The 56,346-nt window shown below is 67.6% G+C and carries 54 protein-coding genes and 1 pseudogene (2 of these 55 only partly in view); 31 read left to right on the forward strand and 24 right to left on the reverse strand.

Going from position 1 to position 56,346, the window contains the following annotated elements; all coding sequences use genetic code 11:
* Both ACTU3I_RS04835 and ACTU3I_RS04840 read right to left on the reverse strand, forming a co-directional pair.
* Positions 1-782 carry the 5' portion of an MFS transporter gene (locus ACTU3I_RS04835; RefSeq protein WP_442924505.1) on the reverse strand. Its footprint begins 502 nt before the window's first position, so only the first 782 of its 1,284 coding nucleotides appear in the window; it begins with the start codon at positions 780-782; its stop codon lies beyond the left edge, outside the window.
* A gap of 263 nt (positions 783-1,045) precedes the next feature.
* Positions 1,046-1,780 carry a FadR/GntR family transcriptional regulator gene (locus tag ACTU3I_RS04840; RefSeq protein ID WP_442924506.1) on the reverse strand — a complete coding sequence of 245 codons (735 nt, stop codon included), beginning with the start codon at positions 1,778-1,780 and terminating at the stop codon, positions 1,046-1,048.
* A 185-nt stretch (positions 1,781-1,965) separates the two neighbouring features.
* Between ACTU3I_RS04840 and ACTU3I_RS04845 the strand changes: the two genes are divergently transcribed.
* The 4 genes from ACTU3I_RS04845 to ACTU3I_RS04860 are packed head-to-tail and all read left to right on the forward strand — an operon-like array spanning position 1,966 to position 4,863.
* On the forward strand, positions 1,966-2,823 hold the full coding sequence (locus tag ACTU3I_RS04845) for an alpha/beta fold hydrolase (protein ID WP_442924508.1): 858 nt from the start codon (positions 1,966-1,968) through the stop codon (positions 2,821-2,823).
* Complete coding sequence (locus tag ACTU3I_RS04850) at positions 2,723-3,694, forward strand: NAD(P)-dependent oxidoreductase (RefSeq protein ID WP_442924509.1); 972 nt, start codon at positions 2,723-2,725, stop codon at positions 3,692-3,694. Before ACTU3I_RS04845 ends, ACTU3I_RS04850 begins: the two co-directional genes overlap by 101 nt.
* 12 nt (positions 3,695-3,706) lie before the next feature.
* A complete protein-coding gene (locus ACTU3I_RS04855) occupies positions 3,707-4,408 on the forward strand; it encodes an alpha/beta fold hydrolase (RefSeq protein WP_442924510.1) in 702 nt (233 codons plus the stop codon).
* 56 nt (positions 4,409-4,464) lie between these two features.
* Positions 4,465-4,863, forward strand: coding sequence for a RidA family protein (locus ACTU3I_RS04860; RefSeq protein WP_442924511.1), 399 nt, complete (start codon positions 4,465-4,467; stop codon positions 4,861-4,863).
* Between the two features lie 527 nt (positions 4,864-5,390).
* Here the strand turns inward: ACTU3I_RS04860 and ACTU3I_RS04865 are convergent.
* The 8 genes from ACTU3I_RS04865 to ACTU3I_RS04900 all read right to left on the reverse strand — a co-directional run bounded on the left by ACTU3I_RS04865 (position 5,391) and on the right by ACTU3I_RS04900 (position 12,689).
* Complete coding sequence (locus ACTU3I_RS04865) at positions 5,391-7,103, reverse strand: ABC transporter ATP-binding protein (protein ID WP_442924512.1); 1,713 nt, start codon at positions 7,101-7,103, stop codon at positions 5,391-5,393.
* Positions 7,100-7,234, reverse strand: coding sequence for a hypothetical protein (locus ACTU3I_RS04870; RefSeq protein ID WP_442924513.1), 135 nt, complete (start codon positions 7,232-7,234; stop codon positions 7,100-7,102). Before ACTU3I_RS04870 ends, ACTU3I_RS04865 begins: the two co-directional genes overlap by 4 nt.
* 30 nt (positions 7,235-7,264) lie before the next feature.
* Positions 7,265-7,837 carry an ECF transporter S component gene (locus ACTU3I_RS04875; RefSeq protein WP_442924514.1) on the reverse strand — a complete coding sequence of 191 codons (573 nt, stop codon included), beginning with the start codon at positions 7,835-7,837 and terminating at the stop codon, positions 7,265-7,267.
* A 46-nt stretch (positions 7,838-7,883) separates the two neighbouring features.
* Positions 7,884-8,747 carry an energy-coupling factor transporter transmembrane component T family protein gene (locus ACTU3I_RS04880; RefSeq protein ID WP_442924515.1) on the reverse strand — a complete coding sequence of 288 codons (864 nt, stop codon included), beginning with the start codon at positions 8,745-8,747 and terminating at the stop codon, positions 7,884-7,886.
* Positions 8,744-10,063, reverse strand: coding sequence for an ADP-ribosylglycohydrolase family protein (locus tag ACTU3I_RS04885; RefSeq protein ID WP_442924517.1), 1,320 nt, complete (start codon positions 10,061-10,063; stop codon positions 8,744-8,746). The genes ACTU3I_RS04880 and ACTU3I_RS04885 overlap by 4 nt, the downstream gene beginning before the upstream one ends.
* Before the next feature lie 2 nt (positions 10,064-10,065).
* Positions 10,066-11,088, reverse strand: coding sequence for a LacI family DNA-binding transcriptional regulator (locus ACTU3I_RS04890; protein ID WP_442924519.1), 1,023 nt, complete (start codon positions 11,086-11,088; stop codon positions 10,066-10,068).
* The gene (locus ACTU3I_RS04895; protein ID WP_442924520.1) at positions 11,088-12,041 is read right to left on the reverse strand and encodes a ribokinase; all 954 of its coding nucleotides are present in this window, start codon (positions 12,039-12,041) and stop codon (positions 11,088-11,090) included. The genes ACTU3I_RS04890 and ACTU3I_RS04895 overlap by 1 nt, the downstream gene beginning before the upstream one ends.
* A gap of 183 nt (positions 12,042-12,224) precedes the next feature.
* Positions 12,225-12,689, reverse strand: coding sequence for an HtaA domain-containing protein (locus tag ACTU3I_RS04900; protein WP_442924521.1), 465 nt, complete (start codon positions 12,687-12,689; stop codon positions 12,225-12,227).
* 140 nt (positions 12,690-12,829) lie between these two features.
* Between ACTU3I_RS04900 and ACTU3I_RS04905 the strand changes: the two genes are divergently transcribed.
* From ACTU3I_RS04905 to ACTU3I_RS04915, 3 genes are read left to right on the forward strand one after another with little or no spacing between them, the layout of a single operon-like run.
* Entirely contained in the window at positions 12,830-13,642 is an 813-nt protein-coding gene (locus ACTU3I_RS04905; RefSeq protein WP_442924522.1) for a 3-keto-5-aminohexanoate cleavage protein, read from the forward strand.
* Positions 13,643-13,670: 28 nt separating this feature from the next.
* Positions 13,671-14,546 carry a VOC family protein gene (locus tag ACTU3I_RS04910; RefSeq protein WP_442924523.1) on the forward strand — a complete coding sequence of 292 codons (876 nt, stop codon included), beginning with the start codon at positions 13,671-13,673 and terminating at the stop codon, positions 14,544-14,546.
* Positions 14,543-16,090 carry a bifunctional 3-(3-hydroxy-phenyl)propionate/3-hydroxycinnamic acid hydroxylase gene (locus ACTU3I_RS04915; RefSeq protein WP_442924524.1) on the forward strand — a complete coding sequence of 516 codons (1,548 nt, stop codon included), beginning with the start codon at positions 14,543-14,545 and terminating at the stop codon, positions 16,088-16,090. Before ACTU3I_RS04910 ends, ACTU3I_RS04915 begins: the two co-directional genes overlap by 4 nt.
* Before the next feature lie 42 nt (positions 16,091-16,132).
* On the opposite strand, the gene ACTU3I_RS04920 is transcribed toward ACTU3I_RS04915, so the two are convergent.
* The 3 genes from ACTU3I_RS04920 to ACTU3I_RS04930 are packed head-to-tail and all read right to left on the reverse strand — an operon-like array spanning position 16,133 to position 18,170.
* Positions 16,133-16,744, reverse strand: coding sequence for a PadR family transcriptional regulator (locus tag ACTU3I_RS04920; protein WP_442924525.1), 612 nt, complete (start codon positions 16,742-16,744; stop codon positions 16,133-16,135).
* Positions 16,745-16,803: 59 nt separating this feature from the next.
* Positions 16,804-17,265: a cupin domain-containing protein gene (locus tag ACTU3I_RS04925; RefSeq protein ID WP_442924526.1), complete on the reverse strand. Its 462-nt coding sequence runs from the start codon at positions 17,263-17,265 to the stop codon at positions 16,804-16,806.
* Complete coding sequence (locus ACTU3I_RS04930; protein ID WP_442924527.1) at positions 17,262-18,170, reverse strand: fumarylacetoacetate hydrolase family protein; 909 nt, start codon at positions 18,168-18,170, stop codon at positions 17,262-17,264. The genes ACTU3I_RS04925 and ACTU3I_RS04930 overlap by 4 nt, the downstream gene beginning before the upstream one ends.
* A gap of 107 nt (positions 18,171-18,277) precedes the next feature.
* On the opposite strand from ACTU3I_RS04930, the gene ACTU3I_RS04935 reads away from it, so the two are divergent.
* Genes ACTU3I_RS04935 through ACTU3I_RS04955 form a run of 5 tightly spaced genes read left to right on the forward strand, consistent with a single transcriptional unit; the run spans position 18,278 to position 22,363 of the window.
* Positions 18,278-19,426, forward strand: a complete 1,149-nt coding sequence (locus ACTU3I_RS04935) for an alpha/beta hydrolase family protein (RefSeq protein ID WP_442924528.1) — start codon at positions 18,278-18,280, stop codon at positions 19,424-19,426.
* The gene (locus tag ACTU3I_RS04940) at positions 19,423-20,592 is read left to right on the forward strand and encodes an NAD(P)/FAD-dependent oxidoreductase (protein ID WP_442924529.1); all 1,170 of its coding nucleotides are present in this window, start codon (positions 19,423-19,425) and stop codon (positions 20,590-20,592) included. The genes ACTU3I_RS04935 and ACTU3I_RS04940 overlap by 4 nt, the downstream gene beginning before the upstream one ends.
* 41 nt (positions 20,593-20,633) lie before the next feature.
* Entirely contained in the window at positions 20,634-21,818 is a 1,185-nt protein-coding gene (locus ACTU3I_RS04945; RefSeq protein WP_442924530.1) for a cytochrome P450, read from the forward strand.
* A gap of 13 nt (positions 21,819-21,831) precedes the next feature.
* The gene (locus ACTU3I_RS04950; RefSeq protein WP_442924531.1) at positions 21,832-22,077 is read left to right on the forward strand and encodes a ferredoxin; all 246 of its coding nucleotides are present in this window, start codon (positions 21,832-21,834) and stop codon (positions 22,075-22,077) included.
* Positions 22,064-22,363 carry a hypothetical protein gene (locus ACTU3I_RS04955; RefSeq protein ID WP_442924532.1) on the forward strand — a complete coding sequence of 100 codons (300 nt, stop codon included), beginning with the start codon at positions 22,064-22,066 and terminating at the stop codon, positions 22,361-22,363. Before ACTU3I_RS04950 ends, ACTU3I_RS04955 begins: the two co-directional genes overlap by 14 nt.
* A gap of 79 nt (positions 22,364-22,442) precedes the next feature.
* On the opposite strand, the gene ACTU3I_RS04960 is transcribed toward ACTU3I_RS04955, so the two are convergent.
* From ACTU3I_RS04960 to ACTU3I_RS04975, 4 genes are all read right to left on the reverse strand, one after another.
* Positions 22,443-23,624, reverse strand: coding sequence for an MFS transporter (locus ACTU3I_RS04960; protein ID WP_442924533.1), 1,182 nt, complete (start codon positions 23,622-23,624; stop codon positions 22,443-22,445).
* A gap of 51 nt (positions 23,625-23,675) precedes the next feature.
* On the reverse strand, positions 23,676-24,803 hold the full coding sequence (locus tag ACTU3I_RS04965) for an FAD-dependent oxidoreductase (RefSeq protein ID WP_442924534.1): 1,128 nt from the start codon (positions 24,801-24,803) through the stop codon (positions 23,676-23,678).
* Positions 24,804-24,839: 36 nt separating this feature from the next.
* Entirely contained in the window at positions 24,840-25,982 is a 1,143-nt protein-coding gene (locus tag ACTU3I_RS04970) for an alpha/beta hydrolase family protein (RefSeq protein ID WP_442924535.1), read from the reverse strand.
* Between the two features lie 71 nt (positions 25,983-26,053).
* Positions 26,054-27,013, reverse strand: coding sequence for a LysR family transcriptional regulator (locus ACTU3I_RS04975; protein ID WP_442924536.1), 960 nt, complete (start codon positions 27,011-27,013; stop codon positions 26,054-26,056).
* Between the two features lie 135 nt (positions 27,014-27,148).
* Between ACTU3I_RS04975 and ACTU3I_RS04980 the strand changes: the two genes are divergently transcribed.
* Positions 27,149-28,165, forward strand: coding sequence for a VOC family protein (locus ACTU3I_RS04980; RefSeq protein WP_442924537.1), 1,017 nt, complete (start codon positions 27,149-27,151; stop codon positions 28,163-28,165).
* Positions 28,166-28,356: 191 nt separating this feature from the next.
* Here ACTU3I_RS04980 and ACTU3I_RS04985 read toward each other — a convergent pair whose 3' ends face one another.
* Positions 28,357-29,352, reverse strand: a complete 996-nt coding sequence (locus ACTU3I_RS04985) for a PaaX family transcriptional regulator (RefSeq protein ID WP_442924538.1) — start codon at positions 29,350-29,352, stop codon at positions 28,357-28,359.
* A gap of 259 nt (positions 29,353-29,611) precedes the next feature.
* On the opposite strand from ACTU3I_RS04985, the gene ACTU3I_RS04990 reads away from it, so the two are divergent.
* The 7 genes from ACTU3I_RS04990 to ACTU3I_RS05020 all read left to right on the forward strand — a co-directional run bounded on the left by ACTU3I_RS04990 (position 29,612) and on the right by ACTU3I_RS05020 (position 38,787).
* Positions 29,612-31,174 (forward strand): ABC transporter substrate-binding protein, encoded by a 1,563-nt coding sequence (locus ACTU3I_RS04990; protein WP_442924539.1) that lies wholly within the window; start codon positions 29,612-29,614, stop codon positions 31,172-31,174.
* Positions 31,175-31,237: 63 nt separating this feature from the next.
* On the forward strand, positions 31,238-32,179 hold the full coding sequence (locus tag ACTU3I_RS04995; RefSeq protein WP_442924540.1) for an ABC transporter permease: 942 nt from the start codon (positions 31,238-31,240) through the stop codon (positions 32,177-32,179).
* Positions 32,176-33,936 carry an ATP-binding cassette domain-containing protein gene (locus ACTU3I_RS05000; protein WP_442924541.1) on the forward strand — a complete coding sequence of 587 codons (1,761 nt, stop codon included), beginning with the start codon at positions 32,176-32,178 and terminating at the stop codon, positions 33,934-33,936. The genes ACTU3I_RS04995 and ACTU3I_RS05000 overlap by 4 nt, the downstream gene beginning before the upstream one ends.
* The gene (locus tag ACTU3I_RS05005) at positions 33,929-34,765 is read left to right on the forward strand and encodes an ATP-binding cassette domain-containing protein (protein ID WP_442924542.1); all 837 of its coding nucleotides are present in this window, start codon (positions 33,929-33,931) and stop codon (positions 34,763-34,765) included. Before ACTU3I_RS05000 ends, ACTU3I_RS05005 begins: the two co-directional genes overlap by 8 nt.
* Before the next feature lie 31 nt (positions 34,766-34,796).
* Entirely contained in the window at positions 34,797-35,987 is a 1,191-nt protein-coding gene (locus ACTU3I_RS05010) for a serine hydrolase domain-containing protein (RefSeq protein ID WP_442924543.1), read from the forward strand.
* Positions 35,984-37,399, forward strand: coding sequence for a GH1 family beta-glucosidase (locus ACTU3I_RS05015; RefSeq protein WP_442924544.1), 1,416 nt, complete (start codon positions 35,984-35,986; stop codon positions 37,397-37,399). The genes ACTU3I_RS05010 and ACTU3I_RS05015 overlap by 4 nt, the downstream gene beginning before the upstream one ends.
* The gene (locus ACTU3I_RS05020) at positions 37,396-38,787 is read left to right on the forward strand and encodes an MFS transporter (protein ID WP_442924545.1); all 1,392 of its coding nucleotides are present in this window, start codon (positions 37,396-37,398) and stop codon (positions 38,785-38,787) included. The genes ACTU3I_RS05015 and ACTU3I_RS05020 overlap by 4 nt, the downstream gene beginning before the upstream one ends.
* A gap of 6 nt (positions 38,788-38,793) precedes the next feature.
* On the opposite strand, the gene ACTU3I_RS05025 is transcribed toward ACTU3I_RS05020, so the two are convergent.
* The gene (locus ACTU3I_RS05025; protein WP_442924546.1) at positions 38,794-41,115 is read right to left on the reverse strand and encodes a transketolase-like TK C-terminal-containing protein; all 2,322 of its coding nucleotides are present in this window, start codon (positions 41,113-41,115) and stop codon (positions 38,794-38,796) included.
* A 145-nt stretch (positions 41,116-41,260) separates the two neighbouring features.
* Here ACTU3I_RS05025 and ACTU3I_RS05030 point away from each other — a divergent pair, with 145 nt between their 5' ends.
* A complete protein-coding gene (locus ACTU3I_RS05030) occupies positions 41,261-41,764 on the forward strand; it encodes an Lrp/AsnC family transcriptional regulator (RefSeq protein WP_442924547.1) in 504 nt (167 codons plus the stop codon).
* Between the two features lie 66 nt (positions 41,765-41,830).
* Here ACTU3I_RS05030 and ACTU3I_RS05035 read toward each other — a convergent pair whose 3' ends face one another.
* Positions 41,831-42,148 (reverse strand): hypothetical protein, encoded by a 318-nt coding sequence (locus ACTU3I_RS05035; protein ID WP_442924548.1) that lies wholly within the window; start codon positions 42,146-42,148, stop codon positions 41,831-41,833.
* Positions 42,149-42,192: 44 nt separating this feature from the next.
* A complete protein-coding gene (locus tag ACTU3I_RS05040; protein WP_442924549.1) occupies positions 42,193-42,852 on the reverse strand; it encodes a DJ-1/PfpI family protein in 660 nt (219 codons plus the stop codon).
* Between the two features lie 117 nt (positions 42,853-42,969).
* On the opposite strand from ACTU3I_RS05040, the gene ACTU3I_RS05045 reads away from it, so the two are divergent.
* The gene (locus ACTU3I_RS05045; protein ID WP_442924550.1) at positions 42,970-43,923 is read left to right on the forward strand and encodes a GlxA family transcriptional regulator; all 954 of its coding nucleotides are present in this window, start codon (positions 42,970-42,972) and stop codon (positions 43,921-43,923) included.
* Here ACTU3I_RS05045 and ACTU3I_RS05050 read toward each other — a convergent pair.
* Positions 43,884-44,948, reverse strand: coding sequence for an NADPH:quinone oxidoreductase family protein (locus ACTU3I_RS05050; protein ID WP_442924551.1), 1,065 nt, complete (start codon positions 44,946-44,948; stop codon positions 43,884-43,886). The genes ACTU3I_RS05045 and ACTU3I_RS05050 overlap by 40 nt on opposite strands.
* A 523-nt stretch (positions 44,949-45,471) precedes the next feature.
* On the opposite strand from ACTU3I_RS05050, the gene ACTU3I_RS05055 reads away from it, so the two are divergent.
* The 5 genes from ACTU3I_RS05055 to ACTU3I_RS05075 are packed head-to-tail and all read left to right on the forward strand — an operon-like array spanning position 45,472 to position 51,679.
* Positions 45,472-47,025 (forward strand): ABC transporter substrate-binding protein, encoded by a 1,554-nt coding sequence (locus ACTU3I_RS05055; RefSeq protein ID WP_442924552.1) that lies wholly within the window; start codon positions 45,472-45,474, stop codon positions 47,023-47,025.
* A 58-nt stretch (positions 47,026-47,083) separates the two neighbouring features.
* Positions 47,084-48,025, forward strand: a complete 942-nt coding sequence (locus ACTU3I_RS05060; protein ID WP_442924553.1) for an ABC transporter permease — start codon at positions 47,084-47,086, stop codon at positions 48,023-48,025.
* Positions 48,022-49,887, forward strand: a complete 1,866-nt coding sequence (locus ACTU3I_RS05065; protein WP_442924554.1) for a dipeptide/oligopeptide/nickel ABC transporter permease/ATP-binding protein — start codon at positions 48,022-48,024, stop codon at positions 49,885-49,887. Before ACTU3I_RS05060 ends, ACTU3I_RS05065 begins: the two co-directional genes overlap by 4 nt.
* Entirely contained in the window at positions 49,884-50,705 is an 822-nt protein-coding gene (locus tag ACTU3I_RS05070; protein WP_442924555.1) for an ATP-binding cassette domain-containing protein, read from the forward strand. Before ACTU3I_RS05065 ends, ACTU3I_RS05070 begins: the two co-directional genes overlap by 4 nt.
* Positions 50,702-51,679, forward strand: coding sequence for an alpha/beta hydrolase (locus ACTU3I_RS05075; protein ID WP_442924556.1), 978 nt, complete (start codon positions 50,702-50,704; stop codon positions 51,677-51,679). The genes ACTU3I_RS05070 and ACTU3I_RS05075 overlap by 4 nt, the downstream gene beginning before the upstream one ends.
* Here the strand turns inward: ACTU3I_RS05075 and ACTU3I_RS05080 are convergent.
* The gene (locus tag ACTU3I_RS05080) at positions 51,656-52,675 is read right to left on the reverse strand and encodes a LacI family DNA-binding transcriptional regulator (protein WP_442924557.1); all 1,020 of its coding nucleotides are present in this window, start codon (positions 52,673-52,675) and stop codon (positions 51,656-51,658) included. The two genes, ACTU3I_RS05075 and ACTU3I_RS05080, sit on opposite strands and share 24 nt — an antisense overlap.
* 210 nt (positions 52,676-52,885) lie before the next feature.
* Between ACTU3I_RS05080 and ACTU3I_RS05085 the strand changes: the two genes are divergently transcribed.
* Positions 52,886-53,737, forward strand: coding sequence for an alpha/beta hydrolase (locus ACTU3I_RS05085; protein WP_442924558.1), 852 nt, complete (start codon positions 52,886-52,888; stop codon positions 53,735-53,737).
* Between the two features lie 123 nt (positions 53,738-53,860).
* On the opposite strand, the gene ACTU3I_RS05090 is transcribed toward ACTU3I_RS05085, so the two are convergent.
* Complete coding sequence (locus tag ACTU3I_RS05090) at positions 53,861-54,478, reverse strand: TetR/AcrR family transcriptional regulator (protein WP_442924559.1); 618 nt, start codon at positions 54,476-54,478, stop codon at positions 53,861-53,863.
* A 129-nt stretch (positions 54,479-54,607) separates the two neighbouring features.
* Between ACTU3I_RS05090 and ACTU3I_RS05095 the strand changes: the two genes are divergently transcribed.
* The 3 genes and pseudogenes from ACTU3I_RS05095 to ACTU3I_RS05105 all read left to right on the forward strand — a co-directional run.
* Positions 54,608-55,381 (forward strand): glucose 1-dehydrogenase, encoded by a 774-nt coding sequence (locus ACTU3I_RS05095; RefSeq protein ID WP_442924560.1) that lies wholly within the window; start codon positions 54,608-54,610, stop codon positions 55,379-55,381.
* Positions 55,382-55,544: 163 nt separating this feature from the next.
* Positions 55,545-56,039, forward strand: a pseudogene (locus tag ACTU3I_RS05100) (alpha/beta hydrolase fold domain-containing protein); the annotation flags it as partial.
* Positions 56,040-56,104: 65 nt separating this feature from the next.
* Positions 56,105-56,346: the 5' portion of an alpha/beta hydrolase fold domain-containing protein gene (locus ACTU3I_RS05105; RefSeq protein ID WP_442924561.1), read on the forward strand. The gene runs 13 nt beyond the window's last position; only the first 242 of its 255 coding nucleotides appear in the window; its start codon is at positions 56,105-56,107; the stop codon falls past the right edge of the window.

Consider the following 56,346-nt stretch of genomic DNA (forward strand, 5'->3'; position numbering starts at 1 on the left):
ATCACTCCTCGGTCCAGTCCAAGACTTCCCGTCCCGTATGCGAGGAGGAAGGAGAGGAACACGTACCCGATCGCATTGCAGCCGACGAAAGTGAGGGCGGCGAGGATCAGCTGGCGGGGTGTTTCGCGGAAGACGCGAACGAGCGGCGCACGCTCCTGCCGTCGTTGGGTCGCGTTGATGAAGATCGGACTCTCGGAGACGCGAACGCGGATGTACATGGCGATGCCGAGAAGGATGATGCTCAGCACGAACGGAATCCGCCATCCCCACGCCGCGAAGGCGGTCGGTCCCACCGTGAGTTGTACCGCGAGGAAGACGCCGCTCGCCAGAATCAGGCCGGCCGGGGTTCCCGACTGCACCACAGATCCCCAGAAGCCCCGCCGACCGGTCGGTGCGTGCTCGACGGCCATCAGCGCCGCGCCGGCCCACTCCCCGCCCGCGCTGAATCCCTGCAGCAGTCGCAGCGCGACCAGCAGGATCGGAGCGAGGAGCCCCACCTGGTCGTACGTGGGGAGCAGGCCGATCGCCGCCGTCGCAGCGCCCATCATCGAAAGAGTCAGAACGAGGGTGGCTTTGCGGCCGATCCGATCGCCGAGGTGACCCGAGACTGCGGCGCCCAGAGGACGCGCCAGAAAGCCGATACCCAGGGTTGCGAAGGCGAGGAGTGTCTGGGTCGTGCCATCGCCCGTCGGGAAGAACGCCGCACCGAAAACCAGCGCCGATGCGGTACTGAAGATGAAGAAGTCGTACCACTCGATCATCGTGCCCAGGAAGCTGGACATGACTGCCCGCCGCAAGCCCCGGGATACGCGTGCACCACTCTGTGCCGTCATTTCTGCTCCTCATTGAATCTGTCTGATGGCGATACCGCCTCGACGTGGCGCGAAGCGCGAACTCGAGACCATTCGCACGAATCTCGGCTTCACCTTAGACAAACCAGTCTGACAAGTAAACCGCTACATGCGAATGACGCATATTGAGCGCCCCACAACGCGGTGCTGACGCAGGGGTACTTGTCCTTCGGCTGGACCAGCACGCCGTCGCTTCAGTCCGCGAGCAGTGCTACTCTCATGCGAATCTCGTCGAATGTTCGGCGCACCGCGGTCGTTGCGCTGCCGGGGTCCTTCGCGACGATGGCTCGCGCCAGCTCGTCGTGGACGTCGGCCACATGCATGGCGGGTTGCATGCCGAGCAGGACGATCGTGCCCTCCTCGAAGAGGGGTTGGTGCTGGCGGTAGGCCTCTGTCAGAAATCGGTTTCCTGAAGCCGCGGCGACGCTCTGATGAAACGACCAGATCGCCCCGACGGCCTGGTCGCGGTCTTCGCCTTCCGCCGCCAGATGGATCTGCTCGAGCCGGAAGAGGATTTCGGCGAGCTGGCCTGTCGAGCGGTGTTCGGCGGCCATAGCCGCGATCCTCGACTCGAGGATGAAGCGGAACTCAAAGAGCTCCTGCAGCTCGTCACTCGACAAAGTCGAAGGGGGGTGCCCTGGCAGCTGCCCCGTCACGTAGCTGCCGGATCCCGCGCGGGTCTTCACGAGCCCGAGATGGTTAAGCATCCTCAGCGCCTCGCGGATGGTCGAGCGGCCGACCCCGAACTCCCGGGCAAGCGTCGCCTCCGGTGGCAGGCGTTCGCCCGGTGCTACGGCTCCCTGCGCGATCAAGGCACGTAGGCGGCCGACCACTTGATCTGCGAGCTGCGGCCGGCGGATGTCGTCCAGGGCATCCGGTGCGGAGATGCGAGCTGCGCGGCCCGCCGCGGGAGATTGGGTCTCATCCATGCGTACTCCTCTACTCGCGCGCGGCAGACGGACCGCGTCAAGGTCTAGCAAGTCTGACAGCAGGACGGGATGGTCGCCGTACGACAGAAGGGGGCTGTTGCCGACCTGGTGCTCGGCGTGCATAATCAGTCTGACAACATAACCTGTTTGCCTATGACAGATCCCTTACTCAATGAGGAGACAAGATGCCCTATCTCGACGGCCCCCGCGGCGCGAGCATTTACTTCGAAGAGTTCGGGAGTGGCCCTGCCGTCCTCTTCGTTAATGCGGGCTTGGCTACGCACGCCGAGTGGGAGCACCAGGTCGCTGCGCTTGCCGCAGATCATCGCACGGTGACCTTCGACTGGATCGGTACAGGCCTCTCTTCGAAGCCAAACGCGGCCTACACCACTCAGCTGCTGGTCGACACCATCGTCGCGGTGATCAGCGGCCTCGATCTGCAGGATGTCACCGTCGTGGCGCAGGGCATCGGTGCGCACGGAGCGATCCTCCTGGCGGAGCAGCACCCGGAGCTCGTCGGTCGCCTGGTGCTGGTCAGCGGTGCCCCGTGGTACGGCGGCGACCGTGACGGTCAGCTGGGGGGCTTCTCTGAGGAATTCAGTGCGTGGTGGCTGGAGAAGGTGTCGAGCGCGTCGACCAGCAGCGTCGAGGCGTACGACGCGCTGGGGCGCACTTACCTCTTTCGCAAGCCCAATGATGCGGTGGTGGGGTGGTTCGTCGCCGGGGCGGTGGCGTGGCCGCTTTTCGTCTTCAACGCCTACTGCGCTGATATGGCCGAGATCGATCATCGGCGCCGGCTCCCGCGGATCGATGCGCCCGCGATCGTGGCCCAGGGGCGGCACGACAAGAAGCAACGCTATGAAGGTGCTGCGGTCTTGGCCGAGTTGCTTCCGAATGGCCGTCTCGTGACGTTCGAGGAGAGTTCTCACATGGTCAACATCGATGAGATGTCACTGTTCAACGAAACGATCCGAGCATTCGTGCGGGAGTCGCACGGAAGCAGCGACATTCCAGAGCGATCAGGCGTGTTCACCGAGGCGTGACGGAGTGATCGGTCTTGTCGGCTTAGGAAACATCGGGTCGGCCGTGGCCCGGCGATTGGTCGCCGTCACCTCCGACCCGGTGGTGGTCTGGAACCGCTCGGTCGAGCGGACTGTACCGCTGGCGCAGCTCGGGGCCATCGTGGCGCGGTCTCCGGAGGATGTGTTCGACAGATGCGACGTTGTCGGCATCTGCGTCACATCGCACGTCGAAAGCGGAGCGGTCGCGCGGCGCATGCTCGGCAAAGGTAGCGCCGCGCGACGGCGCCGGATCTTGGTGGACCTCTCGACCGGCAGTCCCGAGGCCGCGGCGGAGATCGCACGTGAGGCCGCTGCCCACGGGGTCGGATGGGTGGATGCGCCGGTATCCGGCGGAGCGGTCGCCGCCGAAGAAGGACGGCTCACGCTCTTCGTCGGAGGGCTCCCCCACGATGTCGAGGCGGCTGCCCCGCTGCTCGACGCACTCAGCGCGCGCAGGACGTTCGCGGGCGCCTCAGGCGCAGGTCAGGCGATGAAGCTCTGCAACCAGATGATCGTCGCCTCGAACATCTCCGCCATCGCTGAGGCCATCAGTGCCGCTCGTCGCGCGGGGGTGGCGATGGAGGTGCTCCCTGATGCGCTCTTCGGAGGGCTCGCGGACAGCCCTCCGCTGCGGATGCTCGGACCGAGGATGGTGAACCGGAGCGACGCACCCCGGTTCGGTGCGGTCGAGTTGCTGCAGAAGGACCTCTTTCTGGCGCAGACGATGATGCGAAAGGCCGGGGCGTGGACGCCCAACCTCGATACCTGCATCGAGGTATGCTCCCGCGTCGCTGGTTCGGCCGACATCTCCAGCCTCGTTCAGGCATTCGATTCCACACATGAAACTCGATGAGGAGTGCACATCATGACGACATACGTTCTGGTTCATGGCTCTTGGGGGGGAGGGTGGGTCTGGCGCGCGTTAGCTGAGGAGCTGGAACGGTCCGGGCATCGGGTCCTCGTTCCTACGCTCACCGGCCTCGGGAGCGATGCCTCCAATCTGCGTCCTGACATCACGCTCGACGATCACATTCGCGTCGTCGCCGACAGTGTTGCGGAGACGGGCGACGAGGTGATCCTTGTGGGACACAGCTACGGCACCGTTCCCGCATGCGGCGCGGTTGCGACCGCCGCCGGACGGGCGGTGCGGCAGCTCGTTCTGCTCGACGGTTTCATACCGACGCCGGGCCGTTCGGTCTTCGACGACCGGCCTGATGTCGCGGACATCCTCGCCGCTCTCGCTGCACCTCACGGTGGACTGTACGCCGAACCGGCTCCGCCGTCGGCCTACGGCATAGACGACGCAGAGATCGCGGATTGGCTCACGGAGGCATCCACACTGATGCCGATGTCGGTTCTTCGCCAGCCTTTCCCGTCCAGTCTGAGGTCGGTGGACGAGCTGGACGACCTCGACGTCACCTACGTCCGCTTCACCGGCACCGACCTCTTCCTGTCCGCCGAGGAGACCGTCCGCGCGCGGGGGTGGGCGTTCGAAGAAGTCGACGGTCATCACTTCGCGTTCGTTACGCAGCCTCGCACCATCGCGGCGAAGATCTCGATCGCGTGACGGTCGCGCATCTCTGTGCCGCGGCTCGACCAATACCCCTGGAAGAAGGAGCGCATATGCCGATCACCCGCACGAACCCCGCCGGCGTCCACTCCGAGCCCGGGCTCATCAGCCAGGCGGCAGTCACGCGGGATGTCGATCTCGCGTTCCTTTCCGGGCAGGTGGCTTGGAACGAAGACGGTGAGATCCAAGGCGTCGGCGACCTCGCCGCCCAGGTCGCGCAGATCACCGCCAACATCGATAAGGTCCTGGCGTCGCTCGGGGTGGGCCGGGAGGCGATAGTCAAGGAGACGATCTACGTCGTCGACTGGAATCTCGACCTGTTACCTGTCGTGCTCGGCGGACTGAGCTATCGCCAGACCGCTCCTCCCGCCGGCACGCTCGTCGGGGTCGCGGCCCTGTTCCACCCCGATGTGCTCATTGAGGTCGACGTTGTCGTCGCGGTTCCGCGATGACGGGGGATCGGCAGCGGCGGACGACGGGCGCGCCGCTCCTCACATATGAAGAACCCCGCTCGCCGCTCGCGTGCCGTCACCGGCGGCGCGTTGCGCCTCCGGTGACGAGTGGGAGCATGTCGACGAGGACCCGTACCGCTCACCGAAGTACCTGTCGAATTCGACACAATGGGCAGATGCCTTCTTGAGCTCTTGCCGCCTCGGCTGGACTTCAGGACCCGTCGCGGCGCTCGGGTGGATGTTGCACGCCGGCGTTATCGGATACTCGAGAATCGGTGGCCTCGCGGCCGGGGCCGAGATTGCACGCGCACCGGTCTCCCTGTGACGACCGGGCCGTGAGTTCTCGGGACACGGGCGGGCTTCTCCTGTCAACCAGCCGCTCGATGAAGCGCGCCAGGGCACCTGCTGCTCGGCCAAGCGATCGCCGAGCTATGTCCTCAACGCGGAGGCAGTTCGCGGGTGTCGCGGTCATCCGCCCCTGGGCACCGTTCGACCAGGCATTCTGGGGCGCGTCGTCGGCCGTCGCTTCAGCGCTCGATGAGCGCTTCGAGTACGCCGGCCATGCCGTCCACCGTGCGTGGAAGCACGGCGGGGGGTACGCCCAGACGTTCCGCGACGAAGGTCGCGATCTCTGAGAGCGGGGTGCGCTCGATGTCGGCCTCGCGGAGCACCTCGTCCTGGAAGAAGAAATCTGCGCTGGGTCCGTCGTAGGCGATGCGACCGTGACTCATGGCCACGACGCGTTGCGCGCGTTCGCGCACGAGCCGCATGTCGTGCGTGACGGCGACCACCGTCGTGCCCGCGGCGTGGAACTCATCGATGATGTCGAGGATCTGCTGACACTCCTGCCAGTCCAACCCCGTCGTGGGCTCGTCGATGACGAGCACTTCGGGTTCGAGCACGAGGATCGAAGCGAGTGCCACCTTCTGCCGCTGGCCCTTTCCGAGGTTCAGCGGGTTCGTGTCCGCGAACTCCGAGAGCTCGAACACCTCGAGGATGCGGTCGACGCGCGGCCCGCGGGCTGCTTCCTCGATGCCTTGGCACTTCAGGCCGTACTCGACCTCCTCCCGCACCGTCGACGAGAAGATCTGGTGGTCGGGATTCTGGAAGCAGTATCCGATCTTCATGGCCAGATCGGGCGTGGACGTGTCGGCGATGTCCGCCCCGGCCACGACCACGACGCCCGCCGTCGGCCGCCGGATACCGTTGAAGTGCTTGGTGAGCGTCGTCTTGCCGGCACCGTTGGTTCCGACGATAGCGACGTACTCGCGAGACCCGATGCTGAGGTCAACATCGCGCAACGCCTCGAAGCCATTCGGGTAGCGGTGCGAGACTCCGCGCAACGCCAGCACCTCGTCGATCGCCTCATCGCTTCTTCCAGGCGATTCTTCCCACTTGGCATCGCCGGTTAGGAGCGGGCCCACGAGCTCCTCGAGCTCTCCCGCTGTCAGTGGTGTGCCGGCCGCTGCGGGCAGCGGGAGGCGTTGCGCCAGCGCCGCCGTCTCGGGCGGATAGACACCGAGACGGAGGCAGGCCTCGGCGTCGCCGAAGACCTCGCGCGGGGTACCCACCATCGCGATCCGCCCCGCATCCATGACGACGACGCGGTCGGCGTACCGGGCAATGAGATCGGGATCCTGCTCGATGAGCACCACGGTCACGCCGCGGGTGGCGCGCAGCTCGTCCAGAACGTCGCAGACCTCCTTGCGCCCATGGGGATCGAGCTCGGCTACCGGCTCGTCGAGGATCAGCAGATCGGGCTCGGTGGCGAGCACACCGGCGATGGCGAGGCGTTGGGTCTCGCCCCCGGACAGAGTCGCCGGCGACTGGTCGATCTTCGATCGCAGCCGAACGCGGTCGAGATAGCGCCGCACTCGCTCCACCACCGTCTCCCGAGGGAGCCCCAGATTGACAGGTCCGAAAGCTGCGTCCAACAGCACCGTCGAGCCGAAAGCCTGCGACGCGGCATCCTGGAACACCATCCCGAGCTTGTCGGCGGAGAACTGTGCGTCGCTCTCGGTGACGTTGTATCCCGCGGCGATCACTCGGCCGCTCATCTCTCCATCCTCGAAGAAACTGGGGATCATTCCGCGAATGGCGTACGCGAGGCTGCTCTTACCCGATCCGGTCGCTCCGACCACGCCGACGAACTCGCCGGCGCGGATGGAGAGATCGACCGAATCGAGAGCGAGGGGGAGGTCTTCGCCGTAGCGGAACGAGACGGACTGCAGCTCGATCACGCCCGGCTCCGGCGGGGAGCCCGCACTTTGTCGGCCTTGATCGGTTCGCCGAACCGGGCGGTGTAGATGCCGTACGCCAGCAGCGGCACGAAGCTGAGGATGAAGAATCCGACGATCGCGATGATTTCCATGATGAGTGTCTCCTTGAGGTTCGGCGGGCGCTACTTGGCGATCGCGGTGTTCTGGACTGCCCGTGCGGCGGCGACGGCGATGACCACCGCGATTCCGGCCGCTACCAACAGGCCCGGAAGCCCCGCGATGCCGAAGGCGAAGGCGGCCTGGAAGTTCAAGCCGAGGAAGAGGATCCCCAGCGCCGGGAACAGGGTCAGGATGACTGCCCACACCAGCGTCGCCACGATCGCGGCGATGTAGCCCCACCGGATGCGCGCGATCCGCACGATGACGGCGACCCAGCTCGCGTTAGCGAATGCGAGGACGATCTGCGCGGGCAGGCCGAGGGGGAATCCGACGACCGCTGCGGCCAGCAATCGGGCGAGGATCGCGATGATCGCCGCCTCCTTCCAGTCCCACTTCTTCATCATCGCGGCGAAATAGGCCGGCACGGAGTCGAGACCGGCGTCGCCGGTGGGCGTCGGAATCTTGATGAAGGCTCCCACCGCCGAAAGGGCGACCAGGATCGCCATCCGGGAGATGCGGACGGGGGTGAAGAAGCTCTTGGATCGAACGACCTTGGGAGTCCCGGACTGCGGAGCTGGTGCATCGTTGCTGGTCATGCTCGTTCTTTCTGTTCGTGGTTATCGGGTGTGTGGACGGGCGTGCTCATACCGAGCCGAGGCCGATCTGAGAGCGCAGGACGAAGAAGGCAGCGACGGCGAGAGTCATGACCCCGACGACGAGGTAGTCCCATCGGCTCACGTGCAGAGACGTCAGCACGGTGCGCTCCTTCGCGAAGCCGTAGCCGCGGGACACCATCGACATCGCCATGGTGTCGGCCCGGCGCATCGACGACACGATCATGGGAACGAAGAGGGGCAGTGTCCCCTGTACCGGCTGACGGCGCGCACCCTTCTGCGCGCTGGCGCCAGCTCCGCGCGCCCGCTGCGCGTCCTTGATCGTGGCGACCTCGCCCGTCATGGTGGGGATGAACCGCACCGCCGTCGACATCATCAGCCCGATGGCGTTCGGGACGCGCATCTTCTGCAGCGCAGCGAGAAGCTGCTCCATCGGCGTGGTCCCGATCATGTAGATGGACGCGGACATCATGAGCAGCAGCTTCGCGATGAAGGCCACGCCGACGAGGATGCCGCCGACGCTGACTGTCAGGGCGATGAAGTCGGTCTGCACGAGCGGGAGAAGGACGGTGCGGGCGAACGGGGTGCGCGCCGCTTCAGGGTCGTAGAACAGCCCGCTGAAGACGAACAGGAGCAGGATCACCGGTGACAGCGGTTTCACCGCAGCCCAGAGGGTCTTGGCGTGCAGCCCGGTGCTCAGCATCAAGATGAGAGAGGCCGTCAGCAGCCCCCAGAGCAGCATCGGCTCCGTGGCCACCATCGCCACCGCCGTCAGACCGGCGAACACCGCGAACTTGCCGACGAGGCCGACGCCGCGGGTCGGCGGGTCGAATTCGTCATGGCGGGAGTGCAGCCTGCTCCCCCCGTCCAGGGACGACGTGATCGCGGTCATGACGCCACCTGCAGTGCGAGTGTGCGGGCGACGAGGCTGCTGATCGTGAGCTCGCCATAGCCGAAGAGCGCGCAGCTCGTCCGGTCGTGCAGCGGCTCGATCCAGTGGGAGGGGATCGCGTCGATGCCCGCGAAGGCGCCCGCCCACGACCCCGCCGTTGCCCCGATCGAGTCGGTGTCGAGACCGGCCCGGACGGCATAGCCGATCGTGGTGGTGTAGTCCCCCTCGCCCCAGAGGATAGCGGCGGCGAGGGCGCCGGCGTTGTTGAGGGTGTGCACCCAGCTCATACGCTCGTACCGGGTATCGAGCGCGTCGAGGGTCTGCTCCCACGTCCATCCGTCGCGGTAGTGGTCCAGGACGAGCGCGATCTCGCGGCCGAGCCGGGAGGTCGCGGGAACGTGGTTGAGCGACTCGCGTACCGACTCCTCGGGCGTTGCGGCGGTGAAGGCGCTCGAGATGAGTGCGGCCGCCCACATCTCTCCGTAGATCCCGTTCGCGCGGTGGCTCAACGAGGCATCCGCGTATGCCACGAGGGCGGCGCCGCGAGGGTCCCCGGCGAAGGCGTACCCGAACGCATCCGCCCGGATCAGCGCGCCGATCCACTCCCGGTAAGGGTTGTGGTGTTCGCCCGCTGACTCGAGTGGCACTTCGCGCACGAGGTTCTGGTATGTCGCACGTTCGGCGGTGTACACCTGGTAGGCCGGGAACCGGGTGAGCCACTCCCTCGCCACGTCGAATCGTGTGAACCTCGCTCCGTAGGTCTCCAGGAGATGCAGCCCCAGGACGGTGTAGTCGATGTCGTCGTCACGGACGCCGCCGTCCACCCGTCCGCGCGAGAGCCCCTCGTACAGGAAGAACCCCTGATCGGCAGCGGTCGCTTCATCGTCGATGGGGATGTAGTCGTCCAACGGCAAGGCGTCGCGTTCCTCGAGGTAGGCGGTGATGCGGGCGCGAGGCCAGCCGAATTCGACGGGCTTGCCGAGCATGTTGCCGGCGATCCGCCCGTACCAGGCCCCGGCGACGCGTTCCTCGCGGCGATCGACGGTCCGGGGTGAACCGGGGGCGGGAAGAGCAGCGACGATCGCATCGAGCTCGGAGGCCTCGAAGGCATCCCATCCGCGGGCGGGTCGCTGGGGAAGCGTGCGATACAGCGCCGTGAGCGCCTCGTCGTCACGCGGGTCGAGCTGTGCCAGCTGCGCTTCCCATCGGGTGACGTCGTGCCCCGTCTCCCGCGCCTGCTGCAGCTCGTTCGTCGCAAGCCCGTACGGCTCCTGCGAGATACCGAACGCGCGTTCCTGATCGGTGATGTATTCCATTGCTATTTCTCCGTGTTGGGCGAGGCCGTGCACCCGCACGATCGCCGGGTGACGAGGCGGGTCTCGATGAAGGTGTTGTGGGCGTCGGTGAGGCGCAAAGAGCTGAGAGCGGCCTCGGCCAGGTGGCGATAGGGCTGCTGGACCGTGGTCAGCGGTGGGTTGGCGTACGCTCCCTCGCGCGTGCCGTCCACGGAGACGATCGAGAGATCGTCCGGGACGCGGATTCCGCGCTCTCCGGCGTGGGAGATGAAGCCGCGCGCCTGCTCGTCGCTGGCGACGAACAACGCCGTCGGGCGATGCGATGCGTCCGCGACGGCCGCTGCAGCTGCGCGGCCGCCCTCGAGGGAGAACGGCTGGCTCAGTTGCATCTGCGCCGACGGATCGATGCCCGCCTGCCGCAGCGCATCCTCCCATCCGCGGCGGCGATCCTGCGCGACCGCCTGGTCTGCCGGGCCGTTGAGGCATCCGATCTCCCGGTGCCCGTGCTCCAGCAGATGCACGACGGCGGTCTGCGCTGCCGCACGGTGGTCGATGCTGACGGTCGACCATCCGGGAGCGTCCGCGTCGGCCGACAGCGCGCGGTCGACCACGACGACGGGGATCCCCGCGCCGGCCGCGCGTGCCAGCGCGGTCGACTGCGCGACGCCGACGAGAAGGATGCCGCCGACTCGCTGTTCGATGAAGGCATCGACGTAGGTGGTCTCCAATGCCGCCGACTCGTTCGAGTTGCCGAGGAAGACGATGCGACCGCTGCGCCGCGCGACCTCCTCCACCTCGAGCGCGAGTTCCGAGAAGTACGCGTTCGAGATGTTCGGGACGATCATTCCGATCGTCCGGGTCGAGGTCGCAGCCAGCGAACGGGCGAGCGCGTTCGGATAGTACTGAAGCTGTTCCATTGCTGCCAGCACCTTCGAGCGCTTCTCGTCCGAGACATTCCGGGGGCCGTCGTTGATCACATAGCTGACGACGGCCGTCGAGGTCCCGGCGAGCCGGGCGACGTCGTCGCGTGTCGCTCGCCGCGCCATCACTTCACACCGCTCCGTGTGGGGACAACGCCCTCGGGTACGGCGGCCTCGGTGATCGGATCGGGCGCGATCGGCCCGAAATGCCCCACAGTCCGCGAGGCCGCCAGCACTCCCTGGCTTGCAGCCGTGATGAGATCGTCGCCGAGCGCCAGACGCGCAGCGAGAGTTCCTGCGAAGGTGTCGCCAGCGCCGGTCGTGTCGACGATCTCAGCGACGCGCACCGCCGGCACATGAGTCGCTTTTCCCGCGGCAACGACCACGGCACCCTCACCACCGAGCGTCACGACCGCCGACTGGCAGTGGCGGAGCAGGAGACTCGCATGGGTCACGACATCGGCGGGCCCTGAGATGGCCGCACCGGCCAGCTCCGCCGCCTCGACCTCGTTCAGGATCATCGGGTCGGCTTGAGCGAACGGCCCACTCGGCGGGAAGAAGGGGGCGAGGTTGACCACGAGGCGGGCACCCGTCTCGACGGCGTGGGCGACGACCTCCAGATTGTTGTCGGGCGGTACCTCTCCCTGCACCAAGACGACCCCCGCGCGCGGCGCCACGCTGAGAGCCCGCGCCACGGCCGCCTGGTCCAGAGCCTCCGCCGCGACGGGATGCACGACGATCGCGTTCTCGCCAGCGGGGTCGACGAAGATGACGGCGCGGTCGGTTCGGGCACCGGGAAGACGCTGAATCAGGGTGGTGCTCACGTCGCGCGCGGCGAGCTCGTCCGTTGCCTGCGTTCCGTCCGCATCGTCGCCGACGGCGCCGAGCAGCGTCACCGCCGCACCGGCCCGTCGTGCGGCGATGGCCTGATTGGCGGCCTTGCCGCCCAGAGAACGCGCGAGGGCCGTGGCAATCACCGTCTCGCCCGCGGCGGGGAGCCGTGGCACGCGGAACGACTCATCGATATGGATCGCTCCGGCTACGAGCAGCCGCCCTCGGGAATCGTCCGACCCTGCCATATCGCTCCTCTGCGGTCGCGCCTCTACGCGCGTAGATGGAAAGCTCCCACATCTACGGGCCGTAGACAACCAGGCCTGGTCGCAATGCTGGACGCGCGCTCCAGCGGGCGATCGATCCCGCGCAGTCGCCTGAACGGCAACGCTCTCGATTCGCACTTCGGCGCGGCCAGTCGGGAGTCTCTGTCACTCGTCCGAGGTGCTCAGCCGTTCGGGGGCGCAGAAGAACACGTCGTCCACCGGCTGGCCCTCGTAGTACTGAAGCGCCCCCAGCGTGAAGGCGCCGTCATCCGTCAGCCGCACGGCGGTCCCGGACCAGCAATGCGACCCTGATCGGGCGACGTCCATGTGCGCGAGGAGCAGGCGTTCGGCGGAATCCCCCGCCCAGGAGACGACGGCGGAGATGCCCCCGCGCGGCGTGGGGGCGATCTGAGGGGCGGTCAGTGCGACGTCGAGCAGTCCGCCGTGGGCCCGAAGCCTGACGCCGCCGCGATACCGCGGTTCCCCGTCGACGAGACGGTCGAAGGGGAAGGCGAACGACCCTGCGGGCAGCTGGACGGCGCCATCAAACGTCTCGACGATTCCGTCGGGTCGAGACTGCACGTACGAGACGAGGCTCGCCTTGACGGCCCACTCGAGCGCGAATTCCATACCGGCACGGTAGAGGTGTTCGCCCCTGAGATGCAAAGTGTGACATGTGATTCCTTGCATTGATTTTCCTTGCCCCGGGACGAATCATCATGTAAAGATGTACATGTAAAACACAGCATGACTCAGAGATCGGTGCGAATGTGTCCGTCGTCATAACCGTCGCGCCCACCGGGCCTATCGCCACGAAGCGGGACAATCCGGCGTTGCCGACCACACCGGAGGAGATCGCTGAGGCGGTCGCGGACGCCTATGCGGCGGGCGCCGCGGTGGCGCACATCCATTTGCGAGACGAGCTCGAGCGCCCGACGGCGGACCTGAGGATCGCGCGCCAGGTGGTGGACCTCATCCGCGATCGCTGTCCGATCCTCATTCAGCTCTCGACCGGGGTCGGCCTCACCGTCCCGTTCGAAGACCGGGAGCGCCTGATCGAGTTGCGGCCCGCGATGGCGACCCTCAACCCGTGTTCCATGTCCTTCGCGGGTGGGGAGTTCCGCAACCCTCCCGCCGATGTGCGGCGGCTCGCAGCGCGCATGCGAGAGCTCGGCATCAAGCCCGAGCTGGAGATCTACGATACCGGGCACCTGGACGAGTGCCTCCGGCTGCGCGACGAGGGTCTGCTGGAGGGCGACCTTCAGTTCAGCGTCGTGATGGGCGTTCGCGGCGGCATGGCAGCGACGCCCGAGAACCTCATGACGATCATCCCGCGGCTGCCCGAGGGCGCGATCTGGCAGATCATCGCGATCGGGAAGAACAACCTCCAGCTGACGTCGATCGCCCTCGCCCTCGGCGGCAACGCCCGAGCGGGGATGGAGGACACCCTGTACCTGCGTCGCGGCGAGCTCGCGACGAGCAACACTCAGCTCGTCGCGCGAGCAGCCGCCCTCGCTGCGGGTCTCGACCTTTCGATCGCCGACGTGTCGGCTGCGCGGCGGCAACTCGGCCTCGTCGGCTGAACGCGACCTATCCACGGAGGAAAGAACTGTGACTGTTCTCGATCATCATCTGATTCGGGCGGGATTCCGGGTGCCCGACCTCGAGCGCTCCGTCGAGCATGCGCGCGAGATCCTCGGCGTGAACGTCGCGAGCGACGATGGACGACGCGTCTCGCTCGCGCTCCCGGGCCAGGAGCCATGCCTGATCCTGCACGCTGCGGATACGGCGGAGTTCGACTTCATGGCCCTCCACACGACCGCCGACAATCTCGCTGAGGTACGCCGACGCCTCGCGGCGGCAGGCGTCGAGATTGACTCCGCCGTCGAGCTCCACGGCGATGCGTTGCGAGTCCATGCGCCGAACGGGGTCGCGGTCGAGATCGGTGTCGGCGAAGGTCATGCCCGCAATGCCGCAGAGCGCGACTCCGGCCCGGTGATCGGATCTCTCGATCACCTGAGCTTCGCCGCGCAGGACCCGGGTGCCTTCCGTGATTTCTTCGTCGACCTCTTCGGGTTCCGCCTGTCAGACAGCTTCCTCGATCAGCGACACTGGCTGCGCTGCAGCCCGAATCACCACACCGTCGCCGTCTTCGCGGGAAGCAACGGCATCCACCACTACGCCTTCGAGACGAGCGACGTCCGTGGGCTCGCGCGGCTCGGCGATGTGCTGGCAGCGCGCGGACAGAACTTCGTCTGGGGCCCCGGGCGCCACGGTATCGGCGGCAATATCTTCACCTATCACCTCGACCCGGCCGGATCGATCCTCGAAGTGACTTCCGACATGCTGCAGGTCGAGTCAGAGGAGGAGTGGGAGATCGAGGTGTGGTCGGATGCCGAGAAGTCGGGTGTCCTGTGGGGCCCGTTGCCTCCTGCCGGCTTCCGTGACATGTCCACGCCCGTCATCGCTGCGACGGAGTCGGCATGACCGACGACGCCATCATCGACGTCGTCGTCGTCGGTGCGGGACCGGTCGGCGCGACGGCAGGCCTGATCGCCGGACGCCTCGGTCTCACGACTCTCGTCGTCGACAGCTCCGTCGACGTGTATCCGAAGCCGCGCGCGATCCACTTCGACGCCGACGTGATGCGCATCTTCCAGTCCGCCGGTCTCGCCGATGAGCTGGTTCCGCGCGTCCGCGCCACCTCGGGCGCGCTCCACAACGGCGCCGACGGACAGCCGATCCGGGATTTCCGGGTGGCCGCGACGGAGGGCGACCTGGGCTGGATGCCGCACTACATGTTCTATCAACCCGAGCTCGACGCGCTGCTGCGCCGGCGAGCCGGCGAGACCCCCGGGGTGGAGGTCCTGCTCGGCTGGACGTGTGCGTCGGTGCGCGAACGGGACGACCACGTGCTGGTCGAGCTGCGCGACGAATCCGGAGGCGTGCGGCAACAGCGCGCCCGCTACGTCATCGCGGCCGACGGGGCCGCGAGCCCGCTGCGCAAGTCGCTCGGCATCGAACTCACCGATTACGGTTTCGACGAGCCGTGGATCGTCGTCGACGGGGACGTGGCAGACGAGGGCTCCGGTCCCGACTACTCGATCATGTACTGCGATCCGCGCCGCCCCGCCACCTATGTCCCGGGGCCGCGGGGTCACCGGCGCTGGGAGTTCATGGTTCTGCCCGGCGAGGACGGCACGGCCCTGGCGGCGCCGGAAGAGGCGATGAGGCTCATTCACGACGTGACGCCATGGCTCGGGCAGGGTGAGCTGACGCTCGGCCGGTCCGCGGTGTACCGCTTCCACGCGCTCGTCGCGGAGCGCTGGCGTCGGGGACGCGTGCTGCTGGCGGGCGACGCCGCGCATCAGACCCCGCCGTTCTACGGGCAGGGCATGTGCCACGGCATCCGGGACGTGCGCAATCTGACATGGAAGCTGCGCGCGATCTTGCACCAGGGCGCGAGCGAGGATCTTCTGGACACGTATCAGCTCGAGCGCGAGCCGCATGTGCGGGCGATCATCGAACAGGCGGTGGCGAACGGCCGGTACATCTGCGTGCTCGACGAGGAGGAGGCGAAGGCCCGCGACGCTCGGATGCGTGAGCTCATGCGCAATCCGGCTCCGGCGGCCCCGAAGACGTGGCGGGACGCCATTCCGGGTCTCACCACCGGCATGCTCGACGACCCGCAGGGCTCGCCGGCGGTCGGTCTGCTCTTCCCGCAGCCCTGGGTCACGGATGCGCGCGGACGTCGCGTGAGGCTGGATGCGGTACTCGGGGACGACGAGGTCTTGCTGGCTCTCGAACCGCTCACGACGACCGACGATGTGCGCACCCTAGTGCTCGGCGCGGACCTGCACGATGACGACGGAGTGCTGGGGGCGTGGTTGGCGGCGTTCGACGCGTCGGCGGTGATGGTTCGGCCCGATCGCTACGTCTTCGGCATCGCGCGCGACGCCGTCGGTGCGCGGACGCTCGCCCGGGAATGGTCGGCCTCGGTCGCGGGAACCCGCCCGGTGACGGTCGCCTGACCAGCGACGAGCCCGGTCTCCGCCGCTGCAGGCGTGAGCCCCTCACTCCGCGTCCGCGCGCGCGGTTCCCTCCGCATGCGCGAGCCGGTCGAGGCGTGCGAGCGCGTCGGTCGCCCACGCGATCTCGGCGTCTGCGCGCTGCATGTCGCCCCCGTAAGCGAGATCCCGCAGCAGGAGCGTCAGCTCTCTGCCCGCCTCGCTCTTGGCGTCGAGCCGCTGCTGCACGCGACTGTTCCCTCCGGAGAGGATGCGGTCGCGCATCTCGGCCACCTGCGCTCGCCGACCTCGGAAATGCTCGAGGTGCGCCTCGAGATGGCGGCGGATCGCGTCGGGGCCATTGTCGTCGGCGAAGATCAGCTGCAGCCGCTCGGGGTCGCGATTAGGGCGATACTCGGGTGCCTTGCTGGTCCAGGCCCGAAGCTCGTCGGCGCCCTGGTCGGTCAGGGAGTAGATCCGCTTCTCGAGTCGCTCGCCGACGGTGGTCGACGTGCCGGCGATGAGCCCTTGGCTCTCGAGTCGCCTCAGCTCGGGGTAGATCTGGCTGTGGGACGCCGCCCAGAACCAGCCGAGGCCACCGTCGAGCTGCTGGACGAGGTCATAGCCTGATCCGCTCCCCGAACTGAGGTACCCGAGGATCGCATATCTGAGGGACACGGAGGAAATCTAGCATCCGAACAGACATGTCACTACTGACATGTGTTGGTCCGTGACGATCATTCCGGGGGTGCGGCGGCGTCGAGCAGGACGAAGAGCACCCGGCAGGGCGCGTCCGACTGATTGCGCCAGCCATGGTTCGTGCCGCGCTGGATCAGGACGTCCCCGGCGGACAGCAACCGCTCCTCATCATCGAGCACCGCGACGATGCTTCCCTCGATGACGTAGCAGTAGTCGAGCGACGGAGTGCGATGCATATGGACACGGTCGGCCGGATCGCGCGGGGCGAAGTCGACGATGCGCAGGATCGAGCCCCCTCGTGGCGGCGAGAAGCTGGTGGGGCCGAGGACGGGGTCGGCGAACGCGCCGTCGATGTCAGGGGCGCCCTCGTGGCTCCACAACTCGAACACCGGCCCGCCGTCGGGCGCTTGCCAGACGTTGGGAGTCGGGCCGTCCGCCAGGAAGACCGCCTTTCCGGCTTCGTCGTGGCCGGTGACGATGCGGCGCTGATGCCGTGTCATCGGACACCCGCTTCCGCCACGTCGGGGCGATAGGCCTCGAAGCCCCCGCCTGCGGCGGCGGGGGCGAGCTCCACGGGGTTTCGAAGCACACCGATCCCCTCGATCTCGACATCGACGACGTCGCCCGGCCGCAGGAACAACGGCGGGTTCCGTCGCACGCCCACGCCCCCGGAGGTCCCGGTGACGATCACATCTCCGGTTCGGAGCGTCGAGACCGTGGAGACGTAGTGGATCAGATACTCGATCGGGAAGAGCAGCTGATCCACGGTGGTGTCCTGAACCACCTGCCCGTTCAGCCGCGTCGTCATCCGCTGGTCGCCCGGGGTGAACTCATCGGGCGTCACGAGCCACGGGCCGAAGCCCCCGGTTGCGTCGAAGTTCTTCCCCATCGTGATCTGCGACGTGTGCCGCTGCCAGTCGCGCACGGAGCCGTCGTTGTAGCACGTGTATCCGGCGACGTGGGAGAGGGCGTCCTGCATCCGGATGTCGCGACCACCCTTGCCGATGACGACGGCGAGCTCGCCCTCGTAGTCCAGTTCGGACGACACCGTCGGTACGAGCATCGGCCTTCCGCTGCCGATCTGGCTGTTCGCGACCCGGAGGAAGAAGAGAGGGTAGTCCGGCACGGGCCTGTCCCCGCCTTCGCGCACATGGCTGAGATAGGTCAGCGCGGCGCACCAGATCGCTGCAGGGTCCGGAACCACCGGGAGCAGTTTCACGTCCTCGAACGGCAGGGCGGGGACGCCCGGTGCCGCGGGGACGCGGCCGCCGTCGGCCAGCCACGCGAGCACATCCCGCATGGAGGTCGGCGCCTCGGCGAAGAGCGACCCGAGGGGAAGGATGCCGTCGGGCTCGACGATGCCGACGTCGTCGCGGCCCTCGTACTGGAACGATGCGAGTTTCACGGAGCTGTCTCCTTCGTGTGAATATGAACATGTAAAGCTTGACATACTCATTCCGCTTTCGCATACTGCATTCGACGGGACTGTGCCTTCCCGCACCTGGAGGTCTGATGGCAGCGGTAGCGATTGCGGGCGTAGACCCGATCACCGGCGTTCGAACGCTGGAGAACGCTCGCGAGTGGTTGCGCGCGCATCTGGACGAGGGGGCTCATCCCTTCAACGCGATCGACGCCGACGCCGCGCGGCCGGTCATCGAGTCCCTGCGAGGCCTCGAGCCTGAGCCGTGGTCGTCGGCGTGGCTGGAGGTCGCCGAGCGATTCGCCCATCGAGGCGACGCCGCCGAGCGCGAAGGACGGTACGCCGAGGCCCGCGATGCCTGGTGGCAGGCGTACCAGTTCGGCTTCGTCGCGAGATTCCCCACTCCCGTGCACCCCGCGAAGCAGGCCGCCTACGACCGGTCGCGAGAGTTCTTCCTCCGCGCGGTCGCCCTGGACGAGCCGGCTCTCGAGCGTGTCGCGATCCCGATCGATTTCGGCGACCGTGAAGCGCGCAGCGAGGTGGTCTTCTACGTGGCCCGCCCGCCCGCCGTCAGCGGTCCGGTGCCCGTGGCGATGGTGTGGGGCGGTATCGACATGTGGAAAGAGGAGAGTTACATCCGCACCGCGTCGCTGCGGGCACGAGGCGTCGCCACTATCCACATCGACATGCCGGGGGTGGGAGAAGCACCCGTGTTCGCCGGCGTCGCCGCCGAGCGGATGTGGGACCCCGTCTTCGAATGGATCGCCGCAAGCGATCTGGACGAGTCGCGCGTCGGCGCGGTGGGCCAGTCGTTCGGCGGATACTGGTCGACGAAGCTCGCTCACACGCATCGCGACAAGCTTCGCGCCGCGGTGAACTGGGGCGGCGGCATCCACCGCACGTTCCAACCGGAGTGGCAGGAGAAGTCCCGGACGGCGTCGACGTACCTGATGGACCTCGGCCCCTCACGCGCGCGGATCTTCGGAGAGAGCACGTTCGAGGACTACATCGCCCGATGCCCGGAGCTCTCGCTGCTCGACCAGGGTGTGCTGGACCAGCACTGCTGCCCGTTGCTGCTGGTCAACGGGAAGGATGACCAGCAGAACGACGCCACCGACATCCACCTCGCCCTCGAGCATGGTGATCCCAAGACGGCACGGCTCTTCGAAGGCGGTCACATGGGCCGGGGGCCTGTCGGTCCCACCGTCATCGACTGGCTCCTCGCCCGGCTCGGGTCGTGACACTCGATCGGATCGTCGTCGTCGGCGGCTCGATCGCCGGTGTCACCGCCGCCGGCGCCCTGCGGACGGCGGGTTGGGGCGGTCGGCTCGCTCTCGTCAGCGAGGAGCTGTCGCCGCCGTACTCGCGCGTTCCGCTGTCGAAGGGCGTGCTGGCCGGCACGCAGACCGCGCAGAGCGCCGCACTGGCGGCGCTGCCCGATGATGTCGACGTCCTCCTCGGGAGGGAGGCGATCGGTCTGCGAACGCAGGAGCGCCAGGTCATTCTCGCCGACGGTTCGACGATGGAGTACGACGGCCTCGTGATCGCCACGGGCGCGCGTGCGCGACGACTGGCTGACCCGGGGCAGACGGGTGAGCACGTGGTCCGCACTCTCCAGGACGCCGAGGCGATCGCCGGCCGACTGGCGACCGCGTCGACCGCGGTCGTCGTGGGCGGGGGCTTCCTCGGCATGGAGGTCGCGTCCACATTGATGCGCCACGGGCTGGCCGTGACGGTCGTCGGCAGCGAGGAGCCCCTCGTCGCGTTGCTGGGTGTGTGGCTGTCGTCCTACATCCGCGGCGTCGCCGGGAGTCTCGGTCTTCGGATCATCGTCTCGGACGGCCCGGTGCAACTGGTCGGTGACCCCGTATCGGGGGTGCTTCTGGGGGACGGGTCGGTGCTGTCGGCCGACCTCGTCGTCTCCGCGGCCGGCGACCTGCCCAACACCGAGTGGCTGACGGGTTCCGGCCTCCGCATCGCGGGCGGTGTCGTCGTCGATGCGCGCTGTGAGGCGGCGCCCGGGATCGTCGCTGCCGGTGACGTGGTCACGCGCGAACTGGCGCCGCGGTCGTTCCGCCGAACGCCGCACTGGAGCAACGCCGTGGTGCAGGGTCGTGCCGCGGCATCCACCCTTATCGACCCGTATGCTGCGGCATACACCCCCGACCACTATTTCTGGACCGAGCAGTTCGGCCTGGATGTGAAGATCGCCGGTGAGCCGCCGTTCGTCGGAGAACCCGAGGTGCAGGAGGGCGATCCGAGCGAGCGCCGAGCTCTGCTGCGATGGAGCGACGCCGGCATGACGACAGCTGCGGTGGCTCTCAACTTCCGGATACCCGCGGCTCGACTTCGAGCGATGACGGAAGCCCCTGCGCCGGCGGATCGAATGAGCCCGCTCCGAACCTAGAACCCGTCCGTATGTATTGGCAAAGGAGACAAGACATGCCCATGAGCGCCGTACGACCCGAGACCGACGTCGACCTGTTCGGCCCGGAATTCGTCACCGATCCCTTCCCGCAGCTGGCGCGGTTGCGTCAGCAGGCGGCCGCGGTGTACTCGACCAAGTGGGACTTCTACGTCTTGACCCGCTACGAGGAGATCAAAGCCGTCGCGGCGGACTGGCAGACGTTCTCCTCCGGCGAGGGGGTCGCTCTCACGCCCGAGATCAACAACGTCATCGCGGGGACGATCCTGTCGACCGACCCACCCGACCACACCGTCCTTCGCGAGGTGCTCGGCGATCAGCTCGCGCCGCGCGGGCTGGGCAAGATCCGCGCGCAGATCGCCGAGTACGCCGAGCGCATCGTCGCCGAGAATGTCGCGCGGGGCGAGTTCGACGCGGTCCGGGAGATCTCGCGGGTCTTCCCCATCAATGTCGTGGGAGACCTCGTGGGCCTGCCGCTGGAGGGCCGCGAGAAGCTGCAGCCTGGTGCGGATGCGACGTTCGCCGGGATGGGGCCGTTCGGCGACTATCTTCTCTCGCACCTGGAGGAGATGGGTGCGTATCACGAGTGGCTCGAGGGAATGGGCGATCGCGAGAAGCTCGTGCCCGGAGGCTGGGGCGAGAAGATCATGGATGCGGTCGACGCCGGCAAGATCACTCCGCTGCAGGGAACCCGCCTCATCACGGCGTACCTGACCGCCGGCATGGACACGACGGTCAACGCCATCAGCGCGCTGTTCCGCCTCTTCTGCGAACGCCCCGAGATCTGGGCGGCCCTGAAGGCGGACCCGTCGCTCGCCGCTCCCATCTTCGAGGAGACGATGCGCTGGCACTCTCCGGTCGTCGGCTTCTGGCGGGTGGCGACGCGTGAGGCCACCATCGGCGGCGTCACCATCCCGGCGGGGTCGAAGGTGATGCTCAACTGGGGGGCTGCGAACCACGACCCCGCCAAGTACGACAACCCCGACGACTTCCAGCTCGACCGCAACCCGCTCGATCACGTCGCCTTCGGGTATGGCCCGCACGGCTGCGCCGGGCAGGGTCTTGCGCGCATGGAGGTGGTGACCCTCCTGCAGGCCCTCGCCGCGCAGGTCGACAGCATCGAGCCGGCCGGCGACGTGGTCGTGAGCATGAATCCCATCGTGCGGGGGCTGAAGTCGGTGCCCATCCGCGTCACGGCCGCTTCTTGAGGTGAGCATGGCCATGGACATCGACGTCAACCTCGGGGCATGCGAAGGTCACGGTCTCTGCTTCCAGGTCGCGCCTTCCGTCTATGAGATCGATCACGAGGGTTACGTCCGCTTGCGGGTGGCCGTCATCAGCCGCGACCTGGAAGACGCGGCCGCCGCGGGCGCCCGCGCGTGCCCGGTCGCGGCCCTCAAAGTCGTCGCTCCCCGCATCGACCGACCCGAATCCTCGCAGAAGGAGCACAACCATGACGAACGCTGACGGTACGTGGAACATCGAGATCGCGACTCCGCTCGGCCGGCAACAGGCCACTCTGCACATCGTTACCGACGGAGAGGCCCTCACCGGCACCGCCCACACCAAGGACGAGTCGGTGGTCATCGCCGACGGCACGATTCGCGGGGCGACGCTGACCTGCGCCGTGGACCTGACGAAGCCGCTCCCCCTGAAGGTGATCTACACGCTCGAGATCGACGGCGACGTGATATCAGGCACGGCGAAGGCGGGACGGTTCCCCATGTCGAAGGTGACAGGCTGGCGCGCCTGACCCACGGCGCCCCGCCTCCCACGCGAGGACGCCCCGCGCTCACGGCGCGGGGCGTCCTTCTGGTCGGCGAACGATCGCCTCAGCGGGGCGGCTCTTCCGCGTGCAGTCGGCCGACGAAGACCGCGACCACCGCGGCGAGCAGAGCACCCGCGCCGAGGATGGCGACCGCCGGCCCGAGACCTGTGACCGCGGCGAGCGCGAAGACGACGAGCGGCGAGAGGAACTGACCCACGAAGAGCGCTCCCGTGGAGGCGCCCGATGCGCGACCGCGCTGATCGAACGGCAGCCCCTGCACGATCCAGTTTTGCAGCGTCGAGATCAGCACGCCGCCCCCGATGTTCGCCACGATCGCGCCTGCGATGACGTACGGGAGGGTTCCGGCGACGCCGAGGACCACGACGCCGATCCCGAGTACGGCGAAGGCGCCGGCGAGCAGGACGCGCGGGATGCGACGCAGCAGCGCAGGGAAGGCGAGGGCGGCCAGGGCGAGCGCCAGGGCGGCGACGGCGCTGATCGCTCCGATGACGGCGGAGGCCGTGACGCCCATCTCTGCGAGTCGGAGCGACAGCATCGCGACAGGGACGTAGAACGCCGCGCCGCCGACGAGGGTGAACATGATCGGGGCGAGCAGGCGCCGCCAGTGCATCGGCGGCAGCGCGACCTCGGTGGTGTGCGGCCGGTCGCGCTCGAGCACGAATACCGAGAGGATCGCCAGCGGGAGCGCGATGGCGTAGAGCCAGAATGGCGTGCGCCAGCTGGCGTTGCCGAGCGCGCCGGATGCGGCGATGAAAACGACGGCCGCCAGGCCGGTCACCAGCGTGAGAAGCCCGAAGTAGCGTGCGCGGCGGTGTCCGTCGAAGAGGTCGGAGATCGTCGCCATCGCTGCCGCGAAGATCGCCGCCTCCGCCAGCCCCACGAACACCCGACTGATGAGGATGCTCTGCAGGGTCGGCAACCACAGCGGTGCGGTTCCCGCGAGGGCGTAGACGAGGAGCGTCACCACGAGCACGCGCTTGCGGCCGACCCGGTCGATGATCCGCCCCGCCACGAGTGCGGTCAGCCCGATCATGAGGGCGGGGACGGTGAGGATGAGGGCGACGAGCACCTCGGCGCCGGCCTGCTCGGGGAACGCTGCAGCCATGGCCGGCTGCAGCGGTGCGATCGATGTCGAGCCGAGGATCGGCATGCAGGCTGCGCCGAGGAGGAGAGCAGCCCGGGCTGCTCCCCCTCGTCGGACATCGGGAAGGGTTTGCGTGGACATGCGTGCTCCTTTGCTCGCGTTGTTCGGGTCAACGGTGGGTGGGGTGATCGCTCACACGGGCTGCGCCATGAGCCCGTGGCAGCGGTCGATGAGCTCGTGGGACTCGCGATGCCTCGCGGACTGCTCCAGTTGTGCGATTCGGGCCGAAGTCTTGACCAGGGTCGCGCAGCGATCGAAGCGGCGTTCCGTGAAGGCCTGCAGAGCCTGCTCGACCTCCGGCACGGACGCGAGCTCCTCCGCGAGCACGACGCCGTCCTCGATGGCCAGCGCGGCACCGCTGGCCATCTGAGGAGAAGGCGCATGGCTGGCGTCGCCGACGAGGACGACGCGCCCGACGTTCCATGGGCTCTCGACGATGATCGTCTGCGCGAGGCGGCGGATGACGCTGGGCGACGTGCGGACGGCGTCGCGAAGCTCAGCCGCGCGGCCGGCGAAAGGCTTGAGCTCGGCGGCCAGGCGGGCCGGGAGGAGCTCGTCCGGGATGATCTCGCGTGAGGCGTCGTTCTCGGTGAAGAACACGTACGCCGACTCGGCGCTGATGGGCACGACGCCCGTCTGACGGTCGCTCAGCGCGAAGGTGTTGATCGCCGTCGCCCAGGAGGGTCGGGGGATCTGCGCACGCCACACCGCCTGTCCGGTGTACTCCAGCGGGTCGGCGAACCCCAGCTCCTCGCGGACACGCGAGCGGATGCCGTCCGCACCGACCACCAGGTCGGCCCGCCGATGGCTTCCGTCCTCGAGTTCCAATCTGACCTCGTCGGGATCCTGGACGATGCGGGCCACGCTGGATCCGTAGGTCACCGCCACTCCCAGGCGGTTCGCTTCCGCAGCCAGGATCCGATGCAGGTCGGGCCGGGAGATTCCCGCCATGACCGGCGAGCCGGGGCCGAGAAGGGGGGGAGGGGAGATCTCGATCTCCTCGCCCGTCGGTTCCCAGTTCACGATCCGGAACATGCCGTAGCCGCTGTCCAGCATCCGCTCGGCGAGGTCCAAGCTGTCGAGCGCGCGCAGGGACGGGCCTGTCAGTGCGAGGCCCCAGCCTGCCGTACGCCCGTCAGGGCTCACCTCGAGGATCTCCACCTTCCACCCCCGACGCGCGAGGGCGATCGCCGTCGTCAGACCGGCGATCCCCGCCCCGACGATGCAGACGCTTCTGCGCGGGGACGAGTTCTCAGACATGACAGTGTCCACGGTGTCCTTTCCGGTGATGTCGAGCTACGCCAGTTGCGACGCGAGCCAATCGAAGATCGTCGAGGGAGCGTCGGGCGCGCTCACATGCCCACCCCGGTAGAGGCGAGCCGTCTTCGCCGAGCCGTGTTCGAGGGCGAGATGGATGTCGGTGGGATCCGATTGCCGGTCATCCGTGCCACCCACCAGGAGTTGCGGGCTGGACGGCTCGCCGAGGATGCCTTGATCGAGGAGCGAGAGTCCGGGGAGGAGGCGTGCGTAGTCGTGGAGGCTGCGCAGACCGAAGATGCTGGCGCGCGCCGCGTCGAGATCGGGGACGAACGTGGCCGCGATGCGCGAACGATCCTGCCATCCGGGCTGGAAGGTCCGATGGATCCCGCCGCCCCAGTTGACGGCTGCGCGTAGGCGCTCCCTGTGGGTGTGTGCCAACTTCGTGGCCCAGTATCCGCCGAACGACATCCCCAGCACCCCCACTCGTGCGGCGTCGAGGTCGCTCTGTTCAATCCAGTCGAAGATCGGGGTCCACATCCGCTCGGCGGCGACCCCCGCGTGGACGGGCGATTCGCCGGTACCGGGGATGTCGACGTGCAGGGTCGCTACCCCGCGGGATCGCAGTCCCGCGGTCCGGACGTAGGTCTCCTCCTTGAACGTGTCGATCCCGCTGAACACGACGACGACGGGAGATCGAGTGGTGGCCTGAGCATCGGGCGTAGCGAGGAAGAAGGGCACGACGTCGCGGCCTTCGCGGCTGTCGCCGTCTACCGGCACCGTCGCCCCCTGGACCGGGCGTGCGACGAGCGAGAGTGCCTTGGCGAAGAACTCCCGGGAGGAGTCGTAGGCCACCGACTTCACGGGGTGGGTGGGCGTGGGGAATCGGGCGATGCGCGCGAACTGATACGCCTGCCACCACGCGGTCCCGGCCTCTTCCGCCCGCGTCTCGGGGTCCCACCGGCGTGCCTCTTGAGCGAAGTCGTTCGCCACCGACATCCATGCCGCGACCCAAGGCTCGGGCTCGATGCTTTCCAGCGTGAGAAGTACGGAACGTGCTCGTGGGACGTCGATTCCGTCGAACGGATGCTGGGACTCCTCCAGCCGCGACAGCGCCCAATGCCGCGCGTCGGCGATCGAGGCCGTGACGGCACGCGCCGCCGTCGCATCGCCTCCTGGCATCAGCCTGTCCTCCTCGACGTCTTCGATGAGAAGTATGCGATGACAGCAACGACATGTCAAGAATTACATGATTACGTGCTCGCCGTTTGCTCCCCGCCGGACGGGATCTCGTTGCTGTGGAGCTCACCGGCGCGCGCGAAGATCGCCCGCATCCATGCGTGTCCTGGGTCGCCATGGTGGGACGGGTGCCACCAGAGCGCAGGCACCACCGGTGCGAGAGCGACCGGAGACTCGACCGCGAGGAGGCCGTCGAGCGACGGCAGCGAGGAGAGGAGCCCCCGCTGCAGCAGGCCGAGGCGGGCGGTGCCGCGCACGAAGAGGGGGACTGCTTGAAAGCTCTCGACCGTCGCCTCGACGTGCTGCTCGATCCCCAGATACTGCAGTTGCCGCAGGGCGGGGGTCGACGCGGTCGGAGTCTGAAAGGTGTGAACCCACGGCGACGTCGCGAGATCGTCGGTCGTGAGGCCCCGGCGCGCGGCCGCGTTGCCGGCGTCGGCGATCACCACCCACTCGTCGCGCCACAGGGCGGTGTGCGGCAGATCGGCGATCATTCCATGCGGGGCGATGAGCGCATCCACGGAGCGGAGCCGTTCATCAGCCTCGTCGATGATCGAGGAGCCCTGCAGCAGGAAACGGAACCGCACCCCGGGCGCGTCGACCGACGCGATCCGGGAGACGATCGGCGCGATCGTGCAGAGGGCATAGTCCGACATGTAGACGGAGAACTCTCGCGTCGCGGTCGTCGGGTCCCATTCGCCCTGCTCTTCGAAGATGCGGCGGGCGCTCTCCAGCGTCGCCGACACCTGGTCGGCGAGCTTTCGCGCCAGCGGACTCAGGTCGTAGAGGTTTCCACGGCGCACGAGCAGCGGGTCGCCGAAGTGCGTCCGCAGCCGCGCAAGCGCCGCGCTGAGCGAGGGCTGACTCAGCTGCAGACGTTGCGCCGCGCGGCTCACGCTGCGCTCGGTGAGGATCGCGTCGAGGGGGGTGAGCAAGTTGAGATCGAGGCGCGACAGGCTTCCACGACGAGGCATCCGTGTCCCCTCTCCAAGGCCGCGTGTCGGCGTATCAGAACTATCTATACCCGCCATACCTTACGTCGACTTCCCTGATTCCCGCCGCGAGCGGATCGTGGGAGGCGCCACAACGGCTCTCCGAAAGGGTCAACGATGATTAAGCTGCTCTCTCACCTCTCGTACCTCGAGATCACGGCGCCGGACGTCGAGGAATCCGTCGCCTTCTACGAGCAACAGGTCGGCCTCACCGTGGTGGACCGCCGCGACGGCGCGGTCTACCTCCGGTGCTGGGGTGACTACTACGCCTACTCGCTGGTCGTGGTGCCGGGCACCGAGCCGGGAATGGCGACCATGGCATGGCGCACCTCGAGCGCCGAGGCGCTGGACGAGGCCGCTCGCCGCATCGAAGCCGCCGGCGTGCACGGGGAGTGGCTCGACGACGTGGCTCAGATCGGCCGCGCGTACCGCTTCATCGGCCCGTGGGGGCACTCCATGACGCTCCACTGGGATGTCACGCACCATCACGAGACGGAGGGCGACACAGCCTCGATCTTCCCCGATCGACCGTCGCGTCGCAGCCGATTCGCCGGCGCACCGCGGCAGCTGGACCACGTGACGATCGCCGCTAGCAATGTCGACGAGTTCGCCAAGTGGTACAACGAGGTGCTCGGATTCCGCATCATGGCGCGCACCGTCCTCGACGAAGCGCCGATATCGGTCTTCTCCGTGCTGACGACCAACGAGAAGTCGCATGACCTCGGGATCGTTCTGGACGGCTCGACGCGAGCCGGTCGCGTCAATCACGTCGCCTTCTGGCTGGACTCCCGGGACGAGCTCCTCATGGCCGCCGACGTCCTCGACGAGAACGGGACGCGGATCGAGTACGGCCCGTCCGTGCACGGCATCGGAGAGCAGAGCTACGTGTACTTCCGTGAGCCGTCGTCTCTGCGCATCGAGTTGAACACCGGCGGCTATCGCAACTACGTGCCGGATTGGAAGCCGAACACGTGGAAGCCGTCTCTCGGTTCCCTCAACATGTACCGCAACAGCACGATGCCGATGTCGATGACGGAATCCTTCCCTGCGGCTGACGGCCCGAGCGCGACGGAGGAGGGCGTGCCCGAGGAGCTGCGCGACGCACTGGTCAACCCGTACGCGAACCACGGCTGAGACGCCGTCGGATGGGAGAGCGGGCGGGCGCCATCTCGCTCCCGCCCGCTCTTCGTCCCTGCCTGCCGTGCAACGACGCCGTCGTCCGTCACGTCGGGCTTTTCGCAGCGGGCGACCCGGTTGCCGTATTGATGCCGAAGCGCTCGTCGTGAGACAGGCCGACCGGCCACGGCCCGGTGCGGGCACGTCCGTCAGCCGACGGTCGAGGGCCGCATGGGTACGGAACCCGCCGCGCGTTTCTCGTCCCGCAGGGCGGCGAGGTAGCCACGGGCGTGAGCCAGCGCCTCGGCCACCGGCACGGCCCGGGCGTCTTCGGCGAGGCGCGGGTCGTAACGCTCCACGATCGAGCGCACGAGGGACTGCACGAGCGGTGTGCAGCCGTCGTGCACGGCGATGAACGTGCGCCGTGCCTCGCGCTGGGGCCAGTCCGCCGGCATCTGGGAGGCGGGCAGGTCGGGATCCATCGTCGGGAACGCCCGCCATCGGCCGAGCAGTGACGTCCACACCCGGAACGCCTCAGTCGGCGCGACAGTACTGGCCCGCAACGAGAACATGTAGGGCCGGAAGTCCTCGATGAACGACGCGTAGGCGTCGCGGACCGGTTCGAGCGGCCATGCGGTCTCGACGTCGACCGCGCCGAAGAACTCCTGCGAACGCAGCACGACGGCATTGTCGGGCAGAAGGTCGCCGAGCTCCGCGAGGGCGGTCGTCGCCTCGCATCGTGGTGCCACCCACACGCCGTCGCGCAGCGGACCGAATCCCAGCCACCGCAGCTTGTCGCGCAGATTCTGACGGACGGCGCGCTGGGACTCCGGCAGTGAGAACACGACGACGGTCCAGTCGCCCGACCATGGTCGGGAGCTGTCGCCGAAGCCCATCGTCAGCTCCGTGCTGCCCGGGATGCTCGTGGCAACCTCCCCAGCGATGGAGTACAGCGTCCGTCGTCCGGATTTGTGCAGGTCGAGCGTGCCGTTGCGTTGCATCCGGCTGAGCGCGCTGCGCGTGGCCGTCTCGCTGATGCCGATGCTGCTCAGGATGTCGGCGATCGCCATCGACGGCACTCGCGCGGGTTCGCCGAGCGGCCAGAGCTCTCCCAGGAGCGTGATGATGACGCTCTGTGCCGATGAGCTGTCGAGGTCGCGGGGGATCTGGGGGGAGTCGACGACGGCGTGATGGTAATAGGTCACCCGCGCATGCTCCTCTCAGGTCGCGTCGGAGGGGTGCGCCCAGAGTATCGCGGTGTGATTGTGCACACAAGCGCGTACGCGCGTCAGGTAATCCGACGGATCAAATCACCGTTTCGCCGACCGGAGATCGCCGGAAGACACCGCAATGCCGCCATCCAGCACACTGTAGTTGACGGGCGTCGTAGAAAGCGACATACTTCAAACCCGGCGGCCGTACCCGATTCGATCGCCTCGCACCAGCGGTTACGAAGGAGTGATCATGAGAAGAACTCGCATCGGATGGCGAACGGCGGCGATCGCGTTGACCATCGGCGTCGTCAGCGCCTCAGCAGGGTGCGCCGGGGCGAGCGGCGCCGGAGCCGGCTCCGACGACACGCTCACCATCGTCGTATCGAGCGCACCGACGAGTCTGGATCCCGCGGTCAACACGAACGGCGGGCTGGTTCCCGCGTACGAGACGCTGGCCTACGAGTCGCTCATCGACATCACGCCCGACGGGGAGTACGTCCCCGCCCTCGCGACCGAGTGGGGATACCTGGAGGGCGAGGAGGGCCGCAAATATCGCGTGACCCTGCGCGAGGATGCGAGGTTCGCCGACGGTACCGAGGTGACACCGCAAGCCGTCGCCGACTCCATCAACTACTTCGTGTCGTCGGGCAAGGGTCCGACGGTCGCCGCGTACGCCGGGATCACCGCCGAGCCCGACGGCGACGACGCCGTGCTGCTGACCTCCGAGACGCCGAACCCGATCATCACGGAGCTGCTCACCCCGCCGAACTACGGTGGCGCGATCATCAGCCCGGCCGGCCTCGAGGATTCCGGCCAACTGCAGAACGCATCGTTCGGGGCGGGACCGTACGTGTACCAGCCCTCGCAGTCGGTCAGCGGCGACCAGTATGTGTACACGCCGAACGAGAACTACTACGACCAGGACCGCATCCACTTCTCCAAGGTCGTCATCAAGGTCATCAGCGATGCGACCTCTGCTCTGCAGGCGGTGCGCTCGGGGCAGGCCGATGTCATGAGCGTGACGGCCGATCTCGTCGAGCAGGCGGAATCGAGCGGACTGCAGACGTTCGCGAAGGAGGTGGGCTGGAACGGCATCTTCATCGCCGATCTGGGCGGTAACCTCGTTCCCGCGCTCGGCGACGTGCGCGTTCGGCAGGCCCTCAGCCACGCGATCGACCGCGAGGCGATCGCCCAGGCGGTGTACGGCGACCTCGGCTCCGCCCTCGTCCAGCCGAACACGCCGGGCTCGGACGGCTTCGTCGAGGATCTCGAGGAGGCATATCCGTACGACGTCGAGAAAGCGAAGTCCCTTCTCGCGGAGGCCGGCTACCCGGACGGTATCGACATCGGCCTGATCTACCCGAATTACCAGCCGGACAATGCAAAGGTGATGCAGGCCGCCGCGCAGCAGCTCGAGCAAGCGGGCATCCGGGTGCAGCTCAAGGGTGAGGAATCGGTGTCATCGCTGATCTCGGACATGGTGTCGAAGGAATACGCGACGCTCACCGTGAACTGGGGCGCCATGTCGGAGTTCCTGCTCTACAACCAGGTGTTCGCGCCCACAGCCGCCATCAACCTGTGGCAGCACGAGCAGCCCGGACTCGCCGAACTGGTGGCTGCATACAGCGTCTCGCCCGAGGCGGAGCGGAACGCGGCGGCAGGAGAGGTGCAGAAGCTGCTCGTCGAGCAGGCGCTGTCCGTGCCGATCGCCAAGTACGCGCTGGCGTTCGCGACCGCGCCCGACATCGAGGGGTTCGGCCTGGACCCCTACGGCACGCCGAACAACCCGGCCGACTGGACGATCTCCGAGTAGGAGCGACCGCCGTCGAGGGCGGGGCCCACCCGTCCCGCCCTCGGCAGGAAGAACGAACGCACGATGCTCTCCATCATCACCCGGCGCCTCGCGCTGGCCATCCCCATCCTGCTGCTGACCACGACGATCACTTTCGTGCTGCAGGGGCTCGTGCCCGGCGACGCGGCCCGCGCGATCGCCGGGATCGGCGCCACGCAGGAGACGTACGAGCGCATCCGGGAGGAGTTGAATCTCCACCTCCCGCTGTGGCAGCAGTACGGCCTCTACATGGGCGGGCTCGTGCGCGGCGACCTCGGCTCATCGCTGTTCTCGGGCGAGCCGGTCGCGCAGACCATCGCCGCCCGCCTGCCGGTCACCCTGTCGATCATCGTCGGCGCGACGCTGCTGGCCGCCCTGCTCGGCATCCTTCTCGGCACGCTCAGCGCCCGTGTCGGCGGCGCGGTGGCCCGTGTCATCGACGTCGTCTCGCTCACCGGTTCCGCGCTGCCGAACTTCTGGCTCGCGCTGATCCTGGTTCAGGTCTTCGCCATCGCGATACCGCTGCTCCCGGCTACCGGTTTCGTGCCGTTCACCGTCTCGCCCTCGCTGTGGGCGGCGTCGCTCGTGCTCCCCGTCGTCGCCCTGGCGATCGGCGGCATCGCGGACATCGCGAAGATGACGCGCGATGCCATCGGCACGAGCCTCGACCAGCCATACATGCGCACCCTGCGTGCCGCCGGGATCGGCGAGACCGCGCTGCTCTGGCGCCACGCGCTCAAGAACGCGGGGGTCCCGATCGTCACCGTGATCGGACTCGGATTCATCGCCGCTCTCATCGGCAGCCTCTTCGTGGAGAACGTCTTCGCCCTTCCCGGGCTGGGATCGCTCATCAATCAGGCGACCCTGCAAGGTGACATCCCCGTCATCCAGGGCGTCGCCCTCGCCTACGCCGCGGTCGTGATCGTGGTCAACCTGCTCGTCGACCTCTCGTACGGCCTTCTCAACCCGAAACTGCGCACCCGATGACCACCATCCCGATCTCCGACACCGATCTGCGGCGCACGTCCACCCAGGCGTGGCGCGGCTTCTTCCGCCGCCCGCTCGCCACCGCAGCGGTTGCCGTCCTGCTGATCATCGTCCTCGCGTGCGCGCTGGCGCCCTGGCTCGCCCCGGACGACCCGCTCACACAGGACCTCGCCGCGGTACAGCAGCTGCCCTCCGCAGCGCATTGGCTCGGCACCGATTCGCTCGGACGCGATGTGCTGTCGCGCCTGATGTGGGGCGGCCAGCCGGCACTTCTCGGCGCGCTCGTCGCGACCGCCGTCTACGCCATCATCGGCATCGTGCTGGGCCTCGCGGCGGGGTTCTCATCGGGCATCCTCGACCGTGTCATCTCGACGGTGGTCGACATCGCGATGTCGCTGCCGGGGATCGTCATCATGTTCGCGGTGGTGGCGCTGTTCGACAACAACCTCTTCGCGGCGATGATCACGCTCGGGATCTTCGCCGCGGGCGGCGCGATCCGCGTCGTGCGGGCGGCGACGAAGGCGACCAAGGAAGAGCTGTACGTGTCCGCGGCCCGCGTCACGGGCGTCGGGACGCTCCGTATCCTCGCGCGTCACATCGCGCCGCGGCTGGTCGGGCCCGTCACCGTGCTCGTGTCGCTCTTCTCCGGTGTCGCGCTCGTCGTGCAGTCGGGCCTGGGATTCCTCGGGCTCGGCATCCAGGAACCGTACCCCTCGTGGGGCGGTATGGTCGCCGAGGCCGCCCGCGTGCTGATCACGTTCCCGTGGCTCCTCGTTCCCTCCGGGGGGATCATCGCCATCACCGTGCTCTCGCTCGGTCTCATCGGCGACGCGCTGCGGGATACCAACGCCGCCAGCACGCGGAACACGGCGTGGTCGCGGCAGGCCCGAGCCAAGACCCGAGCGCAGACGCCGGTGACACGTTCGCCCGTCGAGCGTTCCGACGCCGTGCTCGACGTGCGCGACCTCACCATCACGTTCGAGGCGGAGGAGCCCCGTGAAGTCGTGCACGGCATCTCGATGCGGGTCGATGCCGGCGAGATCGTGGGTCTGGTCGGCGAGTCGGGGAGCGGCAAGACGGTGACCGCACTGTCGGTGCTCGGGCTCGCACCCGCGAACGCGTCGGTGACGGCCGAGCGATTCGACGTCACGGGCGAAGACCTGCGTGCGGCCGACGAGGCCGTCTTCCGGCGCATCCGCGGCGGCCGCGTCGGCTTGGTCTCGCAAGAGCCGATGGTGGCGCTCGATCCCTCCTTCACCGTCGGGTTCCAGCTCAAGGCCGTGTTGCGCGCACAGACCGCACTGCGCGGACGCGCTCTGCACGATCGGGCGATCGCGCTGCTCGAGGACGTTCGGCTGCCCGATCCGCACGCCGTGATGCGGCGGTACCCGCACGAGCTCTCGGGTGGAATGGCACAGCGCGTCGTGATCGCCGTGGCGCTGGCAGGGGACCCCCGGCTGCTGATCGCGGACGAGCCCACAACGGCGCTCGACGTCACCGTGCAGGCCGACATCCTGGACCTCCTGCGCCGATTGCGCGATGAGCACGGGATGGCGATCATCCTCGTGACCCACGATCTGGGCGTCGTCGCGGACCTCTGCGAACGCGTCTACGTGCTTCAGCGCGGCCACGTCGTCGAGGAGCAGGAGACCGTGGGGCTGTTCGCCGAGCCGCGCGACCCCTACACGGCCGACCTGATCGCGGCCACCCCGAGTCTCGTCGAGCTCCCCGTCCGCAACGGAGGTACCCGTGCCTGAACCCCTTCTGCGCGTGGACGGCCTGCGCGTGAGCTTTCCCGTCCCCAGCGGCCGTCCGTTCCGCCGCGCGCGATTCACCGCGGTCGACGACGTCTCCTTCGACATCGCCGACGGGGAGACCCTCGCTCTGGTCGGTGAGTCGGGTTCGGGCAAGTCCACGATCGGCAACGCCGTGCTCGGACTCGCGCCCGTCTCCGAGGGGTCGGTGCGATTCCAGGGGCGCGAACTGGCGGGTGCGTCCCGACGGGAGCGCCGCGCGACGGCATCCGATCTGCAGGTCGTCTTTCAAAACCCCTACGGATCGTTGAACCCGTCGCTCACGATCGAGGCGATCCTCACCGAGCCGCTCCGTCTTCACACGCGCCTCTCCGCGGCCGAAAGCCGGCGGGAGGCGCGCGCGCTGCTGGAGCGCGTCGGGATGCCGGCCGACTCCGCATCCCGCACACCGCACAGCTTCTCCGGCGGGCAACGCCAGCGCATCGCCATCGCGCGCGCCCTCGCCGTGTCGCCGCGACTCATCATCTGCGACGAGCCGACCAGCGCGCTCGACGTGTCGACCCAGAAGATCGTGCTGGACCTCCTGCGGCGTCTGCGCGACGAGACGGGGGTCGCGTACCTGTTCATCACCCATGACCTCGCTGTCGTTCGTGAGTTCGCCGATCGGGTGATGGTGCTCAATCGCGGACGGATCGTCGAACAGGGGTCGCCGCTGGACATCTGCGACCGTCCGCAGAATCCCTACACCCAGCGACTGGTGGCCGCCGCGCCCGTTCCGGACCCCATCCTCCAGGCGAGTCGGCGCGCGGCGCGTCTGGCTTCCCGGCACTGAGCCGACCTCCGACCGAAGAAAAGGAACAGCCATGCCCGAATACACCCGCGTCGCGTCCCAGCGAGCGTCCCTCGGATTCGTCCACCCCGGGTTCGAATCGGTGCGCGACGAGTTCGACGCGCACCTGCTCACCGATACCAATCTGAGCGCGCAGCTCGCGGTCTACCACCGCGGCGAGCTCGTCGTCGACCTCTTCGGCGGCGCGGAGTTCGACGCCGATTCGGTCACGTCGCCCTTCTCTGCGACCAAGGGCGTCTCGGCCCTCGTGATCGCGAAGCTGATCGATGAGGGCGCGCTCGATCTCGAGGAGCGCGTCGTGACGTACTGGCCCGAGTTCGGCGCCCAGGGAAAGAGCGGGGTAACCGTCGCGCAGCTGCTTTCTCATCAGTCGGGGCTGCTCGCACCCGACGGGGGCTACACCCGCGAGGACCTGCTCGATCACCGCCTCGCCGCGGAGAAGATGGCGACCCAGCGTCCGCTCTGGGTACCCGGTTCGATGTTCGGATACCACGGCGTGGCGATCGGGGTCTTCATGGCGGAGCTCGTGCGACGGGTCACCTCGTCTACGCTCGCGGAGATCTACGAGTCCGAGATCCGCGCGCCCCGAGATATCGACTTCTACCTCGGGCTTCCCGAGTCCGAGGACCACCGCTACCGTGCACTGCGACCCGCGCAGCGCACGGTGGAGCAGCTGGCACAGGGGCGGCCGGCGCGTTCCCCGTTCAGCCTCACCGCCCACGCCCTCGCCGAATGGGGCCGTGACGCGGTGGACCCCGCCGACGTCTGGTTCAGCCCCAACATCCGTGAGTTCCGCGCGACCGCGCTCCCGGCAGCGACCGGAGTCGGGTCGGCCCGTGGTCTTGCGAAGGCCTACGCCGCGGCTCTCGGCCACGTCGGCGACCCCTTCGTCAGCAGGGATGCGCTGGAACGCATGAGCCAGCAGCGCTCGTGGGGACAGGACCGCGTGCTCGACGCGACGATGAACTTCGGCACCGTCTTCATGCGCCCGAACCCGAACGAGGACTTCGGCAGCTACACGGCGTTCGGTCACGACGGCGGCGGCGGTGCCATCGGCTTCGCGGACCCGCTGTTCGAGATGTCCTTCGGGTACATTCCGCTGCCGGTTCAGCACATGGGCGGCGGTACGTACGCCGGCGGCAAGCTGGCCAAGCCGGTGCGCCTTTCCGAACTCGCCCGCGACAGCATCCGGCGCCTGTCGTGACGAGGTCGACGGAGGGGAGCCTGCCGCAGTTCCCGGCGGGATTCCTCATCGGGTCGGCCACGGCGGCCTATCAGATCGAGGGGGCGGCGAACGAGGATGGCCGCGGCCCGTCGATCTGGGACACGTTCAGCCGCACGCCCGGCCGAGTCGTGGGCGGCGACACCGGCGATGTGGCGGATGACCACTACCACCGGCTCGAGCAGGATCTGGACCTGATGTCCGAACTGGGGCTGCAGGCATACCGCTTCTCGATCTCATGGCCGCGGATCCAGCCGACGGGGTCCGGCGCGGTCGAGCCGCGGGGGATCGACTTCTACTCGAGGCTCGCCGACGGTCTGCTCGCTCGCGGGATCACGCCCATCGCCACGCTCTACCACTGGGACCTCCCGCAGGCGCTGGAAGATGCCGGCGGCTGGCCCGCGCGCGATACGGCCCTCCGGTTCGCCGACTACGCCGCCGTGATGGGCGAAGCGCTCGGCGACCGGGTGGCGGTGTGGACGACCCTCAACGAGCCGTGGTGCTCTGCCTACCTGGGCTATGGGTCCGGCTCCCACGCCCCCGGACGCACCGACGGGGCCGCTGCGCTCGCCGCGAACCACCACCTGAACCTCGCACACGGATGGGCGCTGCAGCGATTGCGCGACGCGGTGACGAATCACGAAGCGCAGTACTCGATCACGCTCAACTTCACCGGGCTCGAAGCGGTAGACGACACCTCTGAGGAGGCGATCGAGCGGATCGATGCGCTCGCGCACCGCAGCTTTCTGGACCCGCTGCTGCACGGGCGCCTGAACGAGCGGCTCGTCCGAGACACCGCGGTCGTCACGGATTGGTCATTCGTGCACGACGGCGACCTCGAGGACATCCAGCAGCCCATCGACGTCCTGGGCGTCAATTACTACTACACGACCGGCGTGCGGATGTGGGACGGTCGGTCGGAGCGGTCCGTCGACGACGGTCATCGGGCCGCCGCCGGCTCGCCATGGCCGGGAAGCGAACACGTCGAGTTCATCCCGCCGGCCGGGGAGCGCACGGCAATGGGATGGGGGATCTCGCCAGACGGACTCGAGCACCTGCTCGTGTCCCTCGCGCAGGAGTTTCCCGATCTGCGGCTCATGGTGACCGAGAACGGGGCGGCGTTCGACGACGTCGAGGTCGACGGCCGCGTACACGACCGTCAACGCGTGGACTATCTGGCACGTCACTTCTGGGCGGCGGAGAGAGCTCTCGCGCGCGGCGCCGATCTGCGGGGCTATCTCGTCTGGTCGCTCCTGGACAACTTCGAGTGGGGGTGGGGATTCGGCAAGAGGTTCGGGATCGTCCGCGTCGACTATGAGACGCAGCGCAGGATCGTGAAGGACAGCGGCCGCTGGCTGGCCGCGCTCATTGCCGCGCAATCTCCCGGGACGTGACGCGGCGGGCGGGCCTGCTCGTCGCCGTCCTCGCGTTCACCGGCACCTGCGCGGCGTTCATGCAGACGATCCTGATCCCGCTGCAGCCGCGTTTACCCGCCCTCCTGTCGACATCCGGGGAGAATGCGGCGTGGATGATCACGGCCACGCTCGTATCGGGCGCCGTGTGCACGCCGATCGCCGGCCGCCTGGGCGACATGTACGGCAAGCGGCGGATCGCCCTGTCCCTCCTGGTCATCCAGACCGTGGGCTCGCTCATCGCGGCGGTGTCGTCCGCGTGGGAGCCGATGATCGTCGCCCGGGTGCTGCAGGGGGCGTCCATGGGGATCGTCCCCCTGGGCATCGCGCTGCTGCGTGACGTGCTGCCGAAAGAACGACTCGGTACGGCTATCGCGCTCGTCAGCGTCACCCTCGGCGTCGGCGGCGCGCTCGGGCTCCCGTTGTGCGCGGTGCTGATCGAGCGCTTCGACTGGCACGTGCTGTTCTGGATGGCGGCAGGCCTCGGGGTGGCGTGCGTCACCCTGTACGCCGCCGTTGTCCCGAAGGACTCCACGACAAACCCCGCCCGCCTCGACGTTCCGGGCATCGTCGGCTTGTCGGTCGGGCTCGTGGCCGTCCTCGTCGGGGTATCACGGGGTGGGGAGTGGGGCTGGTCAGCGCCGCCCACCCTGATCGCACTGGTCGGCGGGGTGGCGGTGCTGGTCGTATGGGGTCTCGTGGAGTTGCGTGTGCGTGAGCCGCTGGTCGATCTGCGCGTCAGCGCGCGACCGGCGGTGCTCCTCACCAACCTCGCATCGGTCGCCATGGGATTCGCGCTGTTCGCACCGAACATCGTGTTCCCGCAGCTGTTGGAACTTCCCCGCGCCACCGGGATCGGACTCGGATTGACCGTCGTCGCCGCCGCCCTGGTTCTGGCTCCGCCGGGGCTGACGATGCTCGCCGTGACACCGTTCGCCGGCCGGGCCGAGCGCCGTCGCGGACCGCAGCCTCTGCTCGTCTGCGGAGCCGGCGTCGTCGCCGTCAGTTACGCCGGGGCCATCGTGTTCCACGACGAGGTGTGGCAGATCCTCGTCGTCAACATCGTGATAGGCATCGGCTTCGGACTGGGTTACGGCGCGATGCCCGCCCTCATCACACAGGCGGTTCCCGTGGGCGAGAGCGGCGCGGCCAACGGGTTGAACGCGCTCATGCGCGCGCTCGGCACCAGCGCGTCCTCGGCCGTGCTGGGAGCTGTGCTGGCGAGTTCGACGTCAACGGTCGGCGGGGTGCGAGGGCCCACGGAATCCGCCTTCGTCACGGCTCTCGTCCTCGGGCTCATCGCGGCGCTGCTCTGTCTGCTGCTCGGGCTTTTCATCCCGCGCGAGCGCGAGCGGCATCGAGGCTCGTGACGAGGCTTACGACGTCAGATCCAGGGCCGCCCGGATCATGCTGTCCGCGTTGATCTCGTGGTACTCGTACACGTCTGCGATGTCGCCGGACTGCCCGAACTGGCTGACCCCGAGCGTGACAGACGGCACCGCATGGATCGTCGCGAGGAACGCCAGCGTGTGCGGGTGGCCGTCCAGGACCGTCACCATCGGACGTGCTCGCTCGCGGGGGAACAGTTGCTCGAGAATCCACGAATCGGCCGATGACCCGCGCCGGCGCGCCTGCATCGCCTCGAAGATGAGGCCGGGGTTGGTGAGGCAGATCACGTCCGCGGCGATGCCGATCTGCGCCAGTCGGTCGTGCGCCGAGAGAGCCTCCGGCACCAGCGCTCCCATCGTTACGAGCGTCACCTGCGGAGTGTCCGCGCGGCGCAGGAAATACCCGCCCGCTACCGCTTGACGCCGACGCCGCTCGCGTGCGGCCGGATCGCTCGGAACCTCGGCAAGCTTCTGATCTATCGGCCGCGTGGACAGCCGGAAGTAGGCCGAGCGGCCGTGGGGCCGGCCGATCTGCTTCATGGCTGCGAGCAGCGTCCACTCGGCGTCGATCACGAAGGCGGGTTCGTAGCTGATGCACTCGGGCTGCTCGAGGCCGATGCTCGGGGTCTTTATCGACTGGTGCGCGCCACCCTCCGGCGCCAGTGTCACCCCCGACGGCGTGCCGATGAGGATGGACTGACCGCCCGCGTACATGCCGTACGACCACGGCTCCAGCGCTCGCTCGACGAACGGGTCGTAGATGGTGCCGATCGGGATGAGCGGCTCGCCCCACTTGCTCCAGGTCGCACCCAGCTCGCCCAGGAGCGACACGAGGTTGACCTCGGCGATGCCGAGTTCGATGTGCTGCCCGTCGGGACGTTCGCTCCAATGGAGCATGGTCTCGTTGTCGTCGCTGAACCAGTCGGGGCGCTCGTCAGGCGCCCAGACGCCGACCTTGTTGATCCATCCCGCCAGGTTCGTGCTCGAGCTGACATCGGGGCTGACCGTCACGACGCGGCGTGCAAGCTCGGGAGCCACCCGCGTGAGATCCACCAGCATGCGGCCGACCGCCGCCTGGGTCGTCGCGGTGTTCTGCGGCGTGCGACCGAGATCGGATGGAGCGGATGCGAGCGCGGTGGGCGTCACCGCTCGTCGGGCGAGTCGCTGTGCCGCGGCGTGGACGGCGGCCCCCGCTTCGCTGTCCGCGTCGAATCGCGACCAGGGGGCGGTCGAAGACTCGCCCAGGCGCGCTGCGAGCGCGTCGAACTGCTCGACGGTGAGCAATGAGGAGTGATTCTGCGGGTGGCCCTCGATGGGGAGGCCGTAGCCCTTCACGGTATAGGCGATGATGACCGTCGGGCGGCTGTCGTCGATAGCGGCGAACGCGGCGCGCAGCGCCTCGAAGTCGTGGCCTCCGAGGTTGCGGATCGCCGCGCGGACCGTCTCGTCGTCCAGATCGTTCAGCAGCGTCCGTATCGCGTCGCTCGCGGGGCCGGTGCCGGGCAGGCGGTCGCGCACCTCCGCGGCCGAGCACCGCAGGAGACGCTGGTACTCGGCGTTCGGCATGTCGACGATGCGCTCGCGCAACGCCGCGCCGCCGGGCCGCGAGAACAACTCCTCGAGCAGAGCCCCGAACTTGACCGTCAGAACCTGCCAGCCGGCGGCATCGAAAATACGCTCGATACGGCGTGCTGCCGTCTTCGGTACCACGCGGTCGAGGGATTGACGGTTGAGATCGATGATCCACACGACCTCGCCGAGCTCCTGCACCGCCGGGTCGAACACTGCTTCCCAGACCGCGCCTTCGTCAAGCTCGGCGTCGCCGACGAGAGAGTATTGACGGCCCGTCCCTGCCGCGCCGGAGATCGAATCGACGTATCGGCGGGCGATGGCTCCCCAGATCGGGGCGGTCGCCCCGATGCCGACCGACCCGGTGGAGTAGTCGGCCGGGACGGGGTCCTTTCGCCGGCTGGGATAGCTCTGCAGCCCGCCGAACTCACGCAGAGTCGTCATCCACTTCTCGTCCAGCGATCCGAGGAGGAATTCCAGCGCGTGCAGCACCGGGGAGGAGTGGGGCTTGACCGAGACGCGATCCTCCGCCTGCAGTTGCTCGAGCCAGAGCTCGGTCATGATCGTGACCATCGACGCGCTGGAGGCCTGGTGTCCACCGACCTTCACTCCTGAGTCGTTGGGCCGGACCTTGTTGGCGTGATGCACGATCGCGGTCGCGAGCCACAAGACCTTGTCTTCGACGCTGCGCAGCGTCGTGACGTCCAGTGCACGGTCGTCGATTGCGGCCGCAGTCGTCATCATGGTCTCCGTCGTCTCAAGATTCGGATTCGCTCACTTCGTGAGCTGAGTATCCACGCGATGATCATTGAGAGCAAACGACAATCTGCAAATGATCAAGATGCGCAAAACAGCCGGTCGACCGATCGTTAAGGTGATCAGTGTGATGAAACGCGAAGCCGACGCCACTGACCGAGCCATCCTGCAGACGTTGATCGACGATCCGACGGCGACCGGGGTGCAGATCTCGGAGCGCACGGGCCTCGCTCGCAACACCGTCCGGGCCCGGCTGCAGCGATATGACGCCGAGAAGGCTCTGCTGCCGTTCGAGCATCGCGTGGCGACGTCGTTCCTGGGGTACCCGCTGCGCGCGTTCGTGACCACGACGGTGATCCAGCGCGAGCTGCACGCCGTGGCGGATGCGTTGGCGGCGATCCCCGAGGTGTTGGAGGTCAACGGAGTGGCTGGCGCCGCCGACCTGATCATCCTCATCGTCGCGCGCGACACGGACGATCTGTACCGCGTCGCGGGTGCTGTGCTCGATATCCCCGGGGTGGTGCGCACGGAGACGGGCCTGGTGATGCGTGAGCTGTTGCCCTATCGCGCCGCACAGCTCATCGGAAGCGCCGCATCCCCGCGCCGGGGGCGGACCACACCCCGTGCCGGGTGAGCGAATGCGAAGGCTCCTCCGTGTGCGACCATGCCTTGCCGGGCCGCGCCTGGCGGGGAAGTGGCCTCAGGAATCGATGCGCTCGCCGGTGACGCGAGTGCGCGGAAGGCGCCCGGCGCGGGACTCGCCGATCAGCGCGTCGCCGTCGACGGTGACGTCGAACTCGAGGTTCAGCCGCAGGGGCTTCGTGATGCTCTGGCGCCAGGTGACGCGCTCGCCGTCGGCGCCGGGCTGGACGACGATGTCGGTCAGCGGCGTGATGCGGCTCCCGTCGCTCGCGCTGCCGGTGACCACGCCGTCCGCGTCCACGAAGAGGTAGTCGGCATGGATGGTTCCGACCGGCGTCTTCATGTGAAGGCTCCAGCTCCCGGTGATCGTGCTCATTGAGTGGTCGTCCTTCGCGTCATGTCGGGTCGGGGGAGGAGAAGTCATGCAGCGGGGCGCTGCCCGCTTCTGAGCGTGGTGCCGCGGCGCTCGTACTCGAACAGGTCCTCGACGTCGCGCGCGATGTGCGAGCCGAAGTCGCGTTCCAGCAGATACAGAGCGACATCCAGGCCGGAGGTCACCCCGCCGCCGCTGATCAGGTCTCCGTCGTCCACCACCCGTGCGCGGACGGCGTGAACCCCGGTCGCCTCGAGCATGTCCACGCCGAGGACATGGGTGGTGGCGGTGCGCCCTTCGATGAGCCCTGCCATCGCCAGAGCGAGCGATCCGCCGCAGTATGCGGCCACCGTGACATCCGGATTCTCCAGGGCGCGACGGATGAGAGGCATCGCCTCGCTCGCGGCGAATCGCGCGAGCAGCACGGGGATCGTCTCGTCTCCGGCATCGGGGTCGCCATCCACGGGGCCGACCGCGCCGGGCACGAGCACGTAGCCCGCCGCATCCGGGTCGAGCGTCGCGACAGCGGTCAGGGACAGCTGGGAGGTCCCGGCTCGCACGGGGCCGGGACCGCCGGCGCTCACGAGATCGACCTGAAGGGCGCCGCCGAGAAAATCGCTGCCCGCGGTGAGGGCTTCGAACGGCGCGACGACGTCGAGCGGGTCGAATCCGTCGAACAGGACGAACTGGGCGCGGAGCTGCGGCATGCGGGTTCCTTCCGATGGCTTTCTTCCATCGTCGGCATACGCAGAGCGCGGCGTCGTGGCCAGAAGGTCATCATCCGCCTGTTTCTCGCCACCCTCAGCGCGGCCTAGGATCGCCCCATGTACACCGTTGTCGTGCTCGCTCTACCGGATGCGATCGCCTTCGATGTGGCCACGCCCATCGAGGCGTTCGGACGGGTGAGGCTTCCCGACGGGCGCCCTGCGTACCGGATCCTGGTCGCCGGCGACGATCGGACGGTCTCAGCCGGTCCGCTCCGGCTGAGCGTGGACGAGGGCCTGGAGGCGCTGGAGCGCGCCGACCTCATCGTCGTGCCCGGGCGTAACGATCCGCTGCAGCCGACGCCGCCCGCCGTCCTGGACGCGCTGCGTGCGGCGGCGGAGCGCGGGACCAGGATCGCCTCCATCTGCGTCGGCGCCTTCACGCTCGCCGAGGCGGGTCTGCTGGACGGGCGGACCGCCACGACCCACTGGCTCGCCGCCGAGGAGTTCAGCGCACGGTTTCCCGCGGTGCGTCTGAACGCCGACGTGCTGTATACCGACGACGGCGGCATCCTCACCTCGGGGGGCGCTTCCTCGGGACTGGACCTCTGCCTGCACGTCGTGGAGCGTGATTACGGAGCGGCGGTCGGCGCGGATGCTGCGCGGCTGGCCGTCGCCCCGCTGCACCGGCCCGGCGGCCAGGCTCAGTACATCGTCCGCAATCGACCGACAGAACGCGCCTCCACCCTCTCCGCCGTCCTGGCCTGGATCGAAGACAACGCGTACCGCGACCTCGCCCTGGCCGAGATCGCGCAGGCGGCCGGGATGAGCGCCCGCACGGTGACGCGACGCTTCAGGAAGGAGACGGGGCAAAGTCCCCTCCAGTGGGTGGCGGGCGTGCGCCTGCGCCATGCGCAGGAGCTTCTCGAGACGACGGATTACACCGTGGAGAGGATCGCCGCTCAGACCGGATTTCCGACGAGCAGCAACTTCCGTGCGCAGTTCGGCAAGGTCGTCGGCGTGACGCCCGGCGCCTACCGGAAGGTGTTCCGGTCCCGCTCGGTCGCCGCGTGACGGCGGACGCTCGCGCTCCCTCGACTTTCCTCCTCCGGGCGGACTCGGATGATGGTCTTCCCGTGCGCCCGCCTCTCATCGAGCGCCGCGACGGCAAGCGGGGTGTCCTCGAAGGATTCGATGGTGCCGATGATGGGGTCCAGCTCGCGCGCGGCGATGGCGGGCAGAAGCTGTTCCCACTGCTGGCGCGGAGAGATGGCGCCGGTCGCCATGAGGCCGCCCCAGGCGACGCCGATGACCGCGATGTTGTTCAGGAGCAGCCGGTTGACCTTGACGGTGGGAATCTCCCCCGCCGCAAAGCCGAGGACGAGCAACCGTCCGTCGGTGGCGAGCGCGCGCAGCGAGTCGGTGAATCGATCGCCCCCGACCGGATCGACGACCATGTCGACGCCGCGACCTGCTGTGGATGATCTGACTGCGTCGAGGAACCCGTCGACGAGGATCGCCTCGTGAGCACCCGCGGCCCTCGCGACCTCTGCTTTCTGGGGAGTCGAGACCACCGCGATCACCCGGGCGCCGATGATCTTCGCGCGCTGGATCAGCGCGACCCCCAGACCTCCTGCCGCACCTTGGATGAGGACGGTCTCCTCCGAGCGCAGGCGGCCGCGGTGCGACAGGGCGAAATCTGCCGTGAGGACGTTCATCGGCATGCCCGCGGCTGTCGCGAAGTCGAGGTTGTCCGGAAGGGGCAGCACGCGAGCGCCGTCCACGGCGGCGTACTCCGCGAACGCACCGGACGGGGCGATCGCGGCTACACGGTCGCCCACCGACACTCCCGCATCCGGGCCTGCTGCCACCACCTCTCCCGCGAGCTCGCAGCCGATGGTGAATGGCAGGGGGATGCGAAGCTGATACGCGCCTCGCGTCTGGAGAACGTCGGGGTATGTGATGCCGGCGGCATGGACGCGGATCAGCGCTTCGCTCGGCGTGAGCGACGGGACGTCGATCGTGTCGACGGTCAGCGCCGACGGGCCGCCGTGGGTGGTGTTGCGGACAGCGCGCATGGAGTCAGGAATGGGTGTCACGGGTTGCACTCTTCGTTCGTGGGCAGCTGAGGGCGGACATCGCGCGACGTCGGGAGGCCGGCGGCGACGATCACCATCCTCAGTGAATCACGGAGTCGCGCCCGGGCGCGGACGACCGCAGCGGCCGGGTGAGCAATGAATCCAGCTTCTGGAGCGCCACGGCGGGCCGTGCGCGATGGCCTGAAACATCAAGGAGTCGCTCGATCACGCTCGCGACTCCGATTGCGAGCTCATCACGCGAGTGCCCTCGCAGGACCGAGGCGACTTCTACGCGGTGCGCAAGCCGATCCGCATCGTCGGCGTCCAGCCGCGCCCGGATTTCCTTCGCCCGCGTACCAGGAACCGAAGTGCTTCGAGCGTGGAACTTGCCGGACGACACTGCGACGCCCGGTGCCCTCGCGGGGTGAATTGTCGAATTGCTTCGATGGAATGCTTGACATCCCCTGACGAATCGGCTGTGATGAGTCGTCCGCATCGAAGTGCTTCGAATTATCCGAACCCTCAAGGAAGCTGGAGTTCAACCGTGACGTCACATTTTTCACAGCGCCTCGCCGCCGTCGCCGTCTCTGTCGCGGTCGCGGCCGCTGCTCTGACCAGCTGTGCGGGCATCGATCAGCCCGCCGAGGAGGATTCCAATGAGCTGAACGTCGCACTTCAGACGTCGCCTGCGTCGTTGGATCCTGCCGTCCTCGATCAGGCTCTCCAGTGGTACGCCGATCTCGCGTACTCCCCGCTCATCATCCGCGGGTCGGACGGCACGCTGCGTCCCGGCCTTGCCACCGAGTGGGGCTATGTCGGTGAAGGCAACACGGCGTTCCAGTTCACGCTCCGTGAAGGCGTCGAGTTCTCAGACGGCGGCACGCTGACGGCGCAGGGGGTGGTCGACCATTGGAACTATGTGCAGAGTGCAGGCGGTTCCTCCTCGATCGCACTGGCTGATGCGACGTTCGAGGTCGTCGATCCGATGACCGTTCGCGTGAACTTCGCCGCACCCCTCCCAGGGGCAGAGTTCTACTTCACGCAGTTCAACCCGGGACCGGCGAACGTCGTCAGCCCTGACGGACTGGCCGACCCGGAGGCGCTCGGAACGACGACGCACGGCGCTGGTCCGTACGTGCTCGAAGCAGACGAGACTGTCGCCGGCGACCACTACGTCTACACACCGAACCCCAAGTACTGGGATAAGGAAAACGTGCACTGGGACCGCGTGACCATCAAGGTCATCACGAACCAGTCGTCGATTCTGAACTCCATGCGGTCGGGCCAGGTGGACGTTGCTGCCTTCGATTACACGACGGCAGCGGAAGCCGAGGCGGCAGGAATCCATTCGCACTACGTCCCCAACGTCTTCTCGGGTCTCAACCTCCTCGATCGAGCCGGCACACTCGTGCCCGCTCTTGCAGACCAGCGGGTGCGACAGGCGATCAACTTCGCCATCGATCGCGAGGCGGTGGTGAACGCGATCTACGGCGAGTTCGCAGACCCGACGACGCAGACCACACGCGACGTCGGTTACCAGCCGGAACTCGATGAGTACTACGCCTACGATCAAGACAAGGCCCGGGAGCTTCTCGCCGAGGCCGGCTACCCCGACGGGTTCTCTATGAAGGTGGCTTCGACACCGTTCTTCAATGGCGACACGATGGTCCAGGCGATCGCGGGCCAGCTCGCCGAGGTCGGCATCACCATCGATATGGAGAGCATCGCCGACACGAACGAGTGGGCGACCCGGATGTCGTCGGGTGAGTTCCCCGCGGCCTGGATCGGATACGGCAGCCTGCCCCTCGTCGTGGAGGCGAGCAGCCTCTACGGCACTTCGGCGTTCTTCAACGCGTTCCACAGTGAGGACGCCCGACTCACTGATCTCACACAGCAACTATTGACCGCCGCACCCGAAGAGGTGGAGGAGATCAGCCAGGACATCGAGAGCCGCATCGTCGAGCTGGGGTGGTTCGCCCCCGTCGGGTGGACCCCATTGGGCAACTACTGGACCGACAAGATCGACGACGCGGCGATGACGGCGACGACCGGTCTGTCGCCGATCGTGGCCATCATCGACATCGAACCGGCGCGTTGACGGTTCCATCCATGGCCGGCGCGGCGGTCCCCTCCCACTCCCAGAGGATGACGTTTCGGTGAATCTTCTCCTCCTGAGGTGGTTGGGGACCTCCGTGCTCCTTCTCTTCGTGGTGACGGCCCTGACCTTCGTGCTGACAGCCCTCGCTCCGGGAGACGCGGCGCGCGTCATCATCGGTCAGAACGGCACACTGGAGCAGTATGAGGCGCTCCGCGCCCAGCTGGGACTGGACGATCCGCTCTTCGCCCGCTACGCCGACTGGCTCGCGAACGCCGTGCACGGTGACCTCGGTACGTCGATCTTTAGTAACCAGCCGGTCGCCGAGCTCATCGCCGGCCGGCTGGGCACGACTCTGTCGTTGGTATTCGGGGCGCTGCTTTTCTCGATGGTGTTCGGAGTCGCGCTCGGAATCGCGAGTGCTCGCTCCAAGGGTTTTCTCTCGAGGGTGACGGACGTCGTCGCGCTGATCGGGGCCTCGGTCCCGAACTTCTGGCTCGGCTTCATCCTCGTGGCCGCATTCGCCGTCGCGATCCCGCTGTTCCCGGCCACCGGATATACGGACTTGGCGGTATCGCCGGGAGAGTGGCTACGAGGAATGGTTCTTCCGGTCATAACGCTGGGCGTCGGAGGGGTGGCGCTCATCGCGAAGCAGACGCGGGACGCGATGCGTCGCCAGCTGGATCGTGAGTATGTGAGCGCGATGCGCGCGCAGGGCCTGTCGGAGAGCTCGATCGTCTTCCGACACGTTCTCAAGAATGCCGCTGTGCCGATCGCCACCGTGCTCGGAGTGATGTTCATCGGGCTCTTCTCGGGAACCGTTCTCGTGGAGAACGTGTTCGCCCTGCCCGGCGTGGGCGGACTCGTCGTCTCCGCCACCGCCAGCCACGACATTCCCGTGGTCCAGGGCGTCGCTCTGGTCTTCACGTTCATGGTGATCGTGACGAATCTCGTCGTAGATCTTCTCTACGGCGTTCTCAACCCGAAGGCGAGAGTGGTGTGAGATCCTTCACGCGTTTCCTCCGCAAGCCGCTCGCCGTCACTGCGACCGCGATATTGTTCGCGATTACGCTCGCCTGCTTTCTCGCTCCGCTCGTCGCGCCATACGATCCGCTCACTCAGGATCTCTCGGCCGCCAACTCGCTCCCCACCCTCGCGCATCCGCTCGGTGCCGACACGCTCGGGCGAGATCTTCTCAGCCGACTGCTGTACGGCGGGCAGGTGTCCTTGACGGGCGCGACCATCGCGGTGGCCGTGTTCGTTGCCCTGGGGGTGCCGCTCGGAATGTTGGCCGGCTACTGCCGCGGCGCCATCGACACCATCCTTTCGAAGGTGGTGGACGTGCTGTTCGCCGTCCCGGTGATCATCATCCTGCTGGTCGTCATCTCCGTCTTCAGCAGCAATCTCGTTGCGGCGATGGTGACACTCGGCGTGCTGGGATGCGGAGGACTGTTCCGCGTCGTGCGTGCCAGCACCATCGAGGCATCGTCCGAGCTGTACGTGAAGGCCGCCCGGGCCTCCGGTCTCGGACACGCGGCTGTCCTCTGGCGGCATATCCTGCCGAACCTCGGCGGCCCTGTCATCGTGCAGGTGTCTCTCTTCGCTGCATCCGCAGTCCTGGTCGAGAGCGGACTGGCATTCCTCGGTTTCTCGGTCCAACCCCCACGACCCAGCTGGGGATCGATGATCAGTGACGCCTCGAACGCCCTCACGAGCCACCCCTGGCTCCTGGTGCCGCCCGGAATGCTCATCGCGGTGGTGGTTCTGTGCCTCGGACTCATCGGGGACGGCGCACGTGACGCCCTCTCCCGGGAAGGCGCGGGCGTGGGCCGAGGAAGCCAGCAGAAGTCCGCCGTGCCCGCGCGGCCGGTGCCTGACGCGGATCCCAACGCTTTGCTCAGTGTGCGCGATGTGTCCGTTGGCTACTCGAGTGGTGCGAGCTTCACGGTGGTCGTGCGAAACGTCAGCTTCGACGTTCGACGTGGCGAAGCGGTGGGGATCGTCGGCGAGTCGGGAAGTGGTAAGTCGGTCACAGCCCGGGCCCTCATCGATCTGCTCGGGGATGGCGGCCGCATCGTGGGAGGCTCTATCAACTTCGATGGCGTGACCTTCGACCGTATGCGGCGTTCGCCCGTGTCTCGGCTGCGGGGCGCCGAGATCGGATTCGTGCCGCAAGAGCCGATGAACACTCTGGATCCTGTGTTCACTGTAGGGTCGCAGCTGCGCGAGGTCGTGCGACGTCACGATGCCGGATCGCGATCCGCCGCGGATGAGCGAGCGCGCGAGCTCCTCGAGCTCGTCGGGTTGCGTGACGCCGCGAGTGTGTTGCGTAAGTACCCGCATGAGTTGTCCGGCGGCATGGCTCAGCGTGTCGGGATCGCCCTGGCACTCGCCGGCCGTCCCAGATTGCTCATCGCGGATGAGCCGACCACAGCGCTCGATGTCAGCGTGCAACAGCAGATCCTGGACCTGCTCGCCGAGCTCCGGGCTCGGTTCGACATGGCTCTGATTCTCGTGACCCACGACTGGGGAGTCCTTGCCGACGTCTGCGACCGCGCGGTCGTGATGTACGCGGGAGAGATCGTCGAGCAGGCGCCCACCGCCGAGCTGTATCGTCAGCCGCTTCACCCCTACACGCGTGCGCTCATCGACGCCAATCCGCACACAGCGACGCCGGGAGCGGCTCTTCCCAGCATCCCCGGCCAAGTCCCGGCTCCCGCGGCATGGCCGGTTGGTTGCCACTTCGCCGATCGGTGCGCCCTGGCAACGGACGCCTGCAGGATTGCGCCGATCGATCTCGTCCGGCTCGACGACAACCGCGAGAGTCGCTGTATTCGAGTAAGCGCTATGGCGGAGGCATCGTGACCGACTCCGAACTGCTGGACATCCGCGATCTGACCGTGACGTATCGTCGAGGCCGCCGACGGCCACCGGTGGTCGCGAACGATGCGATATCGCTCTACATCGGTCGCGGCGAGACGCTCGGCGTTGTCGGAGAGAGCGGCTCAGGGAAGTCGACCCTCGGCGACGCGGTCTTGGGTTTCGCGCCGGTGACCTCCGGAAGCATCCGATTCGAAGGCGAAGAGCTCGTGGGCGCGTCCGCATCACGTCGTCGTGAGCTGACGAGGGATATTCAAGTGGTATTCCAGAATCCCTACGCCTCCCTCAATCCGGCCAAGCCCATCGGAGACACGTTGCGAGAACCACTCCTCGCGCACGGGCTGGCGCGGGGCGCGGATGCACGGGCGCGAGTCGCGCACTGGCTAGGGGTAGTGGGTCTCCCGCCGGATGTCGCGCAGCGCCATCCCCCTGAATTCTCCGGCGGGCAACGGCAACGAATCGCGATTGCGCGCGCCCTCATGCTGGAGCCCAAATTGATTGTCTGCGACGAGGCCGTCAGCGCGCTCGATCTGTCGATTCAGGCTCAGATTCTCAATCTTCTCCTCGATCTCCAGCAGCGTCTCGGAGTGAGCTATCTCTTCATCACCCACGACATGGCAGTCGTAGAGCACATGTCGACGCGGATTGCCGTCATGCACCACGGCCGAATCGTCGAACACGGTCCTGCGGCACGAATCGTTCAGGCCCCTCTTGACGAGTACACCCGCTCGCTCCTCGAGGCAGCCCCCTCGCCTGACCCCGAGATCCAGAATCGTCGACGTAGGGAAAGGACCGCACTATGAGCCGTGTCATCTTGGACCGGGAGACCGTTGAGTGGACAGATCGCGTCGAGTATCTCTCCGCGGAGATGGGCCTCGGCGCTGAGACCGAGCGAATCGAGGCGGAGGCCGTCGCGGAGGACAGGGCCGCACGCCAACGCCTCAGTGATGCCCTCTTCCGCGAGTTCGGTGTGCGTCGTGCCTGGCCAGTCGTGACGCGTGATCATGTGATTCCGGTATCGGGCGGCGAGATCCGAGTGCGCCAATACCGGCCCGCCGACGCGTCCGGCGTCCTTCCCGGCTACCTTGTGCTCCACGGAGGTGGGTTCTGGCTGGGTTCGATCGACGAGGAGATCAATGACGCGATCTGTGCTCAGCGCACCACCGAGGCCGAGGTCACACTCTTTACCGTCGACTATCGCCTCGCACCGGAACACCCGTTCCCGACGGCGCTGGACGACGCATACGCTGCCCTGCTTTGGATCGCGGCTCAACATGAGGATCTGGGTGTCGATCCAGCCCGCCTCATCGTCGGTGGGGCGTCGGCGGGAGGAAACCTCGCGGCAGCATTGGCTCAGGTCGCTCGGGATCGGGGAGGCCCCGTCATCGCTGGCCAGATTCTCGAAGTGCCGGCGGTCGATCTGCGGCCGACCGCCGAGTGGCCCTCGGACTACGCGGCGGCGAACGGAATAGGAGAAATCTCCGATCTGCTCCACGTGTACACCGGCGGAGATTCCGCCGAGCACCCCTATGTCTCGCCAGCGGCCGGGGATGTCGCCGGCTTGCCGCCGACGCACGTGATGACCGCGGAGTACGACCCCACTGCCCCCTCCGCCGAGGCGTACGTCGCAGCGCTTCGTGCAGCGAACGTGGAAGTCTCGGCGACGCGCCATCTCGGCCTGTTGCACGGCTCTGCCGGCCTGACAGCGCGGGTGCGGGGTGCGCGGCTGTGGCACGCCGAGGTTGCGGCGGTGCTACGCGACATGACCTCCCGATGACGCGGGGCCCGCTGTCTGGCGCTCGATAAATTCGACGGGAAGCCTGACATCTTCGGGGCTCTCGCCACCGAGGCGGCGCCGCAGCATCCGAAGTGCGGCTGCTCCGGTCTCCTCGAGAGGGTTCCTCACCGTGGTCAGACCTATCGCTTCCATGGTCGGATCGTCGTCGAATCCGACGATAGAAAGGTCCTCTGGCACCCTGAGGCCGGCGTCGCGGGCAGCCCGCCACACTCGCAGCGCCACGATGTCCCGAGTCGCGAACACGGCGGTCGGCCACCCGTCACGGTTGACCTCATCGAAGAGAAGGCGGATGGCTTCAACGCCGCCTGTCTCATCGCGGGGGACACCGACGTCCACGACATTGTTCTTACCCAGAACCGAGGTCAGTCCTTCGAGGCGCAGCTCAGTCGGGGATCCTCGGAAGAGATTGGGCTGCGCTTCGCGCACGAAGGCCACGCGTCGGTGGCCCCAATCGGCGAGACGCCGACCGACGAGGCGCCCGCCGTCGAAGTTGTCGATATCCACTCTGGGAAGGCCCTGGGCGATCGTGCCGATCAGCACCGTCGGGAGTCGATTCGACAGCCTCGCCCGGATTTTCTCCTCGATCACCATGTCCATGATGATGATCCCGTCGACGTGTCCCTTCACCGGGATGGAGCCCAGTAACGGAGATTGGGCGAGCGCGAGGTCTTCGTGGTCGTGGACGATCACCTGGGTGCCGTCGCGGCCAACCTCGGACAGAACGCCCTGGAGCCGTCGCAAGTAGGTGGGATATGAGGTGAATGGCGCAACGACGACGATGCGCCCGACCCCGACCCTCGCTCGCGCAACGGCCTGCTCCTTCGGCACGAAGCCCAGTTCGTCGACGACGGTCATTATGCGGTCGAGCGTGGCCGGCCTCACTCGGTCGGGGTGGTTGATCGCCAGCGAGACCGTTGAGATGCTGACGCCGGCGCGTTCGGCCACCTGGTAAATCGTGCCGTCCTTCCCGCTCACGTCGCCTCCGATCCAGGTGGTGCGCGTCATCGTCCTGGGTTAGCATAGACCAATCGAAGTGCTTCGATAACTCCGATCGTTCTTAAGGATGCCGTGTCTATCGATCCCGCTCTCTTACCAGTCCTCGCCCGACAAAGATCGCCCCGCCGCTACGAGGGCCGTACGGTCGCTGAGCGTCGTGCATCCATCGAGGCCGACCTGCATGCGCTGATGGCAACCATGCCCCGCGACCCGCGTTGGGACGCGGTCGACGTCGAAGACCTGACGGTTCCCGGCCTGACGCGCGACATTCCGATCCGGATTTTTCGGCCCATTGGTGCGTCGGCACCGCTACCTGCCGTGCTGTACTTCTTCGGCGGCGCCTATTGGATGCGATCGTACGAGACAGAGGACATGCTCGCGCTCTGCCGACGGCTCGCCATCGAGGCCAACGCCGTGGTCGTCGAGATCGATTATGCGCTCGCGCCGGAGAACCCGTATCCGGCGGCCCTGAACGAGGGCATGGCCGTGCTGCGGTGGATGGCGGGCTCGGGGGGCGCGAGCCACGGCATAGACGCCGAGAGGCTTGCCGTCGGCGGAATCTCCTCAGGTGGTGGGATCGCCGCGTCACTGACCCTCCTCGCGCGCGACTGCGATGGACCCGACATCCGACTGCAGATCCTCGAGGTGGCAGCGGTGGACGCGTCTTTCTCGCTTACGGAGCATCCTTCCCCGGAGGCCTCCGACGAGGAGATCGCCGCCATCGTGGAGCTGCAGGATTTCTACTTTCCTGATGGCGTTCGGGATGGCGATGTCTATGCCGTTCCCTCGCGAGCCGAAAATCTGACGGGTCTACCGCCCGCCCTCATCATCTCGGCGGAGTACGACGCGATTCGCCCTGCCGGTGAGGCGTATGCGGTAAGACTGCGCGACGCAGGCGTCCCGTGCGTGTCGGTCGTCTATGGCGGACAGGTGCACTTCTCGCCGGCGCTCCCGACCATCTCCGCGGGCCCACGCGCCTGGCGAGCCCAGATCGCGGAAGCCGTTCGCGGCTTGCACAGGGACGCGCTCAATCCTCTCTGACGCCGCTGACGGGCTGTGCTGAGCCAGCTTGACCCGCAGTAGCCGAGCCTTCATCGCCTCGGCGGACGCCGCCGCGGCCGTAGACCCGAGTCGGTCGAGCGTTCGCCCTGGTGGGGGACGTGTCTACCGGTAGCGGGCGAGGAACGTCTCGACCGCGCTGTCGACTACGCGGTCCACTGTGCCTGTCGGCAGCTCCCAGTCGACGAGCAGCATCCGGGGCCACAGGACGTAGTTGGAGATCATCCCGAGAAACTGCGTCGCCGCCATCTCGGGCTCCTCCACGGCGAGCGATCCCGAGGCACTCTCCTCCTCGATGTACCTGCGCACCTCGTCGAAGAACGGCGCCTTGCCGAGATCGAACTGAATCCGCGCCAGTTCCGGGAATTGCGGCGCCTCGGCGATCACCAGCCGGAACAGTCCGGCCATCCCGTCTCGCAGCAACAAAGCGGCGTATCGAGATCCCAGCGAGCGCAGACCGGCGTGTGGGTCGCCCGGTGCGGGCGCTGACTCCGGCGTCCCCACCTCGCTCCAGAAGGAGAGGACGATCGCCTCGAACAACGCCGCCTTGTTCGGGAACTGCTTGAACAGCGTCGCCGTCGAGACGTTCGCCCTCTCGGCGACGCGCACGAGCGATGTCTTGTCGTACCCGTGCTGGGAGAACAGCTCCCGGGCGGCGACGAGGATCGCAGCCCGCTTGTCGGTCGCGACGCGCTGGTGATACGTCAATGCGTCCCCGGTCATGTCCTGATCGTATCCAGAAACGCAGTGACTGAGGTGAGTGACTTGACTCACTCTTTTGGGAGGCATACCGTGGTGGTGAGTTGAGCCACTCACCTTAGGGTGGCTCGAAAAGCGCGGAAGGCGAACCACATGAATCGTTTCGAAGATGCCGTCGTCCTCATCACGGGCGGTGCCGGCGGGCAGGGCGCGTCACACGCTCACGCGTATGTCCGCGAGGGCGCCTCGGTCGCCATCACCGACGTCAGGGACGAGGCCGGACAGGCGCTGGCCGACGAACTCGGAGAACGGGCGACCTTCCTCCGTCTCGACGTCGCCCGGGAGGCGGACTGGACGAAGGCGATCGCGAGCGTGGAGGAGCGTTTCGGGCCGCTCACGGTTCTCGTGAACAACGCCGGCGTCGGGAGCGTGCCCACGCTCATCGAGGAGGGGACGGTCGAGGACTGGCAGCGCGTCATCGACGTCAACATCACCGGCCAGTACCTCGGCATCCGCGCGGCGGTCCCCTCACTGCGGCGGGCCGGCGGAGGATCGATCGTCAACATCGCTTCGATGGCGGCCAACACCGGGTTGGCGTATCTCTCGCCGTATGTGGCGAGCAAGTGGGCGATCCGAGGTCTGACGCGTACCGCTGCCCTCGAGCTGGGGCGTGACGGCATCCGGGTCAACTCGATTCACCCCGGAGTGGTCGATACGCCCTTCATCACGGAGCCGCTGCGTCCGGGAGTCGCCCCGACGAGCGACTCCTATTCCGCCGAGCCTTTCGCGATCAAGCGCATGGCTCAGCCGGAGGAGATCACCGAGATGCTTCTGTACCTCACCTCCGACGCGGCCGCGTTCGTCACCGGTTCGGAGTTCGTCATCGACGGGGGGCTGCTCCTCGGACCCGCCGTCCCCTCCGTCTGAGCTCGCCGGCTGCCCTGGAGCATCCATGTCCTTCGAACTCGATGAGCGCATCCAGCGGCTCATCGCCGCCGGTGCCGGTCCGTCCGGCTCCCCCCTGTTCGCTCACTTCGTCCCGGGCGACGCGCTGAGCCTTCGAGCGATCCTCGATGATGGCCTCGCCCAGATGCGCGGGCTTCCCGACCACCCGGATGTGACATCCACCGACTACGAGGCGGCAGTGGCCGGTGGTGATCGCATCCTTCTTCGCTGGAACGAGCCTTCGGAAAGGACGACGAGCTCCGCGATCGTCTATTTCCACGGTGGCGCTATGGTCGCCGGCAGTGTCGATCTCTCCGACCCGTTGGTCCGCACCCTCGTGCGGTGGAGCGGCGTGCCCTTCCTCTCGGTCGACTACCGCCTCGCGCCGGAGGCGCCCGCGGGCACGTCGGCGCGGGACGGCCTGGTCGGTCTGCGCTGGCTCATCGAACACGCCGACGAACTGGGCGTGGACCCGACCCGCATCGCCGTCATGGGCGATAGCGCAGGCGGTGGGATCGCGGCCGCGGTCGCCCTCCTCGCGCGCGACGCCGACATCGGCGTCGCGAAGCAGATCCTCATCTATCCGATGCTGGATGACCGCAACACGGAGCCGGACCCACACATGGCCGCGGCGTCATCCATGTTCTCCTACGAGTTCAACCGGACGGCATGGGTGCGGTGCTCGCGCACAGGGAAGGGTCCGCGGTGGTCCTGCCCACGATCGCCCCCGCGCGCAACGAGAACTTCGCCGATCTGGCCCCCGCCTACATCGACGTCGGCGAGGTGGACATCTTCCGCGACGAGAGCGTCGCCTGCGCGCAGGGGCTCTGGCGGGCGGGCGTCGCCGCCGAACTACATGTGCACTCGGGAATGCCGCACGCGTTCGACGTCCTTCTTCTCGGTGATGAGAGCAGTGCTCGTCACCGAGAAGACCGAATTCGTGTCAT

This window comes from Microbacterium sp. RD1 (assembly GCF_052220165.1).
Classification (GTDB): domain Bacteria; phylum Actinomycetota; class Actinomycetes; order Actinomycetales; family Microbacteriaceae; genus Microbacterium.

Excerpts from the sequence above, each read along its gene's own strand:
- ACTU3I_RS04840 (WP_442924506.1), bottom strand. The coding sequence starts at position 1,780 with ATGGATGAGACCCAATCTCCCGCGGCGGGCCGCGCAGCTCGCATCTCC.
- ACTU3I_RS04845 (WP_442924508.1), top strand. The coding sequence starts at position 1,966 with ATGCCCTATCTCGACGGCCCCCGCGGCGCGAGCATTTACTTCGAAGAG.
- ACTU3I_RS04850 (WP_442924509.1), top strand. The coding sequence starts at position 2,723 with ATGAGATGTCACTGTTCAACGAAACGATCCGAGCATTCGTGCGGGAGT.
- ACTU3I_RS04855 (WP_442924510.1), top strand. The coding sequence starts at position 3,707 with ATGACGACATACGTTCTGGTTCATGGCTCTTGGGGGGGAGGGTGGGTC.
- ACTU3I_RS04860 (WP_442924511.1), top strand. The coding sequence starts at position 4,465 with ATGCCGATCACCCGCACGAACCCCGCCGGCGTCCACTCCGAGCCCGGG.
- ACTU3I_RS04870 (WP_442924513.1), bottom strand. The coding sequence starts at position 7,234 with ATGGAAATCATCGCGATCGTCGGATTCTTCATCCTCAGCTTCGTGCCG.
- ACTU3I_RS04875 (WP_442924514.1), bottom strand. The coding sequence starts at position 7,837 with ATGACCAGCAACGATGCACCAGCTCCGCAGTCCGGGACTCCCAAGGTC.
- ACTU3I_RS04880 (WP_442924515.1), bottom strand. The coding sequence starts at position 8,747 with ATGACCGCGATCACGTCGTCCCTGGACGGGGGGAGCAGGCTGCACTCC.
- ACTU3I_RS04885 (WP_442924517.1), bottom strand. The coding sequence starts at position 10,063 with ATGGAATACATCACCGATCAGGAACGCGCGTTCGGTATCTCGCAGGAG.
- ACTU3I_RS04890 (WP_442924519.1), bottom strand. The coding sequence starts at position 11,088 with ATGGCGCGGCGAGCGACACGCGACGACGTCGCCCGGCTCGCCGGGACC.
- ACTU3I_RS04895 (WP_442924520.1), bottom strand. The coding sequence starts at position 12,041 with ATGGCAGGGTCGGACGATTCCCGAGGGCGGCTGCTCGTAGCCGGAGCG.
- ACTU3I_RS04900 (WP_442924521.1), bottom strand. The coding sequence starts at position 12,689 with ATGGAATTCGCGCTCGAGTGGGCCGTCAAGGCGAGCCTCGTCTCGTAC.
- ACTU3I_RS04915 (WP_442924524.1), top strand. The coding sequence starts at position 14,543 with ATGACCGACGACGCCATCATCGACGTCGTCGTCGTCGGTGCGGGACCG.
- ACTU3I_RS04925 (WP_442924526.1), bottom strand. The coding sequence starts at position 17,265 with ATGACACGGCATCAGCGCCGCATCGTCACCGGCCACGACGAAGCCGGA.
- ACTU3I_RS04935 (WP_442924528.1), top strand. The coding sequence starts at position 18,278 with ATGGCAGCGGTAGCGATTGCGGGCGTAGACCCGATCACCGGCGTTCGA.
- ACTU3I_RS04945 (WP_442924530.1), top strand. The coding sequence starts at position 20,634 with ATGAGCGCCGTACGACCCGAGACCGACGTCGACCTGTTCGGCCCGGAA.
- ACTU3I_RS04950 (WP_442924531.1), top strand. The coding sequence starts at position 21,832 with ATGGACATCGACGTCAACCTCGGGGCATGCGAAGGTCACGGTCTCTGC.
- ACTU3I_RS04955 (WP_442924532.1), top strand. The coding sequence starts at position 22,064 with ATGACGAACGCTGACGGTACGTGGAACATCGAGATCGCGACTCCGCTC.
- ACTU3I_RS04960 (WP_442924533.1), bottom strand. The coding sequence starts at position 23,624 with ATGTCCACGCAAACCCTTCCCGATGTCCGACGAGGGGGAGCAGCCCGG.
- ACTU3I_RS04965 (WP_442924534.1), bottom strand. The coding sequence starts at position 24,803 with ATGTCTGAGAACTCGTCCCCGCGCAGAAGCGTCTGCATCGTCGGGGCG.
- ACTU3I_RS04970 (WP_442924535.1), bottom strand. The coding sequence starts at position 25,982 with ATGCCAGGAGGCGATGCGACGGCGGCGCGTGCCGTCACGGCCTCGATC.
- ACTU3I_RS04975 (WP_442924536.1), bottom strand. The coding sequence starts at position 27,013 with ATGCCTCGTCGTGGAAGCCTGTCGCGCCTCGATCTCAACTTGCTCACC.
- ACTU3I_RS04980 (WP_442924537.1), top strand. The coding sequence starts at position 27,149 with ATGATTAAGCTGCTCTCTCACCTCTCGTACCTCGAGATCACGGCGCCG.
- ACTU3I_RS04990 (WP_442924539.1), top strand. The coding sequence starts at position 29,612 with ATGAGAAGAACTCGCATCGGATGGCGAACGGCGGCGATCGCGTTGACC.
- ACTU3I_RS04995 (WP_442924540.1), top strand. The coding sequence starts at position 31,238 with ATGCTCTCCATCATCACCCGGCGCCTCGCGCTGGCCATCCCCATCCTG.
- ACTU3I_RS05000 (WP_442924541.1), top strand. The coding sequence starts at position 32,176 with ATGACCACCATCCCGATCTCCGACACCGATCTGCGGCGCACGTCCACC.
- ACTU3I_RS05010 (WP_442924543.1), top strand. The coding sequence starts at position 34,797 with ATGCCCGAATACACCCGCGTCGCGTCCCAGCGAGCGTCCCTCGGATTC.
- ACTU3I_RS05025 (WP_442924546.1), bottom strand. The coding sequence starts at position 41,115 with ATGACGACTGCGGCCGCAATCGACGACCGTGCACTGGACGTCACGACG.
- ACTU3I_RS05030 (WP_442924547.1), top strand. The coding sequence starts at position 41,261 with ATGAAACGCGAAGCCGACGCCACTGACCGAGCCATCCTGCAGACGTTG.
- ACTU3I_RS05035 (WP_442924548.1), bottom strand. The coding sequence starts at position 42,148 with ATGAGCACGATCACCGGGAGCTGGAGCCTTCACATGAAGACGCCGGTC.
- ACTU3I_RS05040 (WP_442924549.1), bottom strand. The coding sequence starts at position 42,852 with ATGCCGCAGCTCCGCGCCCAGTTCGTCCTGTTCGACGGATTCGACCCG.
- ACTU3I_RS05045 (WP_442924550.1), top strand. The coding sequence starts at position 42,970 with ATGTACACCGTTGTCGTGCTCGCTCTACCGGATGCGATCGCCTTCGAT.
- ACTU3I_RS05075 (WP_442924556.1), top strand. The coding sequence starts at position 50,702 with ATGAGCCGTGTCATCTTGGACCGGGAGACCGTTGAGTGGACAGATCGC.
- ACTU3I_RS05085 (WP_442924558.1), top strand. The coding sequence starts at position 52,886 with ATGGCAACCATGCCCCGCGACCCGCGTTGGGACGCGGTCGACGTCGAA.
- ACTU3I_RS05090 (WP_442924559.1), bottom strand. The coding sequence starts at position 54,478 with ATGACCGGGGACGCATTGACGTATCACCAGCGCGTCGCGACCGACAAG.
- ACTU3I_RS05095 (WP_442924560.1), top strand. The coding sequence starts at position 54,608 with ATGAATCGTTTCGAAGATGCCGTCGTCCTCATCACGGGCGGTGCCGGC.